The 57,671-nt window shown below is 28.9% G+C and carries 53 protein-coding genes and 1 other annotated feature (2 of these 54 running past the window's edge); of the genes, 49 read left to right on the top strand and 4 right to left on the bottom strand.

From position 1 onward, the window contains the following. The 8 genes from tkt to hisIE form a co-directional block, all read left to right on the top strand. Positions 1–1,684: the 3' portion of a transketolase gene (tkt, locus tag WAO56_RS12435; RefSeq protein WP_422144377.1), read on the top strand. It extends 287 nt beyond the left edge of the window; only the last 1,684 of its 1,971 coding nucleotides appear in the window; its start codon lies off the left edge, out of view; the stop codon is at positions 1,682–1,684. Positions 1,685–2,057: 373 nt separating this feature from the next. Beyond that, positions 2,058–3,668 carry an ATP phosphoribosyltransferase gene (gene hisG, locus WAO56_RS12430; RefSeq protein WP_422144376.1) on the top strand — a complete coding sequence of 537 codons (1,611 nt, stop codon included), beginning with the start codon at positions 2,058–2,060 and terminating at the stop codon, positions 3,666–3,668. Positions 3,669–3,678: 10 nt separating this feature from the next. After that, positions 3,679–4,971, top strand: a complete 1,293-nt coding sequence (hisD, locus tag WAO56_RS12425; RefSeq protein WP_422144375.1) for a histidinol dehydrogenase — start codon at positions 3,679–3,681, stop codon at positions 4,969–4,971. Position 4,972: 1 nt separating this feature from the next. Beyond that, positions 4,973–6,046, top strand: a complete 1,074-nt coding sequence (gene hisC, locus WAO56_RS12420) for a histidinol-phosphate transaminase (protein ID WP_422144374.1) — start codon at positions 4,973–4,975, stop codon at positions 6,044–6,046. Then, positions 6,039–6,626 carry an imidazoleglycerol-phosphate dehydratase HisB gene (hisB, locus tag WAO56_RS12415; protein ID WP_422144373.1) on the top strand — a complete coding sequence of 196 codons (588 nt, stop codon included), beginning with the start codon at positions 6,039–6,041 and terminating at the stop codon, positions 6,624–6,626. The genes hisC and hisB overlap by 8 nt, the downstream gene beginning before the upstream one ends. Further along, positions 6,626–7,336, top strand: a complete 711-nt coding sequence (gene hisA, locus WAO56_RS12410) for a 1-(5-phosphoribosyl)-5-[(5-phosphoribosylamino)methylideneamino]imidazole-4-carboxamide isomerase (RefSeq protein ID WP_422144372.1) — start codon at positions 6,626–6,628, stop codon at positions 7,334–7,336. The genes hisB and hisA overlap by 1 nt, the downstream gene beginning before the upstream one ends. A gap of 13 nt (positions 7,337–7,349) precedes the next feature. Then, a complete protein-coding gene (gene hisF, locus WAO56_RS12405; protein ID WP_422144371.1) occupies positions 7,350–8,123 on the top strand; it encodes an imidazole glycerol phosphate synthase subunit HisF in 774 nt (257 codons plus the stop codon). Further along, positions 8,120–8,734 carry a bifunctional phosphoribosyl-AMP cyclohydrolase/phosphoribosyl-ATP diphosphatase HisIE gene (hisIE, locus tag WAO56_RS12400; protein ID WP_422144370.1) on the top strand — a complete coding sequence of 205 codons (615 nt, stop codon included), beginning with the start codon at positions 8,120–8,122 and terminating at the stop codon, positions 8,732–8,734. Before hisF ends, hisIE begins: the two co-directional genes overlap by 4 nt. A 25-nt stretch (positions 8,735–8,759) precedes the next feature. Here hisIE and WAO56_RS12395 read toward each other — a convergent pair whose 3' ends face one another. Next, positions 8,760–9,185: a flavodoxin gene (locus WAO56_RS12395; protein WP_422144369.1), complete on the bottom strand. Its 426-nt coding sequence runs from the start codon at positions 9,183–9,185 to the stop codon at positions 8,760–8,762. Continuing rightward, positions 9,145–9,741 (bottom strand): DUF3793 family protein, encoded by a 597-nt coding sequence (locus WAO56_RS12390; RefSeq protein WP_422144368.1) that lies wholly within the window; start codon positions 9,739–9,741, stop codon positions 9,145–9,147. The genes WAO56_RS12395 and WAO56_RS12390 overlap by 41 nt, the downstream gene beginning before the upstream one ends. 226 nt (positions 9,742–9,967) lie before the next feature. On the opposite strand from WAO56_RS12390, the gene secG reads away from it, so the two are divergent. From secG to map, 6 genes are all read left to right on the top strand, one after another. Next, positions 9,968–10,192 (top strand): preprotein translocase subunit SecG, encoded by a 225-nt coding sequence (secG, locus tag WAO56_RS12385; RefSeq protein ID WP_422144367.1) that lies wholly within the window; start codon positions 9,968–9,970, stop codon positions 10,190–10,192. 90 nt (positions 10,193–10,282) lie between these two features. Further along, positions 10,283–12,292: a sodium-translocating pyrophosphatase gene (locus tag WAO56_RS12380; protein WP_422144366.1), complete on the top strand. Its 2,010-nt coding sequence runs from the start codon at positions 10,283–10,285 to the stop codon at positions 12,290–12,292. 100 nt (positions 12,293–12,392) lie between these two features. Then, positions 12,393–13,067, top strand: a complete 675-nt coding sequence (locus WAO56_RS12375; RefSeq protein ID WP_422144365.1) for a response regulator transcription factor — start codon at positions 12,393–12,395, stop codon at positions 13,065–13,067. Beyond that, positions 13,057–14,265 (top strand): sensor histidine kinase, encoded by a 1,209-nt coding sequence (locus tag WAO56_RS12370; protein ID WP_422146377.1) that lies wholly within the window; start codon positions 13,057–13,059, stop codon positions 14,263–14,265. The genes WAO56_RS12375 and WAO56_RS12370 overlap by 11 nt, the downstream gene beginning before the upstream one ends. Positions 14,266–14,342: 77 nt before the next feature. Beyond that, positions 14,343–15,707 carry a hemolysin family protein gene (locus WAO56_RS12365; protein ID WP_422144363.1) on the top strand — a complete coding sequence of 455 codons (1,365 nt, stop codon included), beginning with the start codon at positions 14,343–14,345 and terminating at the stop codon, positions 15,705–15,707. Positions 15,708–15,749: 42 nt separating this feature from the next. After that, entirely contained in the window at positions 15,750–16,517 is a 768-nt protein-coding gene (map, locus tag WAO56_RS12360; protein WP_422144362.1) for a type I methionyl aminopeptidase, read from the top strand. On the opposite strand, the gene WAO56_RS12355 is transcribed toward map, so the two are convergent. Together WAO56_RS12355 and sfsA are read right to left on the bottom strand one after the other, a co-directional pair. Further along, positions 16,508–17,716, bottom strand: a complete 1,209-nt coding sequence (locus tag WAO56_RS12355; protein WP_422144361.1) for a nucleotidyltransferase — start codon at positions 17,714–17,716, stop codon at positions 16,508–16,510. The genes map and WAO56_RS12355 overlap by 10 nt on opposite strands. Continuing rightward, complete coding sequence (gene sfsA / locus WAO56_RS12350; protein ID WP_422144360.1) at positions 17,716–18,405, bottom strand: DNA/RNA nuclease SfsA; 690 nt, start codon at positions 18,403–18,405, stop codon at positions 17,716–17,718. Before sfsA ends, WAO56_RS12355 begins: the two co-directional genes overlap by 1 nt. A 68-nt stretch (positions 18,406–18,473) precedes the next feature. Here sfsA and WAO56_RS12345 point away from each other — a divergent pair, with 68 nt between their 5' ends. The 35 genes from WAO56_RS12345 to uxaC all read left to right on the top strand — a co-directional run. After that, on the top strand, positions 18,474–18,923 hold the full coding sequence (locus tag WAO56_RS12345; RefSeq protein ID WP_422144359.1) for a macro domain-containing protein: 450 nt from the start codon (positions 18,474–18,476) through the stop codon (positions 18,921–18,923). A gap of 55 nt (positions 18,924–18,978) precedes the next feature. Continuing rightward, positions 18,979–19,635 carry a zinc dependent phospholipase C family protein gene (locus tag WAO56_RS12340; RefSeq protein ID WP_422144458.1) on the top strand — a complete coding sequence of 219 codons (657 nt, stop codon included), beginning with the start codon at positions 18,979–18,981 and terminating at the stop codon, positions 19,633–19,635. A gap of 20 nt (positions 19,636–19,655) precedes the next feature. Next, positions 19,656–20,384 (top strand): hypothetical protein, encoded by a 729-nt coding sequence (locus tag WAO56_RS12335; protein WP_422144358.1) that lies wholly within the window; start codon positions 19,656–19,658, stop codon positions 20,382–20,384. A gap of 191 nt (positions 20,385–20,575) precedes the next feature. Continuing rightward, positions 20,576–21,256: an ABC transporter ATP-binding protein gene (locus WAO56_RS12330; RefSeq protein WP_422144357.1), complete on the top strand. Its 681-nt coding sequence runs from the start codon at positions 20,576–20,578 to the stop codon at positions 21,254–21,256. 14 nt (positions 21,257–21,270) lie between these two features. Next, the gene (locus WAO56_RS12325) at positions 21,271–22,902 is read left to right on the top strand and encodes a COG1361 S-layer family protein (protein ID WP_422144356.1); all 1,632 of its coding nucleotides are present in this window, start codon (positions 21,271–21,273) and stop codon (positions 22,900–22,902) included. Then, the gene (locus WAO56_RS12320) at positions 22,889–24,205 is read left to right on the top strand and encodes an ABC transporter permease (RefSeq protein ID WP_422144355.1); all 1,317 of its coding nucleotides are present in this window, start codon (positions 22,889–22,891) and stop codon (positions 24,203–24,205) included. Before WAO56_RS12325 ends, WAO56_RS12320 begins: the two co-directional genes overlap by 14 nt. 125 nt (positions 24,206–24,330) lie before the next feature. After that, on the top strand, positions 24,331–25,599 hold the full coding sequence (locus WAO56_RS12315) for an amidohydrolase family protein (RefSeq protein WP_422144354.1): 1,269 nt from the start codon (positions 24,331–24,333) through the stop codon (positions 25,597–25,599). 59 nt (positions 25,600–25,658) lie between these two features. Then, a complete protein-coding gene (gene ruvC / locus WAO56_RS12310) occupies positions 25,659–26,153 on the top strand; it encodes a crossover junction endodeoxyribonuclease RuvC (protein WP_422144353.1) in 495 nt (164 codons plus the stop codon). A 5-nt stretch (positions 26,154–26,158) separates the two neighbouring features. Then, positions 26,159–26,749 carry a Holliday junction branch migration protein RuvA gene (ruvA, locus tag WAO56_RS12305; RefSeq protein WP_422144352.1) on the top strand — a complete coding sequence of 197 codons (591 nt, stop codon included), beginning with the start codon at positions 26,159–26,161 and terminating at the stop codon, positions 26,747–26,749. A 4-nt stretch (positions 26,750–26,753) separates the two neighbouring features. Continuing rightward, positions 26,754–27,755, top strand: a complete 1,002-nt coding sequence (gene ruvB / locus WAO56_RS12300; RefSeq protein ID WP_422144351.1) for a Holliday junction branch migration DNA helicase RuvB — start codon at positions 26,754–26,756, stop codon at positions 27,753–27,755. Between the two features lie 15 nt (positions 27,756–27,770). Then, on the top strand, positions 27,771–28,811 hold the full coding sequence (gene queA / locus WAO56_RS12295) for a tRNA preQ1(34) S-adenosylmethionine ribosyltransferase-isomerase QueA (RefSeq protein ID WP_422144350.1): 1,041 nt from the start codon (positions 27,771–27,773) through the stop codon (positions 28,809–28,811). Then, entirely contained in the window at positions 28,808–29,932 is a 1,125-nt protein-coding gene (tgt, locus tag WAO56_RS12290) for a tRNA guanosine(34) transglycosylase Tgt (RefSeq protein WP_422144349.1), read from the top strand. Before queA ends, tgt begins: the two co-directional genes overlap by 4 nt. A gap of 11 nt (positions 29,933–29,943) precedes the next feature. After that, the gene (gene yajC / locus WAO56_RS12285) at positions 29,944–30,276 is read left to right on the top strand and encodes a preprotein translocase subunit YajC (RefSeq protein ID WP_422144348.1); all 333 of its coding nucleotides are present in this window, start codon (positions 29,944–29,946) and stop codon (positions 30,274–30,276) included. Positions 30,277–30,431: 155 nt separating this feature from the next. After that, on the top strand, positions 30,432–32,174 hold the full coding sequence (gene recJ, locus WAO56_RS12280; protein ID WP_422144347.1) for a single-stranded-DNA-specific exonuclease RecJ: 1,743 nt from the start codon (positions 30,432–30,434) through the stop codon (positions 32,172–32,174). Between the two features lie 74 nt (positions 32,175–32,248). After that, a complete protein-coding gene (locus WAO56_RS12275) occupies positions 32,249–34,408 on the top strand; it encodes a RelA/SpoT family protein (RefSeq protein ID WP_422144346.1) in 2,160 nt (719 codons plus the stop codon). A 17-nt stretch (positions 34,409–34,425) separates the two neighbouring features. Beyond that, positions 34,426–34,878 (top strand): D-aminoacyl-tRNA deacylase, encoded by a 453-nt coding sequence (gene dtd, locus WAO56_RS12270; RefSeq protein ID WP_422144345.1) that lies wholly within the window; start codon positions 34,426–34,428, stop codon positions 34,876–34,878. Between the two features lie 8 nt (positions 34,879–34,886). Continuing rightward, on the top strand, positions 34,887–35,495 hold the full coding sequence (locus WAO56_RS12265; protein ID WP_422144344.1) for an MBL fold metallo-hydrolase: 609 nt from the start codon (positions 34,887–34,889) through the stop codon (positions 35,493–35,495). Between the two features lie 42 nt (positions 35,496–35,537). After that, positions 35,538–35,720: a binding site (T-box leader), on the top strand. Between the two features lie 102 nt (positions 35,721–35,822). Further along, entirely contained in the window at positions 35,823–38,465 is a 2,643-nt protein-coding gene (locus WAO56_RS12260) for a valine--tRNA ligase (protein ID WP_422144343.1), read from the top strand. Further along, complete coding sequence (locus tag WAO56_RS12255; RefSeq protein ID WP_422144342.1) at positions 38,465–39,709, top strand: bifunctional folylpolyglutamate synthase/dihydrofolate synthase; 1,245 nt, start codon at positions 38,465–38,467, stop codon at positions 39,707–39,709. The genes WAO56_RS12260 and WAO56_RS12255 overlap by 1 nt, the downstream gene beginning before the upstream one ends. A 27-nt stretch (positions 39,710–39,736) precedes the next feature. After that, complete coding sequence (locus tag WAO56_RS12250; RefSeq protein WP_422144341.1) at positions 39,737–40,468, top strand: class I SAM-dependent DNA methyltransferase; 732 nt, start codon at positions 39,737–39,739, stop codon at positions 40,466–40,468. Positions 40,469–40,609: 141 nt separating this feature from the next. Then, entirely contained in the window at positions 40,610–40,813 is a 204-nt protein-coding gene (locus tag WAO56_RS12245) for a cold-shock protein (protein WP_422144340.1), read from the top strand. 70 nt (positions 40,814–40,883) lie between these two features. Further along, positions 40,884–41,768 carry an Hsp33 family molecular chaperone HslO gene (hslO, locus tag WAO56_RS12240; RefSeq protein WP_422144339.1) on the top strand — a complete coding sequence of 295 codons (885 nt, stop codon included), beginning with the start codon at positions 40,884–40,886 and terminating at the stop codon, positions 41,766–41,768. Between the two features lie 90 nt (positions 41,769–41,858). Further along, on the top strand, positions 41,859–42,899 hold the full coding sequence (gene argC / locus WAO56_RS12235; protein ID WP_422144338.1) for an N-acetyl-gamma-glutamyl-phosphate reductase: 1,041 nt from the start codon (positions 41,859–41,861) through the stop codon (positions 42,897–42,899). Between the two features lie 16 nt (positions 42,900–42,915). Beyond that, entirely contained in the window at positions 42,916–44,136 is a 1,221-nt protein-coding gene (argJ, locus tag WAO56_RS12230; protein WP_422144337.1) for a bifunctional glutamate N-acetyltransferase/amino-acid acetyltransferase ArgJ, read from the top strand. Then, entirely contained in the window at positions 44,133–45,008 is an 876-nt protein-coding gene (argB, locus tag WAO56_RS12225) for an acetylglutamate kinase (RefSeq protein ID WP_422144336.1), read from the top strand. Before argJ ends, argB begins: the two co-directional genes overlap by 4 nt. 10 nt (positions 45,009–45,018) lie before the next feature. Next, positions 45,019–46,203, top strand: a complete 1,185-nt coding sequence (locus tag WAO56_RS12220) for an aspartate aminotransferase family protein (RefSeq protein WP_422144335.1) — start codon at positions 45,019–45,021, stop codon at positions 46,201–46,203. A 158-nt stretch (positions 46,204–46,361) separates the two neighbouring features. Next, positions 46,362–48,101, top strand: a complete 1,740-nt coding sequence (locus WAO56_RS12215) for a glycoside hydrolase family 2 protein (RefSeq protein WP_422144334.1) — start codon at positions 46,362–46,364, stop codon at positions 48,099–48,101. Positions 48,102–48,248: 147 nt separating this feature from the next. Next, complete coding sequence (locus WAO56_RS12210) at positions 48,249–49,961, top strand: histidine kinase (protein ID WP_422144333.1); 1,713 nt, start codon at positions 48,249–48,251, stop codon at positions 49,959–49,961. Then, positions 49,955–51,547, top strand: a complete 1,593-nt coding sequence (locus tag WAO56_RS12205) for a response regulator (protein WP_422144332.1) — start codon at positions 49,955–49,957, stop codon at positions 51,545–51,547. The genes WAO56_RS12210 and WAO56_RS12205 overlap by 7 nt, the downstream gene beginning before the upstream one ends. A gap of 139 nt (positions 51,548–51,686) precedes the next feature. Then, a complete protein-coding gene (locus WAO56_RS12200; protein WP_422146376.1) occupies positions 51,687–52,709 on the top strand; it encodes an ABC transporter substrate-binding protein in 1,023 nt (340 codons plus the stop codon). Positions 52,710–52,764: 55 nt separating this feature from the next. Then, positions 52,765–54,294, top strand: coding sequence for a sugar ABC transporter ATP-binding protein (locus tag WAO56_RS12195; protein ID WP_422144330.1), 1,530 nt, complete (start codon positions 52,765–52,767; stop codon positions 54,292–54,294). 1 nt (position 54,295) lies between these two features. Beyond that, positions 54,296–55,273, top strand: coding sequence for an ABC transporter permease (locus WAO56_RS12190; RefSeq protein WP_422144329.1), 978 nt, complete (start codon positions 54,296–54,298; stop codon positions 55,271–55,273). A 13-nt stretch (positions 55,274–55,286) separates the two neighbouring features. After that, positions 55,287–56,291 carry an ABC transporter permease gene (locus tag WAO56_RS12185; RefSeq protein ID WP_422144328.1) on the top strand — a complete coding sequence of 335 codons (1,005 nt, stop codon included), beginning with the start codon at positions 55,287–55,289 and terminating at the stop codon, positions 56,289–56,291. Positions 56,292–56,477: 186 nt separating this feature from the next. Further along, positions 56,478–57,473, top strand: a complete 996-nt coding sequence (locus WAO56_RS12180) for a LacI family DNA-binding transcriptional regulator (protein ID WP_422144327.1) — start codon at positions 56,478–56,480, stop codon at positions 57,471–57,473. A gap of 51 nt (positions 57,474–57,524) precedes the next feature. Further along, on the top strand, positions 57,525–57,671 hold the 5' end (the start) of the coding sequence (uxaC, locus tag WAO56_RS12175) for a glucuronate isomerase (RefSeq protein WP_422144326.1). It continues 1,257 nt past the right edge of the window; only the first 147 of its 1,404 coding nucleotides appear in the window; its start codon is at positions 57,525–57,527; its stop codon lies beyond the right edge, outside the window.

The raw sequence follows: 57,671 nt of genomic DNA, 5'->3' as shown, positions 1-57,671 counted from the left end.
GACTCCTGGTCATCCAGAGTTTGGACATACAATTGGAGTAGAGGCTACAACAGGACCTTTAGGTCAGGGATTGGCTATGGGAGTAGGTATGGCTTTAGCAGAATCTCATTTAGCTGCAAAATATAATAAGCCTGGTTTAAATATAGTTGACCATTATACATATGTTATTGCTGGAGATGGATGTATGATGGAGGGAATTACAAATGAAGCTTCATCTTTTGCAGGAGCAAATAAATTATCTAAATTAATAGTACTTTATGATTCTAATAATATTTCTATTGAAGGTAGTACGGATATTTCCTTTACAGAAAATGTTAGAGACAGATATGAAGCACTAGGATGGGATACTTTTTATGTAGAAGATGGTAAATCTTTAGATGATATTTTAGCTACTATAAATGAAGCTAAGAAAACAGACAAACCATCTCTAATAGAAATTAAAACCCAAATAGGTTGGGACAGTGTTAAAGAAGGATTAGCTTCAGCTCATGGAGAACCTTTAGGTGATGAAAATATTGTTGACTTTAAAAAGAACATAGGTTGGGAATATGAAGAAGAGTTTTATGTTCCAAGAGAAGTTAGAGAATATATTTCTGAAAGTAATAAAAAAGGCGAATTAAAAGAAGAAGAATGGAATAAATTATTTGAGGAATATAAAAACAACTATCCAGAGGAATCAAAAGAATTTTTAATGTCCCTAAATAAAGAGTTAACAGAAGATGTTTTTAATGAGGACTTTTATAAATTTGATAAGGACGATGCATCAAGAGGATATTCAGGTACTATATTAAATAGATTGGCAGAAAAAGTTCCTTATTTAATTGGTGGTTCAGCAGATTTAGCTCCATCAAATAAAACTGAAATGAAAAATAGTAGTTATTATAGTCCAACAAATAGAGAAGGAAAAAATATTCATTTTGGTGTTAGGGAATTAGCTATGAGTGCTATTTCAAATGGAATAAGTTTACATGGAGGTTTATTACCATATTGTGCTACCTTCTTAGTATTTAGTGATTATGTTAAACCTACAATAAGATTGTCAGCCTTAATGAATCAACAAGTATTATATGTATTAACTCATGATAGTATAGGTGTTGGGGAAGACGGTCCGACACATCAGCCAATTGAACAAATGGTTATGTTAAGATCAACTCCAAATATTTCTACTTTCAGACCAGCTGATGGTAAAGAAACAGCTGCAGCCTATGAGTATGCCTTAAATAAAAAAGATGGACCAACAGTTTTTGCCTTAACTAGACAAAAATTAGAAAATCTTGAGGAAACTGGAAAAGATGCTCTTAATGGTGGCTATGTCTTAAAGGACTTAGGTGATAGAATAGACATTATTTTAATGGCTTCCGGTTCAGAAGTAAAGCTTATTTGTGATGCTGCTGAAAGAATTAATAAATTAGGTTATGGAGTTAGAGTAGTTTCAATGCCTAGTCCAGACGTTTTTGATAAACAATCAGAAGGATATAAAAACTCAGTTTTACCTAAGGAGGTAAGAAAAAGAGTTTCTGTAGAAGCACTATCTACTTATGGATGGGATAAATATGTAGGACTAGACGGAATAAAAATAGGAATGGAAGGTTTTGGAGCTTCTGCACCAGCAAACCTATTATTTGATAAATTTGGATTTACAGTAGAAAATATTGTTGAAAAAGCTTTAAGCATATTAGATTAAATTTAAGTACACCTTGAAGTTAGTAAAAATTACTAATTTTAAGGTGTTTTTTTCTAGGATTAATTGTTATTTTATAACATATGTAATTTACTTAGGTATCACAAATGTAAATATTGAAATTAATTTGACAATTAGAAGTAAATAGTATATTCTATTTTAAAGGAGAAATCATTATGAAAACTTTATTATTTAAAATGGAATTAAATAATTTAATGCATCACAGCCATCTATAATTGTATATGGCTATATTTTAGTGTTGAATTTTTATTGTTATAGCCACTATTGTAGTGGCTTTTTTTATTTTTAAATCCTAATTTAATGTTATAGTAATAATAATGAATTAATTAATGAGTAAGTAAATATGAGGTGAAATATGGATAAATATTTTATTAAAGGTTCCGAATATATTTTTGGTGAAAAAATTAATGAAATAAATAATATTGGTAATATAATTTTAGATAAGGCAAAAAATGCAGGTTATAAACAAGTAAGTACACCTTATTTTGAGGATTATGAAGTATATAGGAATTATGATAAATTAGATAAATTAAATATGACTAAAATAATAGATAAAGATGGAAAAATTTTAGTTTTAAGACCAGATGCTACTATACCTATTGCTAAAATAGTATCTTCTAAATTTGAAGATGAAAAAGAAATAGTGAAACTCTGTTATTTAACAACGATTTTTAGAGAATATAAAAGTCCTAAAAGCTATGGACGAGATTTTTTACAAGGAGGAGTTGAACTCTTTGGTAAAGATTCTTCTGAAATTGATTACGAAGTAATAAATTTATCAATAGATATGTTAAGGGAAATAGGATTTAACAATATTCAATTGGATATTGGAAATATTGCCTTTCAAGAAGGTTTTTTCCAGTCTTTAAATATAGAAAACAATATTAAGGAAAATATAAAAAACTTAATTGAAACTAAAAACATAAATGATATTAGGGAATATGTTGAACCTTTGAACATTAATAGGGAAGATAAGGATTTTATATATGCCTTGCCAAAATTATTTGGTGAATATAATGAAATTATTTCTAAGGCTAAAAAATATTGTAAAAATAGTAATATGACAAAAGCTTTAGAAAGAATAGAGAATATATATGAAATTATTAAGAATGAAAAATTAAAGATAAAAGTTAAATTGGACTTGTCCTTTACTAATAATTTAAATTACTATACAGATTTAATTTTCAAGGTATATGCCGGCTCTTTACATGTACCAGTTGTAAGTGGAGGTAGATGTAATAATTTAGCAGAGGATTTTGGAAAATATAGACCATGTTGTGGCTTTGGTATTAATGTTAACTTAGTTGATGAGTATTTAGATGACGATAAGTACGATGATGTTATTCATATTGCACTTGCAAAGGGAAGAGTTCATAAACAAGCAATGAAAAGGTTTGAAGAATGTGGATTGGTTTTTCCAGAATACAGTGAAAAAAGTAGAAAATTATTATTTTTAGATAAAAGTAAAAAAATTGAAGTTATACTTGTAAAATCTCAAGATGTACCTATTTATGTGGAAAATGGAGCAGCAGATATAGGCATAGTTGGAAATGATATTTTGTTAGAAGAACAATACAAGGTATATGAATTAATGAATTTAAATATTGGCCTTTGTCGAATGGCAACAGCTAAAATTAAAAATACCAAGATTGATTATAATAAAAAGGTTCTAGTTGCAACTAAATATCCTACAATAACTAAGAACTTTTTCTCTAAAAAAGGTGTTTCCATTAATTTAATAAAATTAAATGGTTCAGTAGAATTAGGTCCTATTGTAAAACTATCTGATGTAATTGTAGATATTGTTGAAACAGGTGGAACACTTAAAGAAAATAATTTAGTTGAAGATGAAAAGATTTTAGATATTTCTTCAAGATTAATATGTAATAAGGTTGCTTTAAAAACTAAGAACAAACAAGTAACTAATATTATGGAAATTTTAGAAGAATTAGAATTAAAAAATTAGGAGAGTTAATATGAGAATAATTGAAATTAAAGATGGCATGAATAAAAGAAAAACTTTAAATGAATTATTAAAAAGAGAAGATGAAGATAATTTAGAAATAGAAAATACCGTTCGTAATATTATCAATGGTATAAAGTTAAATGGAGATAAGGCCTTAAAGGAATATACCTATAAATTTGATAAGGTCGAACTTGAAAATATTAAAGTTTCTAAGGAAGAAATAGAGGAAGCTATTGATATAGTAGGAGAAGAATTTTTAAGTATTTTAAAAGAAGCAGCTGAAAATATAAGAATATACCATGAAGAAGAATTAGAAACTACATGGTTTAAAGATTTTGGACCAGGAGTAAAACTAGGTCAAAAAATAACCCCTATTGAACGTGTTGGTCTATATGTTCCTGGAGGTACAGCCGGTTATCCTTCAACGGTTTTAATGACAGCAATACCAGCAAAAGTTGCCGGAGTAAAATCTTTAGCTATGGTTACACCACCAGACAGTAGTGGGAAGGTAGACCCATATATTTTAGCTGCGGCTTATATTGCTGAAATAGATGAGATTTATAAGGTAGGTGGGGCTCAAGCAATTGCTGCCTTAGCCTATGGTACTGAAACAATAGAACCTGTATATAAAATAGTGGGACCTGGAAATATTTTTGTTGCTACTGCAAAAAAACAAGTTTTTGGTAAAGTAGATATAGATATGATTGCCGGGCCAAGTGAAATTGGCATATTAGCAGATGAAAAATCCAATCCTAAAATTATTGCAGCTGATTTATTATCACAAGCAGAGCATGACGAAATGGCAGCACCAATTTTCATTACTACATCTAAAGAACAAGCTGAAAAAGTTGAAAAAGAAGTCTATAATCAAATAGAAAAGTTACCTAGAAAGGATATTAATTTAAAGTCCATAGAAAATTATTCCCTAGGTATAGTAGCTAGAAACAAGGATGAAGCTATTGAATGGATGAATGAATTTGCACCAGAACATTTAGAAATACTATATGACAACCCTGAAACATATTTAGATAAAATAACTAATGCAGGAGCAATTTTCCTAGGAGAATATTCTCCGGAACCTGTTGGTGACTATTTTGCCGGTCCAAACCACACATTACCTACAAGTGGAACTGCTAAATTTTCATCACCTTTAGGTGTTTATGATTATTTTAAAAGAAGTAGTATTATACAATATAATAAGGAAGCATTAGAAAAAGTAGGGGATAAGGTACAAAAATTCGCTAAAAAAGAAGGTTTATTTGCCCATGCTAATGCTGTAGCTATAAGATTTCAAGAGGATTAATATGACTGAGAAATATTTGAAGAAATGCTTAAGGGATTTTAGTAATTACGAAACTAAACCAATTAAAGAAAAACATGTTGTAAATGCAAATGAAAGTCCCTTTAATATAATAGAAGAAGATAGTATTAAAAATACAATTTTAAATATAGTAAAGGACTATGATTTTAACCGTTATCCAGATCCAATGGCAAATGAATTACGGGAAGAATTAGCTAAATTTTTAGGTATAAAAAAATCTAATATTATTTGTGGAAATGGTGGAGATGAAATAATTAATTTAATTATTATGACCTTTATTGAACCGGAAGATTACGTTGTAGTCCATAGTCCAAGTTTTGAAATGTATAATATTAGTACAACTATTAATAATGGTAAAATAATTAAGGTACAGGATAAAGAAAATTATGTTATTAATACAGATAAAATCATTGAAGAAGCCAATAAAAATAAGGCTAAAATAATATTTTTATGTGTTCCAAATAACCCAACAGGTTATTTAATGCCAAAGGAAGAAATAGAGAGAATTATTAATAATACAAATTCCATTATTGTACTTGATGAAGCATATATTGAATTTTCTTCATTAGGGCAGTTAAACTATCTAGATAATAGTAGAATTATAGTTATTAGAACATTATCAAAACTATTTGGTTTAGCAGGACTTAGAATTGGTTACGGAGTAGGTAATGAAGATATAATAGATTGTTTAAATAAAGTTAAACCACCTTATAATGTAAATGGATTAACACAAAAAATTGCTACAGAAGTATTAAAAAACAGAGAGTTTATTTTAGATAGAATTAATTTCTTTAAAGGTGAAAGAGATAGAATAATTAAGGAATTGAAAAATCATGAATATTTAACGGTTTATAATAGTAATACGAACTTTGTTTTAGTAAAGGTCAGTCCTAAAAAAATCAATAATATTTTACAGAATTTGGAAAATAATAGTATTTTAGCCAAGGTTTACAAAGGAAGACCGGAGCTGGATAATTGTATTAGAATTTCAATTTCTAATACTGATGTAAATAATTTAATTATAAAATCTTTTAATTGTAGGAGTGAAAATGAATAGAATTGCCAGTGTTGAAAGAAACACTTTAGAGACTAATATAAAAATAGAACTGGACATAGATGGTAATGGCTTATTAAAAGGCAAAACCGGTATAGGCTTTTTTGACCATATGTTAAATCTGTTAGCTAAACACGGAAACTTTAACTTACAAATCTATACAAAGGGAGATACCTATATAGACAATCACCATTTAATTGAAGACATAGGAATAGTCCTAGGGGAATGTTTGTTAAAAGCCCTAGGTAATAAAGCGGGTATTAATCGCTATGGCTCCTTTACATGTCCAATGGACGAAACTTTAACTACAGTTGATTTGGATTTAAGCGGTAGAGGATATTTAGTTTATAATGTTAAGTTAAGTAGAGATAAGGTAGGGGAGTTTGAGACGGAAATGTTAAAGGAATTTCTTTACGCTTTAGCTATTAATGGTAAGTTTAACTTACATATTAATACCCACTATGGAGAAAATGACCACCATATAATAGAATCAATATTTAAAGCAATGGGAAGAGCTTTAAGAATTGCTTGTAAAATAGAAGAAGGTAATACAGATATACCTTCAACAAAAGGAGTAATATAATGTTAATTTTGCCGGCAATAGATTTAAAAAATAGAAAATGTGTAAGACTTCATCAAGGAAAAGAAGAAGAAGTAACCTATTATTTTGACAACCCTGTAGAGGTTGCTAAGGATTTAGAAAAAAAAGGGGCTAAATATTTGCACATTATAGATTTAGATGGGGCCTTTAGTAATGAAAAAAGAAATTATGATATTATTGAGGAAATTGTAAGGGAAATTTCTATTCCAATACAAGTTGGTGGCGGAATTAGAAATGAAGAAATTGTAGATAATTTAATAAAACTAGGCGTTAGTAGAGTAATACTTGGTACAGTAGCAGTTGAAAATCCTAAACTAGTTAAATCACTTATAGAAAAATATGGGGATAAAATAGCTGTTTCAGTCGATTGCTATGGTGAAAAAGTCGCTATAAAAGGTTGGGTTGAAAAAACCGATATAAATATTTTTGATTTTTGTCAAGATTTAAAAGATATAGGCTTAAAGACTATTATTTATACGGATATAAAAAGAGATGGTACCTTAGAAGGACCCAATATTGAAATTTTAGATAAACTACAAAAACAATTTGGTGATAATATAATAGCTGCTGGTGGCTTAAGTAATATTGAAGATTTTTATAAATTAAAGGAAATTAATCTATATGGTGGAGTTACAGGAAAAGCCTTATATGAGGGAAAAATCACCATGGATGAAATTTCAAAATTTTCTTAGTAGGAGTAAAGTTGTGAAAAAAATAGTAGCATGTTTAGATTGTAAAGATGGTAAGCTAGTAAAAGGAGTTCAATTTACAGACATAAAGGAAATTGCTGATCCAGTTGATAGAGCAGCTTATTATATTGAAGAAGGAATAGATGAAATAATTTATTACGATATATCAGCTTCTAATGAAGGTAGAAAAAATCAAATAGAAATTGCTAGAAGAATTGCCGAAATTTGTAAAAGTAAAAATATACCCTTTACTGTTGGTGGAGGAATTAGTACTTTAGAAGATATTCAAGAAGCCCTGGATGCAGGTGCAACAAAAGTATCTATTAATACTGCAGCTGTTAAAAACCCTCAATTTATTAAAGAGGCATCGGAGAAGTTTGGAAAGGACAAAATAGTAGTTGCTATAGACGGCAAAAAAAATGAAAATAACTCTTGGGATGTATATATAAAAGGCGGCAAAGAAAATACAGGAATTGATGTAATTGAATTTGCAAAAAAACTTGAAGAATTAGGTGCTGGAGAATTGTGTATGAATTCAATAGATGGAGATGGCGCTAAAAAGGGTTATGACTTAGAGCTTACAAAACAGTTAAGGAATAATTTAACTATTCCAATTATTGCTTCTGGTGGCGCAGGTAAACTTGAGCATTTTAAAGAAGCTTTTGAAGCAGGTGCAAATTCGGCTTTAGGAGCATCGGTATTTCATTTTGATGAAATAGATATACATGATTTAAAAAGATATTTATTGTTTAAAAATATTGAAATAGATTGGAGTAGTTATGAATTATGATAATAGAAAATATTAAATGGAATGATAGTGGTTTAATTCCTGCAATAGTACAGGATGCAAAAACTAAGCAGGTATTAATGTTAGCCTATATGAATAAAGAAGCTTTAGAGAAAACCCTAGAAACAAAATCCTCTTGGTTTTATAGTAGATCAAGAAAAGAATTATGGAATAAAGGGGAGACTTCAGGTAATACACAGAAAGTTGTAGAAATTGCATTAGACTGTGATAAAGATACAATTCTATTAAAAGTAATACCTAATGGACCGGCTTGTCATACAGGAGAGGTTTCTTGCTTTTTTAATGAAAAGGAAATATTTGAAGAAATTGTTGACAGGGAAATTTTGTTTAAAGAATATGAAATGATAAAAGATAGGGCCGAAAATCCAATTGAAGGCTCCTATACAAATTATCTATTAAAAGAAGGTGTGGATAAAATTTGTAAAAAAATTGGAGAAGAATCTGCAGAAACAATAATAGGAGCGAAAAATAATTCAAAAGAAGAATTAATTTATGAAGCATCAGACCTACTCTACCACTTAAATGTTTTACTTTATAATCAGGGAGTAACCCTTGATGAGATAATGACAGAAATAACTAATAGATATAAATAAGAAAAGAGCTTCTTAAGAAGCTCTTTTATGCATTTGCACAAGCAATTCCAAAATCTTTACATTTTTCTAAATCTTCATCTGAGGGATCATCATAAACTGCTAATGAATCTGTAACTAGGATAGCACCTAAGGCCTTAGTTCTTTCAGTCCATTCTTCCATCCACTCTCCATTGTTCCATTCGTAAGAACCGAATAAAGCTACTTTTTTATTAGGTAATTTATCTTCACATGATTCAAACAGTTCTTCAAAACTATCTTCTAATTCTTCATCTCCCATTGCAGGGCAACCAAAAGCTATTACTTCATAGTCGTCAATCATATCTGGATTAAAATCATCACTAAAATATAGATCATTTTCTGTACCAAGAGAGTTAGCTCCTTCTATAATAGCATTAGCCATATTTTCTGTGTTACCTGTTCCAGTCCAATATACAACTGCTAATTTTTTCATTATTTACTCCTTTATATTTATTTAAAATAAATTCTAAATTAAATCCTATATTGTAATGATATTTACAGAAATTAGTACATTCTTGAAAGGAAAGAAATTTTTTCTTAGCATATTCTAAATTACTATAAACTTTCCAAGTTCCAGTTAAAAGTGAATTTTTTCCCTTATTAATAATGTATTCTTCAACATCACTAAGAGGATAGTCTAAAAATATACCTATTTCATGAGGAAATTCACTATTATTTAAAATTCTATACTGTAAATGTTTCAAGGTTTCAAAAGTATCATTTAAAGGATAGGAATATTTTGATAGAAACTTTCTTGTACTGGTTAAGTTTAATCTTTTTGTTAATTTAACAATATTAAATAAATATAGTAATGTAGATAATTTATTATTTTTTAATAAATAAATATGCATATCATATTTATTAAGCATAATATTTAACTTATTAATTTCTTTAATTGAAAGAAAAGAGGAATTAACATTAATTAAATTGGCAATTTTTTCACCACATAAGGTTGGGGAACCATGGTTAATAATATATTTTTCTAGCAACTTTATCTCCTTTTAGACAATGATAATAAATATCAATTACAAGGAAAGTATAGCATCGTATTTTTGAGTAGTCAATAACTGTTATCAATTAGCTTATAAATTAATATTTAATATAAAAATAATCTAATTTATGAAATGAAAAAATTTAAAATTCAAATTGCTAAACTTGATAATAGGGCATAATTATGGTATTATCTTAAGGAATGATATGTAGTGGGAGGTGCTCATGAAACAATTTCTTGAAATACTATTAGGGATAGTTAGTATTGTAATTATAGTAAGTGTATTATTCCAAGATTCAAAGTCAGATGGTTTAGCTTCTTTAACTGAAAGTTCAAATACAGGAGGATATGGAAGAAAAACTTCAAAAAATTATCTTATTGATAGAATTGTAATAATTTGTTCAATCTTATTTTTTGTAATAGCATTAGCTTTAGCAATTTTATCTTAAATTTATTTGTAGACTTAAAAACTTTATGTAAATTTAGCGATTATTTATAATCGCTTTATTTTTATTAATTTATTATTTAAGGAGGATTTTATGGAACCAAGTATTTTTGGGTACATTGCAATAGGTTCAGGAGTTTTAGCATTAATTTTTGCTTTTGTAAAAATGAGCTCAATAAACAAAGAACCTGAAGGAAATGAAAGAATGAAAGAACTATCTTCATTTATTTCAGATGGTGCAATGGCCTATCTAGGAAGACAAAACAAAGCAATTATAATGTTTTTAGTAGTTGTTGCAATTATTTTAGGATTGGCTCTTTCATGGCAAACTGCAGTAGCTTTTATTTTTGGTGGTATTTTGTCAATGTTAGCAGGATTAGTAGGTATGAAGGCAGCTACTAAGGCAAATGTAAGAACAACAAATGCAGCAAAGGAAAGTGGTATGGGGAAAGCTTTAAATATAGCATTTTCCGGTGGAGCTGTAATGGGAATGTGTGTTGTTGGTTTAGGTATTGTAGGTATAACACTTACATATTTAATATTTGATGATGCAAACATAGTTACTGGATTTAGTTTTGGTGCTTCTGCTATAGCATTATTTGCCAGAGTTGGTGGAGGTATTTATACTAAAGCAGCTGACGTAGGTGCAGACTTAGTAGGTAAGGTAGAAGCAGGAATACCTGAAGATGACCCAAGAAACCCAGCAGTTATAGCTGATAACGTTGGAGATAATGTTGGGGACGTTGCAGGTATGGGTGCTGACTTATTTGAATCCTATGTAGGATCTATTTTGTCAGGTATAACTTTAGGATTAGCTGCCTTTCAAGACAAGGGTATTTATTATTCCCTAGGAGTTGCGGCAGTAGGGGTTTTAGCTTCAATAATAGGGGTAATCTCTGTTAGAGGGGATAAAGACCCACAAAAATCTTTAAATATGGGTACTTTTGTAAGTGCGATTTTAGCAATTGCAGGTTCAGCAGTACTATCATATTACATTTTAGATAGTTTTAGACCATTTACAGCAGTAGCAATAGGTATTGTAGTAGGACTTTTAATTTCACAATTTACTGAATATTATACTTCTGCTGATAAAAAACCTGTTCAAAAAATTGCTAAAGAATCTGAAACAGGAACTGCAACAAATATTATTTCAGGTTTAGCAGTTGGAATGATGTCAACAGCAGCACCTATAATTGTTATAGCAATTGGTATTATAGGAGCGTATCTTGGTGCAGGTGGCGCAACAAGCCCAACTGAAGGTTTATATGGTATTGCAATTGCAGCTATAGGAATGTTGTCAACTTGTGGTATGACAATAGCAGTAGATGCTTATGGTCCTATTTCAGATAATGCCGGTGGTATTGCAGAAATGGCAAACCTTCCAGAAGAAGTTAGGGACATTACTGATAAATTAGACTCTGTTGGAAATACAACAGCAGCTATAGGTAAGGGATTTGCTATAGGTTCAGCTGCATTAACAGCATTGGCTTTATTCGCTTCATATAACCAAGTTGTAAAATTAGACTCAATAGACGTTTCTGAACCAACAGTAGTTGCAGGTATGTTTATTGGAGGAATGTTACCTTTCCTATTCTCAGCTTTAACTATGGACGCTGTTGGTAAAGCAGCTAATGATATGATTATTGAAGTTAGAAGACAATTTAAAGAAATACCTGGAATAATGGAAGGAAAAGCTCAACCAGATTATAAAAAATGTGTTGATATATCTACTACAGCAGCATTAAAAGAAATGATAGTTCCTGGTTTATTAGCAGTAATAGTTCCAGTTTTAATTGGACTTTTATTAGGACCTGAATCCTTAGGTGGATTGTTAGCTGGTTCATTAGTAACAGGTGTTTTAATGGCAGTATTCATGTCAAATGCTGGTGGTGCATGGGATAATGCTAAAAAGTATATTGAAGAAGGACATCATGGTGGAAAGGGTTCAGAAGCTCATAAAGCAGCTGTAAATGGAGATACAGTAGGAGATCCATTTAAAGATACTTCAGGACCTTCATTAAATATATTAATAAAACTTATGACAGTTGTTTCATTGGTATTTGCACCATTAATTTATCAATATGGTGGATTTCTATTTAAATAATATTTAAATATATTAAGATTTTAAGATGCTAAGTAATTAGCATCTTTTTTTAGGGTAAATTTAAGTATAATCTGATAGTATAATATGTGAGGTGGGGCTTATGAGAATACTAATTGTAGAGGATGAAGTAAGATTATCTGAAGCTATTTCAGAAATTTTAAAATCCGAAAAATATGATGTAGATGTTGTCCATAATGGAGAAGAAGGATTAGATTATGGTTTATCAGATATATATGACTGTATTATATTGGATGTGATGCTACCAGGAATTGATGGTTTTACAATTCTTAAAGAACTAAGAAAGGAAAAGATTTCAACTCCAATTTTAATGCTAACTGCCAAAGATGAAATTTCTAATAAGGTAGAGGGCTTGGACTTTGGAGCAGATGACTATATGACAAAACCCTTTGATATAGAAGAACTCTTAGCTAGAATTAGATCTATAACTAGACGACAAGGTCAGGTTTATATAAATAATATTGAGTTTGAAGATCTAAAATTGGATTTATCCAATTATAATATATCAACAGCAGAAAAATCTATTAATTTAACGGCAAAGGAATTTGAAATTATGAAATTATTAATGAGTAATGTTAATATTGTTGTTACTAAAGATGAGTTAATATCAAAAATTTGGGGATATGATTCCGATGCCGAGGATAATAATGTAGAAGTATATATTTCTTTTTTAAGAAAAAAATTAAAGTTTATAAAAAGCAAGGTAAGTATTGTTACATTAAGAAAGTTGGGCTATAAACTTGAATATGCTGGTTAAGTTAAAAAGGAAGTTCATAATTATAACCATGTCACTTGTTTCTTTTGTCTTATTAGCTATATTAGTAGGTTTTTATGTTTTTATTTATAGATTTTTAAATCAAGATATTGATAATAGGCTAAAAAGTACTACTTTAGATAGTGCCATGGGAGTAGATTATTCCTTTGAAGAGAGAATAGAAAGAAACAATTTTGTTTTTGTATATTTAAAGGAAGGAAACTATTATAAACCTATAAATACAGATGCTAACTTACTGCCAGATGAAAAAGTTACTATTTCTATTTTGGAAAAAATAGAGAAACAAAATTCGGAAACTGGCTCAATAAAAATGGGAATTAATCAAATTAGGTTTTTTAAAATAGATAACTATGTTTCCTATACTGTTGTAAATGAGGACCTTAACACCTTGGCCTTAATAGCTAAAATGCTAGTAACAGCATTTATTACAGCCTTTGTTTTTATATTCTTTATAGCAAAATATTTAGCTTCTTGGGCCTTAGAGCCTGTTGAAAAAGCTTGGTATATGCAAAAACAATTTATTGCAGATGCTTCTCATGAATTAAAAACCCCTTTAACTGTTATACTTGCTAATTTGAAAATCCTAAAAAGGTATAATAATTTAACGGAAGAGCAAAACAAATGGGTTAATAATACAAATGACGAAGCAATAAGAATGAAGGATTTAGTAGAAGAAATGTTGTATTTAGCAAAAGGTGATGTTGAGCAAAACAATTTGCATTATTCAGATGTAAATTTTTCTGAACTTGTAGAGGAGGTTATATTAACCTTTGAATCTATTGCCTTCGAAAAAGGTCTTACAATTGAATATGATAACTTTCAAGAAGATATTATATATTGTGGAGATAGACAACAGTTAAAAAGACTTTTAATCATTTTAGTAGACAATGCTTGTAAATATTCTGATACGGGAAATGAAATAGAAATTGAGCTAAGTAAAAGTGAAAAGAAAATAATTTTTAAAATTACTTCAATTGGCAATATAATTGATAAGAAAAATGCAGATAAAATTTTTGAACGTTTCATTAGAGAATCAGAATCAAGAATGAGAAATTCAGAAGGTGGATATGGTTTAGGACTAGCTATAGCTAAAAATATAGTAGATAACCATAAAGGGAAAATAAGATGGGAGCCTTACAAGGATATAGGAAATACTTTTATTGTGGAATTAAATGTCTAAACTCTTTTTTTTCCTTATAATTTGTGTTATATTTAAGTATATACAATTTATTAGAATTATTAGGAGGAAAATTATATATGGAAGATACTGGACCCGAGGTCTCGATACAATTACTAATTTTAGTTTTATTAACTACACTTAATGCATTTTTTGCAGCGTCAGAAATGGCAATGGTGTCAGTGGATAGAAAGAAAATATCAAATTTAGCAGAAGATGGAAATAAAAAAGCAAGAATTTTATTGAATCTTTTAAAAGAACCTTCTAGATTTTTATCTACTATACAGGTAGGAATAACTTTAGCGGGATTCTTTTCAGCAGGATTTGGAGCTACGGGATTATCAGGAGATTTGGGAAGATTTTTAACGAATATTGGTGTGCCTTATGGTGAAAATATTTCATTTGCCTTAGTAACTATAATATTAGCTTTCTTTAACTTGGTTTTTGGGGAATTAGTACCAAAAAGAGTAGCTTTACAAAACTCGTTAAAATTTTCGTTATTTGCAATACCTGTAGTTAATTTAGTAGCTAAGTTTATGAAACCTTTTGTTTGGTTATTATCACTAACAACAAATGGAGTTTTAAGATTATTAGGACAAAAAGCTGAAGGGGTTGAAGAAAAAGTAACCCTTGAAGAAATTAAATCTTTAGTCGAAGTAGGTCAGGAACAAGGAGTTATTAATCCTGTAGAACGTGAAATGATTGATAGTGTCATAGGTTTTGACGATAAGCTAGCAGAAGATATTATGACAGCTCGTACTGAAGTATTTATGATAAATGTTGATAGTGAAATAGATGATTATGCTAGTAAGATGATGGAATTAAAATATAGTAGAATTCCAATTTATGAAGATGATATCGATAATATAATTGGTATCTTATATATTAAAGACTTTTTAAAAGAAGCTTTTGAACACGGCTTTGAAAATATAGATATTAGGAAAATAATTAGACCACCTTATTTTGTTCCTGAAAGAAAAAACATTAACGATTTGTTTTTAGAATTACAGGAAGGCAAAATGCATATGGCTATTTTAATAGATGAATATGGTGGATTTTCTGGTATAGTAACTATGGAAGACCTTATTGAGGAAATAGTAGGGGATATTGATGATGAGTATGATCATGATGAACCTGATTTTAAGGTTATTAATCCACTTACCTTCCATGCTAAAGGCTCTATATCCATTAAGGAATTAAATTCAAAAATAGGCTCTAAATTTGATGAAGATACTGAAGATTATGACACTTTAGGTGGACTGTTAATATTTAATATGGGCTTTATTCCAAATGATGGAGAAACTTACAATCTAACAATTGATGAAGTTAACTTTAAAATTGAAGAAGTTAAAGATAAGAGAATTCAATATGTAGGTATTGTTATTCCAGAAGATTATGGTGAAGATAAAACAGAAGATGAGGAAGAAGACAAAAAGAGCTCTTAGTTTTACTAGGAGCTTTTTTACAGGAATTTATTAGGAGAAGTAATGATATATATAAAGAGTAAAAATGATATTGAAAAAATGAAAAAAGCTGGTAATATTGTAGCTACTATGCATGAAGCTTTAAGGGATTATATTAGACCAGGAATTTCTACACTTGATGTAAATGATTTTTGTGAAAAACATATAAGAAAATTAGGTGGAAAGCCTGTTCAAATAGGTTACCATGGTTTTCCATATGCTACTTGTACTTCGGTAAATGATGAAATTTGCCATGGTTTTCCAACAGAGTATATACTAAAATCAGGAGATTTAATTACTGTTGATACTGTTGTAGAGTTTGATGGATTTATGGGAGATTCAGCTTGGAGCTACTATGTTGGTGAAGCAAGTGATAAAGTAATTGACTTAATGAAAACAACAAAAGAATGCCTTTATATTGGCATAGAGAAAGCTATTATAGGTAATAGACTAGGGGATATAGGTCATGCAATACAAGAGCATGCTGAAAGTAAAGGATATTCTGTAGTAAGAGAGTTTACAGGTCATGGAATAGGAAAAGAAATGCATGAAGATCCAATGGTACCACATTATGGTAAACCAGGTAGAGGTATAAGACTGGAAGAGGGAATGGTTATTACTATTGAACCAATGATAAATACGGGAAAATGGAAAAGTGTAATAGATAACAACAATTGGACTGCTAGAACTATTGATGGGGGATTATCCTGTCAATATGAGCACACATTAGCAATTACTACAGATGGTCCAATTATACTTACAAAACAAAAAGATGAAGAGGATTATTTATAATCCTCTTTTATATATAGTTTATTTTTTAATTCTCTTGTGTAAAATTCTTTATTTATATTATATAAATCCGTTGCGGTTTCTTCTAGATTAAATAGAGACCTATTTAATTTATCCTCTAGTTTAAAGTCTTTGTTTTTTGTGACTATATTTAAAGTCGATGATTCTTTAATCTCTTTTAGAATTAATTTTCCTTTGTTGTTTAATCCAAGTACTTTTATATATTTTACTGGTTCATTAATACTATTGTCTATAAGATTTTTATCTATACTTAAAAGGTAGTTTAAAATAAATCTTTGAATTCTACCTTTTTTATATCTTTTACTTATAGATAGCTCTATAAACTCTTGAATATTTTTAGCCTTTAAAATATTTTTAAAAAATAATTTGTCTAAACCTTCTTCATAACCGCTAATATTAGAAAAGTCTTTTTTCAAAATCAATATACAATATTTTAATAATAAATAATAATCTTCTAAGTTTGCTAAGTTAGAAAATTTATCTAGCTCATTACTAGATAAATAGGGTACATAGTCTAAAATAGAATCAATATTACCACTTAAGATATTTTTTCTAATAGATGTAGCAGAATTAAATTGTAAGTCTAGTAAATTTTCTTCTAAGTAGTTACTACCCTGTCTACGAACTGGAATAATTCCAATATTTAAGTCTAATTTAATAATGGACTTTATATATTCTAAAGCTAATATATTATTAGACAGAAAAGTATCATCCTTCGGAATATAACCGAGTAAGGATATAGTTGCTTCCTTATAGGCAGCAGCATAGCTTTTTCCCGTAGTCATTATTTCCTTTATTAATTGAGATAATTTTGTTGTATTATCTAGTTGACATTTTGCAATTTCATATAAATCCTTTAAATTTTCGTTTTCTATACCAAAGGAAATATAGTCAATACAATTCATTGCTTCTATAATCTTCATGCCTCCAAAGGCGAAATTTTCAGCAGATTGAAGGGAATAGATAGTTGGTAGTTGTATTATAAGATCAATGCCATTTTCAATAGCGTATTTTGCCCTTAAGAATTTATCGAAAATAGCTGGTTCACCTCTTTGTACAAAATTGCCAGACATTATAGCTACTATTTTTGACTGGGGGAATTTTTCCTTAATTTTTTTTATTTGATATAGGTGTCCAGTATGAAGAGGATTATATTCAGAAATAATTGCTATTGTTTTCATTATATTTCTACCTTTACACTCTTATCTATTTTTATACTATTTTTTGTTATTATTGAATCATAGGATAAAATTTCAACACTACTATTAGAAGCTAATTCTAAATTATTACTAAAGTTAGGATCTGTTATAGTATTTGGTGTGAAAAGTTTTGCATTACTAAATTGGATTAAAAAAACAATAATTGCTCCATATCCATTTTTACTTGCATCTATTAATTCTAAAATATGCTTACTACCCCTTTCAGTAGGTGCATCAGGAAACATTGCAATGCCATTTTCTTCTAAAGTTACACCTTTTACTTCTAAAAAAAAGTCTTTTTCTAGTTTTTCACTATAGAATTTAATATCGAATCTGCTGTTTTTATATTGTTTTTCCCTAGTCACATTTATAGGATTTAATTCAGATAGGATTTTTCTACTAACTATACTGTCATAAATAACCCTATTAGGGATTTGGGAATCTATATTTATAAGCAAGTCGTCTTTATATATGGATATTAAAGAATATTTTGTCTTTCTATTTAAGTTATTTGATTTTTCCAAGTAGCATTTTCTACCTTCAATAAATAATTCTTTACATCTTCCGGTATTTTTCACATGTACTTCTTCTATTTTATTATTAATTAATACTTCTGCAATAAATCTATTAATTCTTTTTATGAATATTCCTTCTATAATTTCGTTATACATTATTACTCCTTATTGATTTTATTCAAATTATATTATATACTAAAACACTCATAAGGAAGGTATTTATTATGGATATTAGATTTACAAATGAAAACATTTTTGACGTTAATGCAGAAAGTATAGTGTATTTTACAGACAATACTCTAATTGGTGAAAAGAGTAATGAATTAATTGAAAATGCTGGTGAAAGAGTTTTGGAAACCATTCAAAAGTTAAATGGATGTCCAACAGGTGAGGTAAAAATTATACCAGGATATAATTTAAAACAGAATTATGTTTTCCTATCGGTTTTACCAGAAAAAATTGAAAATGAAATAGAAATAGAATTGTTTAAAAGAATTTTTAATAAATTATTTAAATTAGCTGAAGAATATAAAATATCATCTTTTGCTATTGATGTATTGTATATGCAGACCATGTACGGAGACGATTATTTAAAGCTTTTGAATAATGTAGTTCGTTCTGCCGATTTAAAATATGATGATTATACCATATATATGAGTAAGGAATTAAATTGACTTTTGCATGCTATTTTGATAAGATTTTAATAGTGGTTTGAGGAAATTTTGCTAAATCAATAAGAGAGGGTGTTCTATAATTTTTCCAGAAGCACACGCGATAATTGCAAAAAATCTTTGTAAGGACATAAATGAAAATTATAATATTAACTTAAATGAGAAAAAGATGATTTGGGGAGCAATATCACCAGATATATTACCTAAATATAAGATTTATCGTCATTACAAAGAGGACAGTGAAGAGTTTTTAGTTAACGAAATAGTTAATTTAATATATATATGTAGATTTTTTAATTTAAAGAGTTTGGATAATTTTAAAAAGAAAATCATAAGTATAAAAATTGGAGTTATAAGCCACTTTTTGTCAGATTATGTTTGTTTACCACATAAGGAAAACTGGACATTTAATGAGGCTTTTAAAAAGCATGTAAATTATGAAAAAGAGTTAAATGAAGTTGTTAAAGATCACATATTTGAAAAGGATATTATCTCTACTGAAAAAATATCTTTATATGAGTGCGAAACAATTCATTTGAAAAAGTTAGTAAAAGAATACATTAATAAGGTAATAGATGAATATTCTTTAGAACAATCATATGAAAGGGATTTAAATTTTGCTTTAAACTTAAGCACTAATATTTCTTATTTTATATTTGATGTTGTAAATGAATTGAATCACGAAATTTCGATGGACTATTCTTTTGTATTTTAAATAAATTTTAGGGAGGAAGTATGCATCTTGAAAAAAAAAGAGATAATTTTTTGAAACAAGAACTTAGAGCTAATTTCTTATATCAAGATGATATAGACTCTCTGTATTTATTACTAGCTATTATTGAAAAGGACTATAAATGTAACACTTTAAAACCTAAATATAGCTGTACAAAAAAAATATTAAGAACTATTAGTAACTTTTTTAAGGATAGAGAAGATGTTGAAGAGATAACAGCTGCCTCTATGAAAATATTAAACGAAGATCTTTCAAGATTGGAGTTTGCAGTATATTTAGAAGCATATAGAATAGGTTACGATGATTTAAATGCAGTAAATACTTTTGAGAATTTTGTATTATCTAAAATACCAGCTGAAAGTTTAAAAAATAGAAGAAGATTATTTCATAATTACAAGAATAAAGAAATAAAGGATATAAAAAAACACTTAGCTTATAACATAAAGGATTTTGTTACATTTGAAAAAAATTTAAAAGGACTTATTACTAAATATTGTGATAGTGTTATAAAAGATAATGTTTATTCTTTAAATAAATATTTAGACAAACAACTTTTATTTAAATTTGACGGTATTAACACCTACATAGTTGAAGAAAGATTTTTAACTAAAAAAGAATTAGAGTTACTATATGAAAAAATAGTAAGGTCTTACTTACGTTCAATTAAATATTTGTGCAAAGAAGCTTTATGGTATGGAATTAATGATAAAGTTTTAAGTAGATATAATTAGACATTATTAGAGTTGTTAAACAACTCTTTTTTTTTACCTAAAATACAAGTAAGATGATTTTTAATACATTTATGATAATTTTTAAAAACTAAAATATTCTACTATATTCTATATTGTAAGATTGTAAGTATTTTGTAAGAAATAGAATTTCTAGATAGATTATAATTAATTATATGGGTTAGGAGGTTGTTGTGGATAAGATTATTAAGGTTAGAAATCTCTATAAAGTATATAAAATGGGAGAGGAACTAATATATGCTTTAAGGAATGTTAATTTAGATATTTATAAAAACGAAACAATTTCTCTTTTAGGTACTTCAGGTTCTGGAAAATCGACTTTATTAAATTTATTGGCAGGATTGGAAAAACCTACTAAAGGAAAAGTTGAAATTGGAGGTATAGAAGTTTCTAGTTTAAATGAAAAACAAATTACAAAGTTTCGGCAAAAAAATATTGGATTTATTTTTCAGTCCTATAATTTAATTTCTTCCATGACTGCTTTAGAAAATGTAGAATTTAGCTTAATGCTTAAAGGAGTCGATAAAGAAACTAGAATAAAAAGGTCTATAAAAATTTTAAATGATGTAGGTCTAGGGAAAAGGTTAAACCATAAACCAAATGAAATGAGTGGGGGTCAACAACAAAGGGTGTCTATAGCAAGAGCCTTAATAGACAATCCTAAAATAGTATTTGCTGATGAGCCTACTGGAAACCTTGATAGTAAAACTTCTAGGGAGATATTAAATTTAATAATGAATTTAACAAAAGAACATAATCAAACTATGATTTTAGTTACTCATGATGATGAAATAGCTAAATATGGCCATCGAACTATTTACTTAAAAGATGGGTCAATAGAAAATATAGAGTAGGAAAGGAAGTATATATGAAAAAAATAGTTGGTGTTTTATTAACATTAATTCTTATGATTAATATGGTTTTTTCTCCTTCAATTGTAAGGGCAGAGGAAAATTTAACTAGTTCTATAAAATTAGGAGTAGAAGAAGTATCTCTTTCGAAACAGTCAGCTGTTAAACCGGGAGATATAGTTAATGTTAAAATTAGTTTTCTAAATGAATCTGAAAATAATGGAGAAAATATTAGATTTGATTTAGATGCAGAAAGTAAGAAATCCTTTAAATTAGTAAGTGATAGTACTGCTAATAGAATTAAAAACATTAAGGCAAAGGAAAGCCAAGATTTAAACATTAGTATAGAAGTTTTAGAAGAAGTAGAAGAAGGTAGTCATAAAGTAGGCTTAATTGCCTTTTTAAATGAAAAAGATGAAAGCATAACTCAATCTTATTTTTTTAATATAAAAGTTGAAAAAGCTACTGTTGAAGAAGTTAATAACAATACTCCTAGTGAGCCGGTTGTAAATGATGCAGAAGTTTTTAATAGTGGTGGAGGGGGTGATTTTATTCCTGAATCCTCTAATTTGTCATCATCAGGTGGAGATTTTAATGGTAATGGACAAGATACAACTACTACGGTAATAAAGGGCGGTAAGCCAAAATTAATAGTGGATAATTATACTGTTTCTCCTAATCCTGTAAAAGCTGGTGAAGATTTTGATTTAACTCTATCCTTCTATAATACCAATAAAAAGAAGGCTGTGAAGAATATAAAAATAGTTATAAATTCTTCCGGAGGAACATCTATGGGAACTGGAGATGATTCTGGAGATAATCCTAATACTGCTAGTCCAAGTTTAACAGGTTCTGTTTTTATGCCGGTTAATAGTTCCAATACTTTTTATATAGAATCAATAGGAGCAGGAAAAAGGGTAAGTAAAAATCTGAAATTAACAACTCCATATAATGTTAATCCAAATACATATGAATTAAATGTTCATTTAGAATACGATGATTCTGAAAGCAATGAGTTTATATCGGAAGAAGCTTTAGGAATTAATGTTTATCAAGAAGCAAAAATTCAATTGGGAACTATTAATTTTATGGACCCTGAAGTTGGAATGCCATCAGATTTTTCTGTGGAATTCTACAATACGGGAAGATCTCCTATTCATAATTTAATGATTAAGGTTTCTGGTAATTTTGATGTTGAAGGAGATACTTACTATGTTGGTGATTTTCATCCAGGTAGTACTGAAAGTTTTTCAGCACCGCTAACTGCTATGGAAGCAGGTGAAGTTAAGGGGAAGTTGTTAATTACCTATGAAGATTCTACTGGTAAACCTCACGAGCTTGAACAAGAATTTTCAGCTACTGCTATTGAGATAAATATGGAAGAAGATCCTGATTTTATGGTACAAGAAGAAAAAACATCTATTTTTAAAAATCCTGTTTTTTGGATTATTATAGCTTTAATTGTAGTAGTAATTATAGTAATTGTTGTAAGGCTTAACAAAAAGAACAAGGAATTAGATGATGAACTTATAATTAATGATGACGAGCTGGAAAACCTAGATATTGAAGAAAAAAAGGAAGATGAAAAAGATAATATTGAAAATACACAATTAATAGATAAAGGAAATAAGGAAAATGAAGATAAGTGATCTTTTTTTAACTTCCTTAAAAAACCTGTGGAGAAGAAAAGTTAGGACTATTCTTACAATAATAGGTGTTTTAATTGGTTCCACTTCAATTATAATAATGCTTAGCATGGGCTTTGCTTTAACGAAAAATAATGAGGCTATGTTTGAAGAAATTGGAGGACTTTCTGCAATAACAGTTCACCCATCTGATAGCATGTATGCTCAATTCCAAGAAGAACAAACAACGAAATCTAAAAATGTAAAATTAAATAATTTAACTATTAATAAACTTCAGGCAATTGAAGGAGTAAAACTAGTTGTACCCTTTATGGAATTTAAAGGAGAAAGCCCTCAAATATTAAAGGGTAAATTGCTAGGTTGGGGTCAGGTGTATGGAGTGGACTTTAATCATATAGAAGAAATAGGTTATAAAATTACTTCAGGACATATGCCAACTGGTAAATACGATGCCTTAGCTGGTGTTGAAGTTGGGAATGGTTTTTATAATCCAAATGGTACCGACTTTGAACAAGTTCAAGTTGATTTATTAAATGATAAGGTTGATTTTGGATTAGTAGAGTATGATGAAAAGGGAAATTTTAAAATTAAATCAAAAAGCAAAATCAATTTTACTGGCTTAACAGGAACAGAAGGAAGTATGTATAGCTACCAGATACTAATAGGAATGGACTATTTTAAGGAATTAGCTACTGAAGCTAATAAAAAAGCCATAGAAAAAGAAATGAAAACAGATTTAAATAATTATTCTTTGGCTATGGTTCAAATAGAAGATGGGGCAGATTTACTAGAGGTACAAAATGCAATTAAAGCTGAAGGCTTTATAACTGAATCCAATGCGGATTTTTATAATGAAATCAAAGAAGGTACAGACAGTACTAGAATGATGTTTTTAATTGTAGGTGCAGTTGCCTTTATAGTAGCTGCCATAGGAATTGCCAATACTATGATTATGTCTGTCTATGAAAGAACTAAAGAAATAGGGGTAATGAAGGTAATTGGTGCATCTATAAAGGACATTAGAAATATGTTTTTAATGGAAGCTACTTTTATTGGACTTATTGGTGGTATAATTTCTATATTTTTTAGCTATTTAGTTTCATTTTTATTAAATTCCTTTGGAACAGTTCAAAGTGCAGATTTGTTTTATATGGAGGAAACTTCAAAATTATTGGTTTCCTATATTCCTTTTTGGTTACCATTTATAGGAGTTATATTTTCTACATTGGTAGGATTATTTTCAGGCTATATTCCGGCGAGAAGAGCAACTAAAATTTCGGCAATAGAAGCAATAAGAAATCAATAAGTATAAAAAAGAAGGTGTTAGCCTTCTTTTTTTGTTAAGATATTAGAAAAACTTGATTTATTAATATATTACATATATATTTTTTATAGGAAGTATTGTTTTTAATAAATATTATGGAGGGAAAGATGAAAAAAATATATAAGGGAAATGTGGTTTTTACTAAGAATATTGGTGAATTAACAAGTTTTGAAAATGGTTATCTAGTAGTAGAAAATGGAAAAATAAATTCTGTTTATAAAATACTTCCTAAAGAATATGAAGAATATGAAATAATAGATTTTAAAGATAAATTACTAGTACCAGGATTTGTCGATATACATTTACATGCTCCTCAAATTAATAATTTAGGATTGGGAGCAGATTTAGAATTACTTAATTGGTTAGAAAAATACACCTTTCCAGAAGAAGCAAAATATAAGGATTTAGATTATACTGAAAAATCCTACAAAGCTTTAGTAAATAAATTATGGGAAAATGGCACAACTAGTTCTGTAATTTTTGGAAGTATATTCAAAAAATCAAATATTTTACTATCAAAAATGATTAGTCAATCCGGTTTAAAAGCCTATGTCGGTAAGGTTAATATGGATAGAAATTCTCCTGACTATTATATAGAAGATACAGAACAAAGTTTAATAGATACAGAGGATTTTATTGGTGAAGTATCCAAGATTAAAAATATAAAACCTATTATAACTCCTCGTTTTGTTCCAAGTTGCTCAAAAGAATTAATGTATGGTTTAGGCGAGCTTGCAGAGAAATATGACTTAAAAATTCAATCTCATTTGTCAGAAAATATAGATGAAGTAAAGTGGGTAAGAGAATTACATCCAGATTGTAAAAACTATATTGATGTTTATGAAAAATATAATCTTTTAAGAAAAAACAAGGTAGTAATGGCTCACTGTGTTTGGTCAAATAAGGAAGAAACGAAAAAAATTAAGGACTATAATATTACAGTTGCCCATGCACCAGTATCCAATGGAAATCTAGCCAGTGGAATAGCACCTATTCCTTCTTATAGAGAAAATAAAATAAACGTAGGATTATGTTCCGACTTAAGTGGTGGTCATGAAATTTTCCTAGGGAAAGTCATAAAGGAAGCAGAGACCTTTGGTAAATTAAGAAGAATAGAGGATAATAAGAAATATAATTATATGACAACATTAGATTATTTTTATATGGCAACAAAGGGAAGTGGAAAATTTTTTGGTAATGTTGGTAGTTTTGAAAAAGGTTATGATGCAGATTTTTTAGTAATAGATGATAGTAATATACAAGATGTAAATGAAAGAAATCTTGAAGAAAGATTAAAGAGATTTATTTACTTAGGAAATAGTGGAAATATTTCTGAAAGATATATAAATGGAGAAAAAATCGAAAAACCTTTTTAATATAATGAAAATTTACTTATAAATTAATATATGATAAAATTATCAGATGAGGTGTTAGTTTGATAATTTTAGGTATAGACCCAGGGATAGCTATAGTAGGTTATGGAATAATAGAAGTTGTTGGAAATTCGATTAAATTGTTGGAATATGGATGTATTACTACTTCTTCGAAAAGTCCTGTACCAAAGAGGCTATCTTTTATTATGAAAGAAATGCGGTCAATTATAGACGAGTTTAAGCCAGATGAAATGGCTATAGAAGAATTGTTTTTTAATAAAAATGCCAAGACGGTTATTAATGTTGCACAGGCAAGAGGAGTAGAAATTCTAGCAGGTATTGAAGCTGGTTTAAAAATATATGAATATACTCCTTTACAGATAAAACAAGCCATTGTTGGTTATGGAAGAGCTGAAAAAATACAAGTTCAGGAAACTATTAAAACCATTTTAAGACTTAGTGAAATACCAAAACCCGATGATGCTGCTGATGCAATAGCAGTAGCGGTTTGTCATTCCTTTAGTCGTAAATTTAAAGAATTATATGAAATGAGGTAATTTTATTGTATGCATATATTATAGGTGATGTAAAAGCAATTTATGATGGAGAAATAATTTTAGAAAATAACGGAATTGGTTATAGAATCTTTTCTTCATTAAGTACAATTAGTGAAATAAACACCTATGAAACCTATAAAATTTATACTGAATATATTCAAAGAGAAGATGGAGTTTATCTATATGGTTTTAGTAGCGAAGACGAGTTGGAGTTTTTTAAAAAACTAACAAAAGTTTCATCAATAGGACCAAAAGCTGCAATTAGTTTGTTGTCTACTCTATCTGTAAATGATTTAAAATATTCTATTTATAATAATGATATAGACAATCTTACTAAAGCCCCAGGTATTGGCAAAAAATCTGCTGGTAGAATAATTTTAGAGTTAAAGGACAAAATTGATTTAGACTTTACAATACCAGTTGAACAACCAATGGAAAATGATTCTTTGGATAGGGATTTTGCAATAGAGGCCTTAGTTAATTTAGGCTATGTTAAAAATGAAGTTGAAAAAGTAATAAATAAAATGGATTACAAAAACTTACAGTTGGAAGAAATAATAAAATTAGCTATGAAAACCTTAGAAAATAAGAGGTGATTAAATGAATGATGCTAATGAAAGAATTGTTGGTGGAAGTTACACTAAATTAGATGAGGGTATTGAGTTTACCTTAAGACCTAAATGGATGAATGAGTACATAGGTCAAAACAAGGTTAAAAATAAATTAGATATTTTTATAAAGGCTGCTAAAGAACGTGAAGAAGCACTTGACCATGTTCTTCTTTATGGACCTCCAGGATTGGGAAAAACAACTTTAGCAAATATAATAGCCAATGAAATGGGAGTTAATTTAAGAATAACCAGTGGTCCGGCAATAGAAAAACCTAGTGACCTAGCAAGTATATTGACTAACCTAGGAAGAGATGACGTTCTTTTTATTGACGAAATACACAGAATTAATAGAACTGTTGAAGAAATATTATATCCGGCTATGGAAGATTATGCATTGGATATTATAGTGGGAAAAGGACCATCAGCAAGATCTTTAAGAATTGACCTGGAGAAATTTACCTTAATTGGGGCAACAACAAGATCTGGACAGTTAACCTCACCATTAAGGGATAGGTTTGGTGTAATGCTAAATTTAGAACTATACAAGGTGGAAGATTTAGCCAATATTGTAAAAAGATCAGCTACTTTTTTAAATGTTGAAATAGATGATGAAGGGGCCTTGGAAATTGCAAGAAGAAGCCGAGGGACTCCAAGAATTGCCAATAGACTTTTAAAAAGAGTAAGGGATTATGCTCAAGTAAAGGCTGATGGAAAAATTATTAGAAATACAGCTAAAGATGGTTTGGACTTATTGGAAATAGATCCACTGGGTTTAGACAGTGTAGATAGAAAAATAATAAAAACACTTATATATAATTTTAATGGTGGCCCTGTTGGCGTTGATACAATTGCTGCATCAACAGGAGAAGAAAGAATTACAATAGAAGACGTTTATGAACCTTATTTATTACAATTAGGGTTTTTAAATAGAACTTCAAGAGGAAGAATTGTAACATCAAAAGCATATGAACATTTTGGTGTAAAAAAATAATTTAAAGGTGTTATTTTGAGAACAGATGATTTTAATTTCGATTTAGATGAAGAATTAATTGCTCAATTTCCTATAAAAGATAGGGACCAATCTAAATTGTTGGTTATGAATAAAGAAAGTGGGAAAATTGAGCATAAATACTTTTATAATATAATAGATTATCTTAATAAGGGAGATGTACTTGTCTTAAATGATACAAGGGTTCTTCCAGCAAGATTATTTGGAAATAGACCAGGTAGGGATGAAAAAATAGAAGTACTATTATTAAAGAAAACTTTAGACAGTTCATGGGAGTGTCTAGTAAAACCTGGTAAAAAAATGAAAATAGGTACAGTAGTGGAATTTGGAAATGGTCTTCTTAAGGGTGAAGTTAAGGAAATCAAAGAAGATGGTTCAAGAATTGTAAAATTTATATATGATGGAATTTTTGAAGAAGTTTTAGAAGAACTAGGCACAATGCCACTTCCACCTTATATAAAGGAAAAATTAAAGGACCAAGAAAGGTACCAAACTGTATATTCAAAACATAATGGGTCTGCAGCAGCCCCAACAGCAGGCTTACATTTTACTAAAGATTTGTTATTAAAAATTAAAAACAAGGGTGTTAAAATAGCCTATGTTACATTACATGTTGGCCTAGGTACATTTAGACCTGTAAAAGTAGATAATATTAAAGAACATATTATGCATTCTGAATATTACAATATTCCAGAAGAAAGTTCGAAAATAATAAATGAAGCTATAGAGGAAAATTCTAAAATTATTGCTGTAGGTACTACATCTATAAGAACTTTAGAAACAGTAGCAAGGGATTATGGTAAAATTATACCAACAAGTGGCTGGACTGATATTTTCATTTATCCAGGTTTTGAATTTAAAGTAGTAGATAGTTTAATAACTAATTTTCATCTACCAAAATCTACTTTAATGATGTTGGTGTCTGCTTTTTCAACAAAAGAAAATATAATGAATGCTTATAAAATTGCTATTAAAGAAAAATATAGATTTTTTAGTTTTGGTGATGCAATGTTAATTAATAAAGAGGAAAATAGATGATAAATTATACATTAGTAAAAGAATCTAGTAATTCAAATGCAAGATTAGGTTATATAGATACTCCCCATGGTAGAATTGAAACTCCAATATTTATGCCAGTTGGAACAAGGGGAACTGTAAAAACCATGACTTCTCATGAATTATATGATATTAATGCTCAAATTATACTAGGTAATACCTACCATTTGTATTTAAAACCTGGTCAAGAGGTTTTAAGAGAGGCCGGTGGACTGCATAAATTTATGAATTGGAACCGTCCAATTCTTACGGATAGTGGTGGATTTCAAGTATTTAGTTTAAATACAATTAGAAAAATTACAGAAGAAGGCGTTGAATTTCGTTCACATATCGATGGTTCGAAACATTTTATTTCCCCTGAAAAATCCATGGAAATACAAAATGATATAGGGTCCGATATTATGATGGCCTTTGATGAGTGTGCACCATATCCTGCTAGTAAAGAATATATTGAAAATTCTATGCATAGGACCTTAAGATGGTTGCAAAGATGTAAGGACTACCATAAAAATACCGACAAACAATCTTTATTTGGAATTGTTCAAGGTGGAATGTTTAAGGATTTAAGAGAATATAGTGCAAAAGCCACAGTGGAAATAGATTTACCAGGCTATGCAATTGGAGGACTGTCTGTAGGAGAGCCAAGGGACTTGATGATTGAATATTTAAACCATACTATTCAATTTCTTCCAAAGGACAAGCCAAGGTACTTAATGGGGGTAGGAACACCGGATTATTTATTTGAAGCAGTAGAAGCCGGAATTGATATGGCAGACTGTGTTCTTCCTACAAGAATTGCAAGAAAAGGAACTGCTTTAACAAGTCATGGGAAGTTAGTAGTTAGAAATGCAAAATATTCAAAGGATTTTAGACCTTTAGATGAAGAATGTAATTGTTATACCTGTCAAAATTATAGTAGGGCCTATATTAGGCATTTAGTAAATGTTAATGAAATTTTAGGGGCAAGACTATTGACAATTCATAATTTATCATTTTTAATTAATATGATGGATAAAATTCGTCAGTCTATAAAAGAAGATAGATTTTTAGAATATAAACACGAATTTTACGATAAATATGGTTATAATTACCATAAAATTTAATGGAGGTAGAAATGCAAGGAACGGGTTCAATTCTCTTTTTAGTCGTTATGATAGGGGCTATGTACTTTTTAATGATTAGACCACAACAAAAAAGAGATAAAGAAGTTAGAGAAATGAGAAGCAATTTAAAAGTTGGAGACAATATTATTACTATTGGTGGAATCAAGGGAAAGGTTCTAAAAATAGGTGATGATTATGTTATAATAGAAACCTCTAACGCAAAAACAAGAATGGAGTTTGTTAAATCTGCAATTGGAACAGTAATTAAAGATGAGCCAGTTTCAGAACCAGATGAAGACGACATTGATGAAGATGAAGACGATGAAGAGGAAGACGACGAATAAAATTCAAAACTAAAAATGAATTTTAGTAGTCTTTTTAAAATTATATATTATTTGGATATATAAATTAGTAAAATATTTGATTTTATCAAATATTTTATTTTTTTATAGACAAATATTTGAATAATAAATTTATTTAAGTATTTTAAAGGTGAAAAATGAGTAAATGGTTTATTAAGGGAAATAAGGTTGATTATAGATTAATTAGTAAAAAATATGATATTAATCCAATAATTGCAAAACTACTTGTAAATAGACATATAGATGAAAAAGATATGTATAAATTTTTACATCCAAGCTATGAAAATTCAGTTCACAATCCCTTCTTAATGAAAGACATGGAAAAAGCAGTAAATATTTTAATTGACTCCATTAATAATTACGAACATATTAGAATAGTTGGAGATTATGACCAAGATGGAAATTCAGCTACTATGACTTTAATTGATGGAATTATGATTTATAATGAAAATATATCCTATGCTATTCCCCACAGAGTAGAAGATGGCTATGGAATATCTAAAAGAATAGTAGACGATGCTGTAGATGATAATGTAGATTTAATAATAACCTGTGATAATGGTATAACATCATTTGAAGTTGTTGAATATGCAAAATCAAAAGGTTTAAAAGTAATAGTAACAGACCATCATCAGGTGAAAAACGAAAATGGAGTAGATATTTTGCCTATGGCAGATGCTGTTTTAAATCCTAATAGACAGGACTGTTCCTATCCGTTTAAAAAACTATGTGGAGCTGGTGTTGCCTTTAAGCTTATTCAAGCTCTTTATGATAAATTAGACGGTGATAGGGAATACACGCTTGATTTACTAGAATATGTAGCGATGGGAACAGTCTGTGATGTAGTTGATTTAGTCGATGAAAATAGATATTTTGTAATTGAAGGATTAAAAAGAATTAACAATACAGAAAATTATGGTTTGAAGTGTTTAATAGAAGAAACAGGTTTAAAAACTGAAGTTAACACCTATGCTTTAGGATTTATTATTGGTCCTTGTATTAATGCAGCAGGAAGACTTGACAGTGCAACACTGGGAATAGAATTATTCTTAGAAGAGAATATGCTTAAAATTGAAGAAATTGCCAAAAAACTTGTAAGCTTAAATAACGAAAGAAAAAAACTTACAGAAGAAGGCCTTGAAAAAGTTGAAAATATTATAATTGAAGAAAATCTAAATAAAAATAATATTTTAATAGTTAAGGAAACAAGTATCCATGAAAGTATAGCAGGAATTATTGCAGGTAGAATTAAAGAGAAATATTATAAGCCTACAATTGTATTTACTTCTTCAAATGAAGAGGGAATTTTAAAAGGCTCAGGAAGAAGTATAGATGAATATAATATGTTTGAAGAAATTAACAAATACAATAATATGTTAAATTCTTTTGGTGGACATCCTATGGCAGCAGGCTTATCTATTAAAGAAGAACTTTTTAATGAATTTTCAAAACTATTAAATGAAAATAATTCTTTGGAAGAAGATGATTTAACTCCAAAGATTTACTTAGATTCACAATTATATGCAAATGAATTAACCTTTGATATTATAGATGAAATTAACACCTTGGAGCCTTTTGGCAAGGGCAATAGCAAGCCTATTTTTGGCGATAAAAATGTTAAAATAAATAAGTTGGATATTATTGGTAAAAATAAAAATGTAATTAAATTTCAATTTGATATTAGAAATAGATTAATGGAAGGTATTTATTTTGGGGATGTTGAAGATTTATTAACTTATCTTGAAAATAAATTTAAGAATAATAATAAGGCAAATACTAATAATTATACAAATGAATTTGTTGATATTGTATATTATCCCAATATTAATGAATTTAATGGAAAGAAGAATATACAGCTGGTAATAAAGGAAGTAAGATAGTATAAAATTGAGAATATAGAAAATATATGTTAATATTATACTATTATTTATACTTTAAAAGGAGGTGTATAAATATGCTTGAAGAATTATTAGCTAAAATAGAATTATATAATCCAGGAACAAATAAAGAATTAATTACTAAAGCATATAATTTAGCTGAAGAAAAACATGAGGGACAATTTAGAAGTTCTGGCGAACCATATTTTATTCATCCAGTAGCTGTAGCAAACATACTAGCCGATTTAAATATGGATGATGAAACAATTATGGCAGGCTTACTTCATGATATATTGGAGGATACCGATCTTTCATATGATTCTATGAAGGAAATGTTTGGAGAAGAAATAACTAAACTTGTAGATGGAGTTACAAAGTTAAAAAAATTAAGCTATAAATCCAAACAGGAAAATCAAGCAGAGAATTTAAGAAAAATGGTTCTCGCTATGTCAAAGGACATAAGAGTAGTTATTGTTAAATTAGCTGATAGACTTCATAATATGAGAACTTTAGAATATATGAATAGAAATAAGCAAATTGAAAAAGCAACAGAAACTTTGCAAATTTATGCACCCTTAGCTCATAGATTAGGAATTAATACAATAAAGTGGGAATTAGAGGATTTAAGTTTAAGATATTTAGAACCGGAAATTTATTATGAACTAGTGGAAAAAGTAAAATTAAAAAGAAAAGAAAGAGAATCCTTTATTCAAGATATAATAATGGTTTTAAACTTAGCCTTAGATGAATTAAATATTACTGGAGAAATAAGTGGTAGACCAAAAAGTATCTATAGTATTTATAAAAAGATGTATAAACAAGGCAAGGCTTTTGAAGAACTTTTTGACTTGTCGGCAGTTCGTGTAATTACAGATAGCATTAAGAATTGTTACGGTGTATTAGGGGCAGTTCATACTTTATGGAAGCCAATACCTGGAAGATTTAAAGATTATATTGCTATGCCTAAACCTAATTTATATCAATCTTTACACACAACTGTAATAGGACCTAGAGGAGAAATTTTCGAAGTCCAAATAAGAACTTGGGAAATGCATAGAACAGCTGAATATGGTATTGCTGCCCACTGGAAATACAAGGAAGGAACGACTGGTAAACAATCATCCCTTGACCAAAAGCTTAGTTGGATTAGAGAATTAATGGAATGGCAAAAGGACCTATCCGATTCTAGGGAATTTATTAATACTATAAAAGATGATTTTTCCATGGATGAAGTTTTTGTTTTTTCTCCAAAAGGTGATGTAATAGACCTACCGGAAGGTTCAACTCCAATTGATTTTGCCTATAGAGTCCATTCTGCAGTAGGTAATAAATGTGTAGGTGCAAAAGTTGATGGAAGAATAGTTCCTTTAACCTATAAGTTAAAAACAGGTAATATTGTGGAAATTTTAACATCTTCAAATTCCACAGGTCCAAGTATGGACTGGCTAAAAATTGTAAAGTCATCACAGGCAAAAACTAAAATTAAGCAGTATTTTAAGAAGAAGGAAAGAGACAACAATATTATTAAAGGTAGGGATATGCTTGAAAAAGAAGTGAGAAAACAAGGATATACCTTTAATGAAATATTGAAGGATCATTGGTTAGAATCTGTTAGAGAGAGAATGAGCTTTAAAAATATGGATGATATGTATGCATCTATAGGTTTTGGTACAACTCCTTTAACACAGGTTATGCCAAAATTAAAAGAACTTCATAAGGAATATTATCACACAGAAGATTCTGTTGAAGAATTACAAGAAAACTACTATAAAAATAAGATGCCAGTTAGTTCTGAACATGGAATTATTTTAAAAGGTGTAGACAATATACAACTTAAAATTGCAAAATGTTGTAATCCTGTTCCAGGTGATGAAATTGTTGGCTATATAACTAGAGGACGAGGAGTTTCTGTCCATAGAAAAGACTGTTCAAACATTTTAAATGTTGATGATGATAATCGACTAATTGAAGTTTCTTGGGATAATACTGAAGAATCCAACTATAATGTGGAAATAAAAGTTATAGCTTTTGATAGATTTGGTTATTTAGCAAGTTTAACACAGAAAATTTCTGAACTAGGAATAGACACTAGGGGAATGAATGTTGTTAAAAACAAGGACAAAACTTTTGATATTAATTTAATAGTAGAAGTTAAACATGCAAAACAAATAGAGGATGTTTTATCTACAGTTAGATCTGTAAAGGGAACATTAGATGTTTATAGAGTAAAAATGTAGTTAATTAAAGGAGCAATATGAGAGCAATAGTTCAAAGGGTAAAGGAAGCATCTGTAGAAGTTAATAATGAAATAATAGGAAAAATAAATCAAGGTTTTTTAGTATTTGTTGCAGTAAATGTTGATGATGAATTAAAGGATATAGATTATATTAAAAATAAAGTTATGAATTTAAGAATATTCGAGGACGAAGAAGGTAAAATGAATAAATCTATTATGGATATTCAAGGGGAATTTCTCGTTGTTTCACAATTTACCCTATATGGCGATGCAAGGAAGGGAAATAGACCTAGTTTTATTAATTCAGCAAAACATGAAAAAGCAAATGAATATTATGAGTTATTTATAGAAAAACTAAGAAATGATTCAGGATTAAAAGTTGAAACTGGAAAATTTGCAGCAGATATGCAGATTTCTTTAATTAATGATGGCCCTGTAACTATTCAGTTAGATAGTAGTAAGTTGTATTAGGAGTCTATATGGAAATAATAAAATATGTAACTAGATCTTTAGTTGAAAATGTATATATTGTTATTGAAAATGAAAAGTGCTTTATTGTTGACCCAGGATATGATTTCAAAGGAATACAAGGTATTTTAAAAGAAAGAAAATTAAAACCTGAATTTATTATATTGACCCATGGACATGGAGACCATATTGGTTCGGTAAAGGAACTAAAGGAATATTATAATATACCGGTATATGCACATATAGAGGAAAAAGAGTTATTAAATTCGCCACAATTAAATTTATCCAATCAAATGTATGGCGACATATCCTTAGAAGCTGACTATTATGTTAAAGATGGGGATATTATAAATTTTGAAAATAATGAATTAAAAATTATCCATACTCCAGGACATACACAAGGTGGAATGTGTATTTTAATGGGTCAGCATATTTTTACAGGAGATACGATATTTGCTGGTTCAGTTGGTAGAACGGATTTACCAACTAGTAATTTTGAAAAGTTAAACGAATCTCTTAATAAATTAATGCTGTTAGACGATGATTTAATAATTCATCCTGGACATAATTCAGATAGTACAATTGGTAGAGAAAGGATAAGCAATCCTTTCATATCTTGATTTTATAATTTATTTATTGTAAAATCTTTTATAGTTGAATATAAATACACTGTGAAAAAGAGGAGTAATTTAAAAATCTTTACAGAGAGGGAAATGTTGGTGAAAATTTCCTAAGTAATTTTTAAATGAAGGTTGCTTTGGAGTGTTAAAGTTAATTACTTTATAATTAAGAGAGTCATATTTATTATGAAAATTAGGTGGTACCGCGAACCCTTCGTCCTAAGGATGGAGGGTTTTTTTATTATGATTTTACTTAATTATAAATTTATTACTAAAAGAAATAGTATAGTTAAATAGTATTTTTTAATATTAATAAGGAGAAGATAGTTGAAAAATTTAGATAAGAATTATAATCCTAAGAGTTTTGAAGATAGAATTTATAAAACTTGGAAAGATGGACAATATTTTGTTGCTAAAATAGATGAAAACAAAAAACCATTTACAATTGTAATGCCACCTCCAAATGTAACAGGTAATTTACATTTAGGCCATGCATTAAATAACACCTTACAAGATATTCTTATTAGAAGAAAAAGAATGCAGGGATATTCTGCCTTATGGGTTCCAGGTACAGACCATGCAAGTATTTCTACTGAAATGAAGGTAGTTCAAAAAATTGAAAGTGAAGGAAAAACAAAGGCTGAACTTGGAAGAGAAGAATTTCTTAAAGAAGCTTGGGAATGGACCTACGAGTATGGTGGAAATATTAAAAACCAATTAGAAAAATTAGGAGTTTCCTGTGACTGGTCTAGGGAAGCTTTTACCTTAGATGAAAATCTTTCTAATGCAGTTCAAGAAGTCTTTATAAAAATGTATAAGGACGGCTTAATTTATAGAGGAGATAGAATTGTAAATTGGTGCGTAAGTTGTGGTACGGCAGTTTCAGATGCAGAAGTTGTTCATAAAGATGAAAGTGGGCAATTATGGCATATAAGATATCCCTTTAAAAACAAAGAAGGATATATAGTAATTGCTACAACAAGACCTGAAACAATGTTAGGAGATTTAGCTGTTGCAGTTAACCCTAATGATGAACGCTACGAGGACATTGTAGGAGAGACTTTGGTTTTACCTTTAGTAAATAGGGAAATCCCAATTATTTCCGATGAATATGTTGAAATGGAATTTGGAACAGGAATGGTTAAAATTACTCCTTCCCATGACCCTAATGACTTTGAAGTTGGAGCTAGACATAATTTAGGTCAATGTGTAGTTATTGATGAAAAGGGTTATATTCCAGAAGGTTATGGAAAATATTCCGGAAAGGAAAGACTTGAAGCAAGAAAAGCTATTGTAGCGGACTTAGAAAAATTAGGACTTTTAGATAAAATTGAAGATCATGAACATTCTGTAGGACATTGTGAAAGATGTGGAGCTGTAATTGAGCCGGTTATTTCTAAACAATGGTTTGTGAAAATGGAGAACTTCGCTAAAGAAGCCCTTGAAGTATATAAAAACGGTGAAGTTAATTTAATACCTTCCAGACTTGGCAAGGTTTATGAAAATTGGCTTACAGGAACTAGGGATTGGACTATTTCACGTCAACTTTGGTGGGGACATAGAATTCCAATATACTATTGTGATGATTGTGGAGAAATAATAGTTTCCAAGGAAAGACCTGAGAAATGTACTTGTGGAAGTACAAATCTAAGACAGGACCCTGATACTTTAGATACTTGGTTTTCATCTGCCCTTTGGCCATTTTCAACTTTAGGCTGGCCTGAAAAAACACCTGATTTAGAGTATTTCTTCCCAACGGATGTTTTAGTTACAGGATATGATATTATATTTTTCTGGGTAATTAGAATGGTGTTTTCATCATTATACAATATGGGAAAAGTACCTTTTAAGGATGTATATTTTACTGGGCTAATTAGGGATTCCCAGGGAAGAAAAATGAGTAAGTCCTTAAATAACGGTATTGACCCATTAGAAGTAATTGACCAATATGGTGCAGATGCTTTAAGATTTACATTAGTTACAGGTAACTCCCCAGGTAATGATATGAGATTTTATATGGAGAGGGTAGAAGCCAACAGAAACTTTGCTAATAAATTATGGAATGCTACTCGTTTTATTTTCATGAATTTAGATGAGGATAATATAAAAAATATTGATGACTTGGAACTTGAAAATGTAGATAAGTGGATAATTTCACGTGCTAATAATCTAATTAAAAATGTAGATGAAAATATAGATAAATATGAAATTGGACTGGCAGCAGATAAGATTTATGATTTTGTTTGGAACGAGTTTTGTGACTGGTATATTGAATTAGTAAAGACTAGACTTTATAATTCAGATTTAGAAAGAAGTATAAAGGCTCAAAGTACATTAATCCATGTATTAGATATAATTTTAAAGTTACTTCATCCTTTTATGCCTTATATAACTGAGGAAATCTATTCTATAATGCCTAATAAAAAGGACATGCTTATAAATGAAACTTGGCCAAAATACGAGTCAAGCTATGAATTTATAAATGAAGAAGAAAAAATAGATATAATGATAAATGCAATTAAATCCATTAGAAATGCAAGGGCTGAACTAAATATTGCCCCAAGTAAAAAAGCTGAATTAATATTTAGTAGTAAGGATAGGAATTCAATAGATACTTTAAAAGAGTTAACAGAACATTTTAAAACTTTAGGTGGAGCTTCAAGTGTTAAGTTTTTAGAAGAGGATTTAGACGAAAACATAGATGCAATTTCTATAGTTCAAAATAAATTTAAGATTTTTATACCTTTAGCTGATTTAGTTGACTATTCTAAAGAGTTAGAAAGATTAGAAAAGGAAGCTGAAAAACTTAAGTCAGAAATTAAAAGAGCTAGTGGAAAATTATCAAATGAAAAATTTACCTCTAAAGCACCTGAAAAAGTTGTACAGGAAGAAAGAGATAAATTGGTAAAATATGAAGGTATGCTTGAAGAGGTAAATAGTTCAATAGAAGGAATTAAGGCAAAATTATAATGGAATTTGATGAAGCTTTAGCATATTTGGAAGATGTAAAATATGGACATTGCAAGGACTTAAATAACTTTAAAGAGGTCCTTGCTCTTTTTAATATAGACGAATCGGATTTTAAAATTATTCAAATAGCAGGAACAAATGGAAAAGGGACAGTTGGAACTTTTTTAAGTAATTTTATTGCAAATTCCAGTAAAAAAGTTGGTCATTTTATTTCTCCCCATCTAATAGATTATAGAGAAAGATTTAAAGTTAATAATAATATTATTTCAAAGGAAAAATTTATAGAAATTACAGAAATAATAAAAGATAAGTTATCAGATAAGTTGAAAAATAGCTTAACCTATTTTGAATTGTCATTTCTAGTGGCTTTACTTGTCTTTAAGCATGAAAAAGTTGAATATTTAATATTGGAAACTGGAATAGGTGGAAGATTTGATATTACAAATATTTTTTCAAATAATATTCTATCTATTATAACTACTATTGCCTATGACCATACAAATATTTTAGGAAATTCTCTAGAGGAAATAGCCTACCATAAATCCGGTATAATAAAACCCTATTCAAAGGTTGTTTCCTATTGTCATACCAGAGAGGTTGATGAAATTATAGAAAAAGAGGCTTTTAATAAAAAGGCTGTCTTAGATTTTCTAAATAAAAAAGATATAAAATTTTTAAAGATGGACATTAATGGTTCAGATTTTATATTCTTGTCAGAAGAATTTCATACATCAATGATTGGAAAACATCAAATATATAATATTTGTTTAGCTTTAAAGGCTTTTTTATTATTAAATATTGCTTATAATAAAACTATTATAAAGTCAATAATAAATAAGCTTCAATTTGAAGGAAGAATGGAAAAAATAAATAGCAATCCAACTGTAATTGTAGATGGAGCTCACAATGATGAAGGTTTAGAAATTTTAAATAAAAATATTAAATATCTTAATCTTGAAGATTTTATTTTAATAGTAGGCTCAATGAACGATAAAAATATTTTTAATAAATTAGAGAAGATTATATTAAGGGCGAAAACTGTTATTTTTACAAAAATTGATTATGAAAGAGCTATAGAGCCGGAAAAGTTAATTAAATTACTTAATTTACAGAATAAAGAGTATCACATTTTAACCAATCTTAAAGAAATTAAGGAATTTATATTAAATAATGTTAAAAAGGAAGATTTAGTTTTAATAACAGGCTCCTTATATTTAGTTGGAGAATTTAAAAAGGTTTTTTAATGAAGAATAGTAATAGTGGAGAGAAATATGTATAGTGACTTTGCAGAAATTTACAATAAATTAGTTTTTGATATAGATTATGATTTCTATTACAATACTATAAAGATAGAATTAAACAAATATAATATTATTCCAAGAAATATACTGGAAATAGGAATAGGTACTGGGAATTTAACTAAAAGAATGAATTTTGAAACAGATTCCTATATTGGAATTGACTTAAGTCAAAAAATGCTGGAAATTGCCAGTAATAATCTTATAGGTAAAAAGGACATAAGCTTATTAAACGCAAATATTATAGATTTTACTTTAGAAAATTCCTTTGATTTAGCTATAAGTACACTAGATACAATAAATTATATATTAGATGAGAAAGAATTGTTACTAGCATTTGAAAATGTTTATAATAGTTTAAAAAAAGATTCTGCTTTTATTTTTGATATTAATTCTGAAAATAAATTAATGGAAGTTCTAGGAAATAATACCTTTGTATTTGAACATGAAAATATATTCTATACATGGCAAAATTTTTTAGATGAAGAAGAAAATATAGTTGATTTTGTTTTAGATTTTTTTATAGAGGAAAATGGATTATACAGAAGAATAAGAGAAGAGCAAAGTGAAAAAATTTATTCCCTAGACTTTATAATAGAATTATTAAAAAAAGTTGGTTTTAGAAATATTTCTTTTAAAGACTTCGATAGTGGAAATAAGGTTAATGAAAAAACCCAAAGAATTTTGTTTACAGCTATTAAATAATCTATAAAATATAATATGTACGTTTTAGTATTTCTTGCAATTTAGAATTAAATATGGTATAGTTGAATTGTAGCAAAGCTACGCGTATCAACGATGGACATTATCGTTGAGTTCGTTTATTTTTTTTGGAGGATTTTTTTAATGGCTAAAGGCAAAGTAAAATGGTTTAATGCAACTAAAGGATTTGGATTTATATCTACAGAAGAAGGAGAAGACGTTTTCGTTCATTATTCAGCTTTAGAAGATAATGGAGAGTTCAGAACTTTAGATGAAGGACAAGATGTTGAATTCGAAGTAGTTGAAGGAACAAAAGGTCCACAAGCTTCTAATGTAGTTAAGTTATAAATTACAGAAATATTTTTAGAAGTAAACCAAAGCCCCTAATTATTTAGGGGCTTTTGTAATTGGAGGATATATGAGTAAATTATATAGGGCAATTAATAAAAAGGAAACAATAAGATTTTTTATTATAAATTCTACTGAGATAATAGAAGAAATGAGAAAAACTCATAATACTTCTACAACTGCCACAGCTGCATTAGGTCGATTAACTACTATGGCAGCAATAATGGGCTCGGATATAAAAAATGAAAAAGAAAAAATTATTTTAAAAATTAAGGGTGATGGTCCTTCTGGAATGCTTATTTCGGAAATAAATTCTAAAGGAAACATAAAATCATATATTCAAAATCCTCAAATAGATATTCCAAGTATTGCTGAAAATAGCAAATTGGATGTAGGCTCTTTTGTAGGGAAAAATGGAGCATTGGCAGTAATACATGATTTTGGCTTTGGCGAACCTTATACAGGTCAAACAAGCTTAATTTCAGGAGAAATAGCAGAGGACTTTGCAAATTATTTCTATCAATCAGATCAGCTACCTACAGTAGTTACTCTAGGTGTTTTAGTTGATACTGACTATTCAGTAAAATCAGCAGGTGGTATTTTCATTCAAGCCTTACCTGGTTATACAGATGAAGATATAGATATGTTGGAAAAATGTATAAATAATCTTCCATCAGTAAGTTCATTATTTAACCAATATAAATCTCCTGAGGAAATTTTAAATATATTTTTCAAGGAAATGGAAGTTGAAGTTTTAGAAATAGAAGATAGAAACTATAAATGTGACTGTAATAGAGATAGAATAGAAAATGCATTATTATCTATTGGAGAAGGGGAACTTAATAAAATAATAGAAGAAGATCATCATATTGAATTAACCTGTAGTTATTGTAATAAAAAATATAATTTTTCTGAAGAAGAAATTAAAGATTTACTAGAGAAAGCAAGGATTTAGTCCTTGCTTTTTTTGCCGTTAATGAATTATAGAAGATTGTTATTATTTATGATATAATATATTAAATATTTTATATAAGGGATGAATTAAATGATAAAAGTTGGAATTGTTGGGTCAACCGGTTATGCTGGTGGAGAATTAGTAAGGTTGTTATTACAGCATAAAGAAGTTGAAATTAAATGGTTATATTCACAAAGTTATCTTGGAGAGGATTACCATAAAATCTATGGTAATTTTTTTAAACTATTAGATAAGAAATGTGTTGGAGGAGATATTAATAAATTAGCTGATGAAGTAGATTTAATATTTACTGCTACTCCACAAGGGTATTGTTCGGGAATAATAAATGAAGAACTCTTAAGTAAGGTAAAAGTAATTGATTTAAGTGCTGATTTTAGAATTAAAGATCTAGAAATATATAAGGCATGGTATAATTTAGACCACAAATCTCCAGACTATATTGGTGAAGCAGTATATGGTCTGTGTGAAATTAATAGAGAAGAAATTAGAGAAACTAGAATTTTAGCTAATCCAGGCTGTTATACTACAGCATCTATTCTTTCCCTATACCCACTAGTTAAAGAAAAAGTAGTGGATTTAAATAGTATTGTAATTGATGCAAAATCAGGTACATCAGGAGCTGGAAGAAGCAGTTCGGTTTCGACCTTATTCTGTGAAGTAAATGAAAGTATTAAGGCCTATGGAATTACAAATCATAGACATACACCAGAAATTGAGGAACAACTTAGCTATGGAGCCGGGGAAGATGTTTTAGTGAATTTTACTCCCCATTTAGTTCCTATGAACAGGGGTATTTTAACTACTTCCTATTTAAATTTATTAGATAATTTAAATTATTCTGACATAAAGGGAATTTATAATAAATATTATGGTAATGAGTTTTTTATTAGACTTTTAGATGAAAATGTATTTCCAGAAACTAGGTGGGTTTCAAGTAGTAACTTTGTAGATATTAATTTTAAAATTGATAGTAGAACAAACAGAGTAATTGTTGTTTCTGCAATAGATAATTTAATAAAAGGTGCAGCAGGGCAGGCTGTACAAAATATGAATATAATGTATGGTTTAAAAGAGAATGAGGGATTGGAACAAATTCCTTTGTTCCCATAATAGATAAGGAGTGTATATGAGAGAAATTAAGGGAGGTATTGTTTCTCCAAAGGGTTTTTATTCTGCAGGAGTTAAGGCGGGAATAAAAGTCGATAGTTTGGATATGGCTGCAATATACAGTGAAGTACCAGCAAGTATAGCTGGTACTTTTACACAAAATATAGTAAAAGCAGCACCGGTAGTTTGGGATAGAAAAATAGTTGAAGATAATTTAAAATCTCAGCTGGTAATTATTAACAGTGGTATTGCTAATGCAGCAGTAGGTAAAGAAGGACTAATGGATTGTGAAGAAACTGCAATTGAAGCTGAGAAAATTTTTGCTTTAGATAAGAATTCTATTTTACTGGCATCAACAGGACTAATAGGTTCTAAATTACCAATGGATAAAATAAAGAAAGGCGTTAAATTATTAAAAGATAATTTAAATAATTCAGAGGAAAGTGCTAATTTAACAGCAAATGCTATTTTAACTACAGATACTAAAAAGAAAGAAATAGCAGTTGAACTAGAGTTAGATAATAAAATAGTAAAAATAGCTGGTATATGTAAGGGTTCAGGAATGATTCACCCAAATATGTGCACTATGTTGGCTTTTATTACTTCAGATGTTAATATTGATGATTCACTTTTAAAAGAATGTACAAAAGAAATAGTAGAAGATACTTTTAATATGATTTCAGTTGATGGAGATACGTCTACAAATGATACAGTTTTAGTTATGGCTAATGGACTAGCAGAAAATAAAAAAATTATTAAGGAAGATAAAGAATTTTTAAAATTTAAAGATGCCTTAAAATATGTTCTAACTTATTTGGCGAAAAAAATCGCTGAAGATGGGGAAGGTGCAACAAAATTATTTGAAGTTAAGATTAAAGGAGCCTCTTCTACAAATCAAGCTAAAAAACTTGCTAAATCAGTTGTAACTTCTAATTTAACTAAGGCAGCATTATTTGGAAATGATGCTAATTGGGGAAGAATTTTCTGTGCAATGGGTTATGCAGGAGAAAACTTTGATCCTTTTAAGGTAGATTTAAATTTCATAAGTAAGGCTGGAAATATAGAAATTGTTAAAAATGGAGTAGCTGAAAATTTTAATGAAGAAAAGGCTGTAGAAATATTATCCCAAAAGGAAGTTTTAGCATTAATTAATCTAAAAGAAGGAAGTTACGAAGCAACGGCTTGGGGTTGTGACTTAACCTATGAATATGTAAAAATAAACGGAGAGTATAGATCATGATAGATACTTTAAATTCAAATTTAGTGGAGGATAAGGCCAATATTTTAATTGAAGCTTTACCCTATATACAAAAATTTCATAACAAGGTAATTGTAATTAAATATGGTGGTTCAGCTATGTTAGATGAAACTCTGAAGGAAAGTGTAATGAGAGATGTTGCCTTGTTAAAATCCGTTGGAATTCATCCTGTAATTGTCCATGGTGGAGGAAAAGAAATAACTAAATGGGTTGAATTAAATGGAATGAAATCTGAATTTTATAATGGATTTAGAATAACCGATTCAGACACAATGAAAATAGTAGAAATGGTTCTTGGAGGAGTTAATAAAGGCCTAGTCTCCCATATGGAAAGCTTAGGAGTAAAGGCAGTAGGATTAAGTGGAAAAGACGGCTCTATGTTACGTGTTAAAAAGAAGGAAATAGATAATGTAGATATAGGATTTGTCGGAGATATTACAAAGGTGAACACACAATTAATTAATACTTTACTAAAAGATGATTATGTACCGGTTATTTGTCCTATAGGATTAGATAAAAATTATAAGATGTACAATATAAATGCCGATGAGGCTGCTAGTGAAATAGCAATATCTTTAGAAGCTGAAAAACTTGCTTTTTTAACGGATACAGAAGGTTTTTATTTGAATTTTAATGATGAGAGTTCCTTAATTTCCAGAATATCGGTAAGTGATTCACAAAAATTAATTAGGGAAGGAAAAATTAATGGTGGAATGTTACCTAAAATGGAAAATTGTATTAGGGCGGCTAAAAATGGTGTAAAAAGAGTCCATATTTTAGATGGTAGAAAAATGCATAGTCTTTTATTGGAAATATTTACTAAAAAGGGTATAGGAACATTAATTTATAGATAAAGGAGTAGTAATGGATAAATATATAGATTTAGCAGAAGAAAATATTTTAAAAACCTATAATCGCTTCCCAGTAGTTTTTAAAAAGGGAGAAGATGTATATCTTTATGATAATGAAAATAAAAAATACTTAGATTTTTTAAGTGGTATAGGAGTAATTGGTTTAGGATATAGTAATAAAAAATTCATAGATAGTATTAAGGAGCAGGTAGAAAATTTACTACATACTTCTAACTTATTTTATACAGAAGAAATTGCAATTGCTGCAGAAAAAATAATAGAAGTTAGTAAAATGTCTAAGGTGTTTTTTACAAATAGTGGAGCTGAAGCAATAGAAGGAGCCTTAAAAGTAGCAAAAAAATTTGCCTATGAAAAAAATGGAAAAGATGAATATGAAATTATAGCATTTAAGAACTCTTTTCATGGAAGAACAATAGGTGCACTGTCTGTAACAGGTAATGAATCTTACAGGGAGCCTTTTTATCCTTTACTACCAGGAGTTAAGTTTACAGAAATAAATAATATAGATAGTGTTAAAAAACTAATTAATTCAAAAACTGCTGCAATAATTGTAGAACCTATTCAAGGAGAAGGTGGATTAACTGTAGCAGATAGTAAATTTTTAAAGGAATTAGAATCTATTTGCAATGAAAAGAATATTTTATTAATTCTAGATGAAATACAATGTGGAGTAGGAAGAACAGGTAGTTTTTATAGGTATTTAGAATTAGGTATAAAACCAGATATTGTAACTACTGCAAAGGCTATAGGTAATGGAATTCCGGTAGGAGCGTTTCTTTTAAATGAGAAAGCTGCTAAAGCTTCATTAAAGCCAGGTGACCATGGTACAACTTATGGTGGTAATCCTTTAGCTGGAAAAGCTATTTCTACAGTAATAGATATTTTTAAAGAAGATAAAATTATAGACAAGGTTAATCTAACATCAGAGTACTTTGAAAAGAAATTAGATGAATTAGTTAACAAGTATGATTTTATTTTAGAGAAAAAAGGTATTGGATTAATGAGAGGACTAAAACTATCTTCCGATAAAAAAGCTGGAGATATAGTAAAAAATTCTTTAGATAATGGATTAGTTATAGGAACAGCAGAAGGAAATGTTTTAAGATTTTTACCACCATTAATAATAGACAACAACAATATAGATGAAATGATAGAAAAATTAGAAAAATCCTTTTAATTTCATATTGTAACAAAAACAAGAGTAAAGGCTCTTGTTTTTTAATTTATTTAAAAGATTATAGTTTATCAATATAAGTATAGATATTATTAAAATGTTTTATTTTTAGATTTAGATATAATAAAATTATCAATATTAATATCTATAGGAGGTATATTATGAGAAAAGAATATCCACGTCCAAATTTTGTAAGAAAAGACTGGCTTAATTTAAATGGAGAATGGGACTTTAAGTATGATGATAAAAATACAAAAATAAATGTTCCCTTTGTTCCTCAATGTAAATTAAGTGGAATTAATGAAAGAATAAGAACGGATTTTGTAGTCTATGAAAGAAAATTCAATATTCCTAGTGAATGGAATGGAAAAAATATAATATTACACTTTGGTGCAGTAGACTATAGTTGTGAGGTTTTTCTTAACAATAGTAAAGTAGGTTCACATAAAGGTGGAAATACCTCCTTTAGTTTCGATATAACACGTTTTTTAAAAGATGGTGAACAAGTATTAACAGTAGAGGTTTACGATCCATTAAAGGACGATACAATTGCAAGAGGAAAACAATTTTGGAAAGAGGAAAGTGAATTTATTTGGTATACTCCAAGTACAGGCATATGGCAAACCGTTTGGTTAGAACCTGTTGATGATTCACATATTTCATATGTTCATATGACTCCTAATATAGATAGGGGAGAAGTTGAAATAAGGTTTGACTTAGATAAAAAATGTAAATTACCCTGTGAAGTTAATTTTCAAATAAAATTTAAAGATGAAATAGTTAATGATACCTTAATTAAATGTAATCAATTACAAAATAAAATTGTAATAGACGTTTTTGGAAATAGGGCAATGGAAGGTAGTTTTCATTTTACTGGTAGATATTGGACTCCAGAAAATCCTGTTTTATATGATGTTGAAATAAAATTATTAAATAATAATATCATTAAAGACCAAGTTAAAAGCTATTTTGGTATGAGAAAAGTCCACATTGAAAATGGAAAATTTTATTTAAATAATCTTCCTTATTATAATAAATTAATTTTAGACCAGGGTTATTGGAAGGATGGATTAATTACTGCTCCTAAAGATGAAGATTATAAAACCGATATTATTAAATTTAAAGAAATGGGCTTTAATGGATGTAGAAAGCATGAAAAAGTAGAAGATCCAAGATTTTTATATTGGGCAGATAAATTGGGATTTTTAGTTTGGATTGGAATGGCAAGTTTTTGGAGTTACACTCCAGAAGCAGCAAGTAATTTTACTAAGGAATGGTGTGATGTAATAAAAAGGGATTACAATAGCCCAAGTATAGTAGTTTGGGGAATGTTAAATGAAAGCTGGGGAGTACCTAAAATTTATGATAATTTATTTCAACAAGCTTTTTCCCAATCCTTATATTATTTAGCTAAAAGTTTAGACCAAAGTAGACTTGCAATAGGTAACGATGGTTGGGAGCAAACCGTAACAGATATTGCTGCCCTACATACCTATAAACATGGTGTAGACAAAGACTATAAGCAACATGAACTTTTCTCTAGAAGTTTAAAAAACATTGATGAAATGCATAATATTGTAGAAAAACTACCTTATGCTAAGGGTTTTAAATATAATGGAGAACCTTTTATGATTACTGAGTTTGGTGGAATTTCAATGGCAAATGATAATTCAGATGACTGGGGTTATACCTTTGCAAGAAGTGAAGAGGAGTTTATTTCCACCTATGAGAGAATTATGGATTCTATTTATGAATCAGATATAATTTGTGGTTATTGCTATACTCAAGCTACAGATATTGAACAAGAAACCAACGGATTATTGGATATAGACCATGAATTTAAATTTAATCCAGCTAGGATAAAAGAAATAAATGATAAAAAGAAAGTTAATAATCTTTAAAGTAAGTCTCACCTCAGGTGGGACTTTTTATTTTATGGATAGTGATATTAATCTTAAAATATGATAATCTAGTTTTAAGTGTTGTTAAAAATAAGTAAAATATATTTATAGAGATTTTTTATATTAAATTATAACAGGGAGAAAAATATGAAATTTAAGTCCGTTAGAACTAAAATATTACTAAGTAGTTTAGTTTTGTTTGCAATACTCTTATTTTCGTTTTTTATTATATACAATATTTCATTATCCCATATTAAATCTATGACAATTGCATCAACAGAATCAGCTGTTGATAAAAGTGCAAACGATTTGAGTAATCTATTAATGAATATGGAAAATGTTGCTGAAATGGTAGCCATGGATAGTGAAATTCAAAAAGCATTGAGATTACCTCTACCAGAAACTAAACAGGATATGTTTAAGCAGCGATTAGAATATAATCAGAAAATCCTGTATATGAAACAATTCTCCAATCAAATAGATGGTATATTTGTTCTTGGTGAAAACGGTTCTATTTTCCGTGGTAGTAATAAATCCTTAAGGGAAGAGGAATATAGGAATTTTGATTGGTACAAAAAAGTTGTTAATGAGAATAAAAGTTTATGGATTGAACCGAATAATCCTTCCCTATTAGTCAAGAACTTAAATAAGCCAACATTGAGTTTAGTATTTCCTATTCAAGATAGGATTTCTCCAGAAGTTATAGGAGCTGTTGTTGTTGAGGTATTAACCTCAACCTTAAACGATATTTTCATAGAAAGCACCATCTATAAGGGAAGTATTTATATTGCCAATGCAGATGATAATATTTGTTATTCAAATCAGGAAAATACAGAAGAAAGTATATCCTTAGAAAAAATAAAATATGAAAAAGAGGATTTTATTTCAAAAAAACAAATAGATGTTAATAATTGGGAATTAATTGGTTTTATTAAAAGTAATATAGTTTTCTCTGAATTATATAATATTAGAAATAATATATTAATTATTTTTGTAATTGTTGCAATTATTAGCTGCTTTTATATTTGGTTTTCAGCTAATAAAATAACAAAACCTATTAAAAAAATTATTAAAAATATGAAAATAGTTGAAAAGGGAAATTTCAATATTTCTCTAGAAGTAGAAACTGAAGATGAAATAGGAGTACTGACTAATACCTTTAATCATATGGTTTTTACGATAAAGGAATTAATAGAAAAGGAGAAGAAACAACAAATACTTTTAGAAACAGCGGAATTAAATGCTTTACAAAGTCAAATTAATCCACATTTTTTATATAATACTTTAGATTCAATTAATTGGATGGCTAGACTAAATAGGTTGGACATTGTTTCTGACATGATAGAAGCATTAACAACTGTTTTTAGAGTGAGTTTAAGTAAGGGGAAGGTAATTATACCAGTTAGTGATGAACTGAGTCATGTAGTGGAGTATATGAAAATTCAAAAGTATAGATATGGTGACAAAATTAACTTTGAAATAGATGTAGCAGATGATTTACTAGATTACTCCATTGTTAAAATAATCTTCCAACCTTTAGTTGAAAACTCATTATACCATGGTTTAATCAATATTAATAAAAAAGGAAGCATAAGACTAGCAGGTAAAGAATATAGTGAAAAATTGGTTTTTATAGTAGAAGATAATGGAGTAGGAATGACAAAAGAAAGGCTTGATAATATTAATAAGTTCTTAAAAGATGGAATCGATACTACATCTTCCTCCTACGGAATAATAAATGTTCAAAGAAGATTACAAATGACCTTTGGGGAACAATATGGATTAAAATATGAAAGTGAAATAGATAAAGGGACTCGAGTATATATAGAAATACCTAAAATAAAGGAGAAAAAATGTTAAATTTACTTATAGTAGAAGATGAAGAATTATTACGCATAGGTTTAACAACGTATATGAATTGGGAAAAGTTAGGTTATATAGTTAAAGGACAGGCTAGTAATGGAAAGGAAGCTTTGGAAATATTAGAAAGAGAAAATATTGATGTTGTTATAACTGATATTAGAATGCCCCTTATGACAGGAATAGAATTATCGGAAATTATATATGAAAAATATCCTTTAATAAAAGTGGTAATTGTTAGTGGATATGATGATTTTGAATATGCAAGAAGTGCTTTAAGATTTGGAGTAGTTGATTATTTATTAAAACCTATTAATTTAAAAAAACTAGATGCAACAATGATAAAAATCGCAGAACAATTTACTGAAGAAAGAAAACATGCAGAAGAGTTAAATAGGTTACAAAATGTTGCTGAAACTTCTTTTAAGTCGGTAATTAATAAAATTATTAACGATATTTTTGTTTTAGATTTATCATATGAGGAATTAAGAAAGAAACAAATCCCTTTAGAATTAGAGGAAAAATATTTTTCAATAATAATTGTTGGAATAGAAAACTTTGCTTCCTATATTAATGAATATACAAATTTAGAATTATTGGAATTAGATAAAAATTTTGGTTCTATAATAAAGAGCTTACAAAGAGAAGTTGAGCAGATATATGTGCTTCAAGAACAATTATGTGAGCGGATAATATGTGTATATGGGGATTCTGAAGAAGAGATACTTAATATAATAAAAAATTTAGAAACTGAAATAACAAATAAACAAATAGAAAATATGAAAGGAACAGTATTTAAGGGAAGTATTGGAAAAGGTATTTTTAAGATTAAACAATCTTACTCCATAGCTAGAAATAATTGGAAGGTTATACAGGAAAACTATTGGGATATTTCACCAATTTTAAGTAAGGATGGGAATAATGAACACTTTACTTTTTTTAGTTACGATAGTTCCAGAATTAAATCTGCAATAAGATCTGGAGAAGAGGAGGAAATTCTATCTGAGTTAGAAGAGTTTTATAAAAAATTAAGAAAGGGAAATATAAATTTGTATTTACAATGGGTTATGATTTTTAATAATTTATATAGGGAAATTATTAAACTACCAGATGAAATAGGAGTTAAAGTTGACGATATTATAGGAAATCCAGATATTTTATTAAAGAAAATGATTTCTGAACGGAAAAGGGATACTATGATGGACAACCTTAGAAATATAAGTATTAAAATAGGTAATGAGTTTAAAAAAACAGGTCAAGGGAGAAAAAAAGATATATTGAACAAAGCTTTAGAGTATATTGATGATAATTACTATAAGGAGGATTTTACAATAGGGGATGTTTCAAAAAACATCTATGTTAGTAGTTCATATTTAAGTTTATTATTTAGAGAAGAACTAGGAAAAACATTTATAGAAATACTATCTGATATTAGAATGGAACATGCTAAAAATCTTTTGTTGAATACAAATTTAAAATCCTATGAAGTAGGAGAAAAATGTGGATACTCTAATCCTTCGTATTTTAGCACAGTTTTTAAAGGATATTATGGGTGTTCTCCTTCAAAATTCAAAAAGAAAAATTAATTTCTTTTTGAATTTTTTATTTTAAGTTTATGGATGATAGAAAAGTGAAAGATATTTATAGTTTTTTTAATGGTCTATAAGATTGATAATTTATATAATATAGGTGAAAAGCAAATAAAAATTTTAAGGGGGAAAACGTATGAGTAAAAAATTTAGAAAAGTATTAGCTTTAATGTTATCAGCAATTTTGGTTTTTTCTTTAGCAGCATGTAGTAGTAAGGAAGAAAAGAAAACAGAGGGAACAGATGCTGGAACACCAGTAAAGCAAGCTGAAAATGGAGAACTAGATATGTCTGCTTTAGCAGGTTTAACTGTAGGATTTTCACAATGTGATAATGCTAGTGCATGGAGAATAGCTGAGACAGAAAGTATTCAAGAAACTGCTAAGGAAAACGATGTAACATTAGTTTATGCTGATGCAGGTGGAGATATAGCTAAACAGGCTTCAGATATTGGTGACATGATTGCACAAGGAGTTGACTACATAATTGCTGCTCCTCAGGAAGAAGATGGTTTACAAAGTGTTTTACAAGAGGCAATGGATGAGGGAATCGGCGTTATATTAGTAGACCGTGGAGTAAATGGTGAAGCTGGAACTGATTATACAACAGCTATAATGTCTGACTTTATTTGGGAAGCAGAACAAGTTGCTAAAAAAGTTATAGAATCTACAGAAGGTAAAGGAAATGTAGTTATTTTACAAGGAACTCCCGGAGCTACTTCTGCAACAGAAAGAAATGAAGGGTTTTTAAATACAATTAAAGATACTGAATTAAAAGTAATAGTAGAACAACCTGCAGGTTTCTTAATGGCTGAAGCACAATCTGTAATGGAAAATATTCTTCAAGCTCAAGGTGATGAAGTTGATGTAGTATTCTGTCATAATGACGATATGGCTCTAGGTGCATTAACTGCAATAAAAGCTGCTGGTTATAAACCAGGAGAAGATATTTTAGTATGTGGAATTGATGGTGCAGCAGCTGCATTAGAAGCTGTTAAATCAGGAGAGATGTTATGTACTGCTTCTTGTTCACCTTATTTTGGACCAATAACTTTTGAAACTATTGCCAAATTAAAAAATAATGTAGAAGTAGATGAAAAACTAATAATTGAAGATACTTTATTTGATATAAACAATGCAGATCCAGCATTGGGATACTAAAAATATATAAAACGGCCTGCATAAGCAGGTCGTTTCTTCCAACTGGAGGTTTAATATGGAAAGAAAAATAATATTAGAAATGAAAAATATTGAAAAATCTTTTCCTGGTGTAAAAGCGTTAAAAAAAGTTGATTTTTCTGTAGCTGAAGGTGAAGTTCATGCTTTAATGGGAGAAAATGGAGCTGGAAAATCAACATTAATAAAGGTGTTAACTGGCGTATATGGAAAAGATAGTGGAGATATAATATTTCAGGGGAAATCGATTAATCCAAAGTCAACTTTAGAGGCCCAAGAAGAAGGAATAAGTACAATTTACCAAGAATTAAACCTTAGTCCTTTCCAAACTGTTTATGAAAACATTTATTTAGGAAGGGAAATTAAGAATAAATATGGTTCTTTAGATAGAAAAAAAATGAAAGCCGGTGCTGAGGAACTTTTATCTGATATGGGTTTACATATTGACGTAGATGTTCCATTAAGAAAATATAGCACTGCTATTCAACAAATGGTGGCAATTGCTAGGGCTGTTTCTACAAATGCGAAACTGGTTATTATGGACGAACCTACTTCTTCTTTAGATACTAAAGAGGTTAGAGTTCTCTTTGATGTTATAAAACGTTTAAAATCTCAAGGGATAGCTATTATATTTATAAGTCATAGACTAGATGAAGTATTTGAAATTTGTGGTCATGTAACAATTTTAAAGGATGGAGAGCTTGTTGGTGATTACAAAATAAGTGATTTAGATCAAATGAAACTAGTTTCCCTAATGATTGGTAGAGAAGCAGTAACTTTAGAAAGAAAGAAAGGAAAATATTCCTTTGAAAATGCTGACCAGTTAGTGAAAATGGAAGATATTCACTATGAAACTAAATTAAATGGTATAGGGATAACTATTAAAAAAGGTGAAGTTCTAGGATTAGCAGGATTATTAGGATCAGGAAGAACGGAACTAGCAAATGTACTATTTGGTGAAGCAAGACCGGATAAAGGTAATATTTACTGGTTAGATAAAGAAGTTTCATTAAGAAATCCACAAATGGCTATAAAACTAGGTATGGGTTTTTGTACAGAAGATAGAAAAGTAGAAGGTATTTTCCCAGAAATGACTGTTAAAGAAAATATGACAGTGGCTTTACTTCCACAAATTAGTAAACATGGAATTATTTCCAATAAAAAAGAAGAGGAGCTAACTCAATACTATATTGACAAACTCCGAATTAAAACACCTACAATGAACCAATTAATTGGTAATTTATCAGGTGGAAATCAACAGAAAGTACTACTAGCCAGATGGATGTGTATGAATCCTGATTTGATTATAATGGATGAACCAACAAGGGGAATTGATGTAGGTGCAAAATCAGAAATTGAAGACCTAATTCAAGAACTCTCTTCTAATGGAATTAGTATATTGATGATTTCATCAGAAGTTGAAGAATTAGAACGTAATTGCGATAGGGTTTATGTTATGAGAGAAGGAAAAGAATTAGCAGATTTAATAGAGGATGATATAAATTCAGATTTAATTATGAGTACTATTGCTTCTGCAGGAAAAGTAAGTAGTAAAGAAGGGGGACAATAAATTGATTAACAATAAAAGTCAAATGAATTCAAAGGAATTCCTAAAAAAATATAGTGCTTTTATATTATTGGTTATTATGCTAATTGTTAATGCAATAATCACACCTAACTTCTTTGCATTAAATACATTTAGCCTAATGCTTACACAAATTTGTCCTGTTATTTTAACGGCAATGGGTATGACCATGGTAATTTCAACAGGTGGAATTGATATATCTGTAGGTGCGGTAATGGCATTAGCAGCTGCTTTATCAACTAGATTTGTAAATTTTGAAGGTAAGGCTTCAATTATTATGTTGGCTGTAGGATTATTAGCGGCAATAATCCTATCTTCCGCTAGTGGACTTGTTTCAGGATTTATGGTTGGAAAATTAAAAGTACAACCGATGGTTGTAACATTAGGTTTAATGATAGGTGTAAGAGGCCTTGCACTAGTTGCAACTAGTTCAAAAACTGTATATATTTCTCAAGCACAGGGTGAACTATACAAACTGTTAGGAAATTATAAAATTGCTGGTTTATTACCAATACAAATAATTCCAATTATTTTAAGTATTGCCTTAGTATATTTTATTTTAAACAAAACAGTTCTTGGTAGAAGAATACAGGCAGTAGGGGACAATGTTAACTCAGCTAGGTTAGCAGGAATAAATGTAACGGCTGTAATTATATTTGTATATATGGCAAGTGCATTTCTTGCTTCAGCAGCAGGAATTTTTTCAGTAGCTAAAATTGGAAACATCAATCCTAACGATGTAGGATTATTGGCTGAACTAGATGCTATAGCTGCCGTAGTTATTGGTGGAACTAAAATGTCTGGAGGTCGAGGTCGTGTATTTGGTACTGTCATAGGTGCTTTTATTATGTCTATAATATCAATGGCAGTAAATACGAATAATATTCCATATGAATATGCACAAATAGTTAAGGCGATTATTATTGTTGTAGCTGTTTATATTCAATCAGATAGAAAGAAATAAGAAGGTGAAATAAATGAAAACTTTAAAGAAAACATGGAATTGGTTTGGTTCTAAAAGTTCTATAATTGCATTTTTGATTTTGTTCATATTTGCTAGCATTGCTTTTTCTGAAAAGAATTTAATGTCATTTCCTTCAATTATGAGATTATTTAACAAAGCTGCCAGTGATACAGGTATTGCAGCATTAGGTATGGCTTTTGTTATAATGATAGGTCAGATAGATTTATCAGTTGGAGCAGTTTTGGCATTATCTGGAGTTATAATGGGGATTTTTGGACAGACTAATCCAATACTAGGAATAGTATTAGGTTTAATGTGTGGAGCTATTACAGGATTATTAAATGGTTTAATGGTTACTAAATTGCGTATTTCTTCTTGGATTGCTACATTAGCAATGTTAATGGGAGTTAGAGGATTGGTTTTACTAATAACAAATAAAAGTCCTGTTTCTATAAAAGATCCTATATTAAGAGCAATAGGAGGATATAGAATTCCTTTTTTAAATAATACAAATATACCAATTTTAGTAGTAATATTTGTAGTACTTACTTTAATTTGTATGCATATATCACATAATACAAAATTTGGAACATCTCTGTATGCTGTTGGAGGAAATGAAGAAGCAGCTAGAATGATGGGATTACCAGTAGATAGAACCAAAATATTAGCATTTGTTGCATGTGGTGTAATTGCAGCCCTTTCAGGTATATTATCAGCTTCTAAATTAGGTACTGCTCAACCAAATGCTGGTGATGCTTGGGAAACAACTGCAATAGCGATGTGTGCTCTTGGGGGAATTAAACTTTCAGGAGGAGAAGGAAAATTTAGTGGAGCATTTTTCGGAGCAATGATTATTACAATAATAAATACAATATTTAATTACTCTGGAAAATTGGATTCTGCTTGGCAAAGAGTAGCAATGGGAGGGGTAATTCTATTATCAATAGCGTTGCAATCAGAAGTATTTTCCTTTAAGAAAAAAAACAAAGAAGAGGTTAAAGAAGAATTTAATACTTAAAGATAGAAAGCTTTCCTTTAAAACAAAAATTTGGATTTTAAAGGAAAGTTTTTCTTTGTAATTATTTAATATAAATATGATCAAAAGTCTAAGTACTATATTTAATTCTAGTATAATAATTGACTTTATTGGTGAAATTTGTTATTCTTAAATCAAATAGATGGAAGCGCTATCATTGAGGGTGTTATGAATATATACGATATAGCTAAAAAAGCAAATGTTTCAACAGCTACAGTTTCAAGGGTATTAAATAATCCAGAGGCTGTAAAAGAAGAAACGAGAATAAAAGTACAAAAAATAATTAATAAATATGGTTATAGACCAAGTCATATTGCAAGGGGTCTTGCAACAAATAAGACAAATACCATAGGAATTATGGTTCCCGATATAAGGAATCCCTTCCATGCTAATTCTGCATTTTTATTGGAACAGAATTTAGTATCAAAGGGATATAATTCAATTTTATGTAATACATCAGAAGAGCCTGAACAAAAGCTTAAATATTTTGAGTTACTTAATCAAAAAGGTGTAGATGGAATAATATTGCTTGGGGCTTCTTATGGTGACAAAGTTTTAGAGGAAAGATTTGAAGAATTAAATAAAAATATATCTATTGTGCTAATAAATAATATTATAGGAAAGAATTCTACCTTTGTTATTTGTGATGAAAAGAATGGATTGAATCAATCAATAGAGTACCTGAAAAATAAGGGTTATAAAAATCCTATATATATACAGGATAAACAAAAATATATTACAAGGGCTAGTATTTCTAAAAAAGAAGGATTTATAGAAGCAATTGAAAAATATTATCCAAATTTAGATAGTGAACATTTACTTTTAGAAATTAAAGAGGATTTGAAAGAATATGAGAAAATAATAGATTTTCTTAAAAATAATCCTGAAGTTGATAGTATTCAATTTGAAAAAGATACTTCAGCAATAAAATTTTTAAAAGTGGCCCAAAAGTATAGTATTGAAATTCCTAATAAATTAGCAGTTATAGGCTTTGATAATATTGATTTAACAAATTATACCTATAAAGCTTTATCAACTATTGATCATAAAATAGAAGAACATTGCAATATTGCAATAGATTTATTAGTAAAAAAAATGGAAGGAGAGATAGTAAAAAACAACAACTATGTAATTCCAGAATTTATAGAAAAAGAAACATCTTAATGTTTTTTTTTAACAAATAATGTAATCGCTTACAAATTGAAAGGAGTTAAAATGAAAGTAATTAATAATGACTTTATGTTACATAACAAGTATGGTAAATATTTATATGAAGAATTTGCAAAGGACATGCCAATATTTGATTTTCATTGTCATCTAGAAGCTAAGGAAATATGGGAGAATAAACAATTTCGAAATATT

The organism is Miniphocaeibacter sp. (genome assembly GCF_049276255.1).
Classification (GTDB): Bacteria; Bacillota; Clostridia; order Tissierellales; family Peptoniphilaceae; genus Miniphocaeibacter.
The sequence above is the reverse complement of the archived record's forward strand: the minus strand, read 5'-3'. Positions and strand labels throughout refer to the sequence as shown.

Coding starts and splice junctions, on each gene's coding strand:
- WAO56_RS12195 (WP_422144330.1), top strand. CDS start 52,765: ATGGAAAGAAAAATAATATTAGAAATGAAAAATATTGAAAAATCTTTT.
- hisA (WP_422144372.1), top strand. CDS start 6,626: ATGTTAATTTTGCCGGCAATAGATTTAAAAAATAGAAAATGTGTAAGA.
- WAO56_RS12180 (WP_422144327.1), top strand. CDS start 56,478: ATGAATATATACGATATAGCTAAAAAAGCAAATGTTTCAACAGCTACA.
- hisG (WP_422144376.1), top strand. CDS start 2,058: ATGGATAAATATTTTATTAAAGGTTCCGAATATATTTTTGGTGAAAAA.
- WAO56_RS12380 (WP_422144366.1), top strand. CDS start 10,283: ATGGAACCAAGTATTTTTGGGTACATTGCAATAGGTTCAGGAGTTTTA.
- hisB (WP_422144373.1), top strand. CDS start 6,039: ATGAATAGAATTGCCAGTGTTGAAAGAAACACTTTAGAGACTAATATA.
- hslO (WP_422144339.1), top strand. CDS start 40,884: ATGAGTAAATTATATAGGGCAATTAATAAAAAGGAAACAATAAGATTT.
- WAO56_RS12375 (WP_422144365.1), top strand. CDS start 12,393: ATGAGAATACTAATTGTAGAGGATGAAGTAAGATTATCTGAAGCTATT.
- WAO56_RS12250 (WP_422144341.1), top strand. CDS start 39,737: ATGTATAGTGACTTTGCAGAAATTTACAATAAATTAGTTTTTGATATA.
- WAO56_RS12275 (WP_422144346.1), top strand. CDS start 32,249: ATGCTTGAAGAATTATTAGCTAAAATAGAATTATATAATCCAGGAACA.
- argC (WP_422144338.1), top strand. CDS start 41,859: ATGATAAAAGTTGGAATTGTTGGGTCAACCGGTTATGCTGGTGGAGAA.
- WAO56_RS12325 (WP_422144356.1), top strand. CDS start 21,271: ATGAAAAAAATAGTTGGTGTTTTATTAACATTAATTCTTATGATTAAT.
- secG (WP_422144367.1), top strand. CDS start 9,968: ATGAAACAATTTCTTGAAATACTATTAGGGATAGTTAGTATTGTAATT.
- hisIE (WP_422144370.1), top strand. CDS start 8,120: ATGATAATAGAAAATATTAAATGGAATGATAGTGGTTTAATTCCTGCA.
- yajC (WP_422144348.1), top strand. CDS start 29,944: ATGCAAGGAACGGGTTCAATTCTCTTTTTAGTCGTTATGATAGGGGCT.
- WAO56_RS12245 (WP_422144340.1), top strand. CDS start 40,610: ATGGCTAAAGGCAAAGTAAAATGGTTTAATGCAACTAAAGGATTTGGA.
- WAO56_RS12215 (WP_422144334.1), top strand. CDS start 46,362: ATGAGAAAAGAATATCCACGTCCAAATTTTGTAAGAAAAGACTGGCTT.
- WAO56_RS12220 (WP_422144335.1), top strand. CDS start 45,019: ATGGATAAATATATAGATTTAGCAGAAGAAAATATTTTAAAAACCTAT.
- WAO56_RS12185 (WP_422144328.1), top strand. CDS start 55,287: ATGAAAACTTTAAAGAAAACATGGAATTGGTTTGGTTCTAAAAGTTCT.
- WAO56_RS12205 (WP_422144332.1), top strand. CDS start 49,955: ATGTTAAATTTACTTATAGTAGAAGATGAAGAATTATTACGCATAGGT.
- WAO56_RS12315 (WP_422144354.1), top strand. CDS start 24,331: ATGAAAAAAATATATAAGGGAAATGTGGTTTTTACTAAGAATATTGGT.
- argB (WP_422144336.1), top strand. CDS start 44,133: ATGATAGATACTTTAAATTCAAATTTAGTGGAGGATAAGGCCAATATT.
- hisD (WP_422144375.1), top strand. CDS start 3,679: ATGAGAATAATTGAAATTAAAGATGGCATGAATAAAAGAAAAACTTTA.
- tgt (WP_422144349.1), top strand. CDS start 28,808: ATGATAAATTATACATTAGTAAAAGAATCTAGTAATTCAAATGCAAGA.
- WAO56_RS12345 (WP_422144359.1), top strand. CDS start 18,474: ATGGATATTAGATTTACAAATGAAAACATTTTTGACGTTAATGCAGAA.
- WAO56_RS12210 (WP_422144333.1), top strand. CDS start 48,249: ATGAAATTTAAGTCCGTTAGAACTAAAATATTACTAAGTAGTTTAGTT.
- WAO56_RS12395 (WP_422144369.1), bottom strand. CDS start 9,185: ATGAAAAAATTAGCAGTTGTATATTGGACTGGAACAGGTAACACAGAA.
- WAO56_RS12255 (WP_422144342.1), top strand. CDS start 38,465: ATGGAATTTGATGAAGCTTTAGCATATTTGGAAGATGTAAAATATGGA.
- recJ (WP_422144347.1), top strand. CDS start 30,432: ATGAGTAAATGGTTTATTAAGGGAAATAAGGTTGATTATAGATTAATT.
- WAO56_RS12320 (WP_422144355.1), top strand. CDS start 22,889: ATGAAGATAAGTGATCTTTTTTTAACTTCCTTAAAAAACCTGTGGAGA.
- argJ (WP_422144337.1), top strand. CDS start 42,916: ATGAGAGAAATTAAGGGAGGTATTGTTTCTCCAAAGGGTTTTTATTCT.
- WAO56_RS12365 (WP_422144363.1), top strand. CDS start 14,343: ATGGAAGATACTGGACCCGAGGTCTCGATACAATTACTAATTTTAGTT.
- WAO56_RS12265 (WP_422144344.1), top strand. CDS start 34,887: ATGGAAATAATAAAATATGTAACTAGATCTTTAGTTGAAAATGTATAT.
- dtd (WP_422144345.1), top strand. CDS start 34,426: ATGAGAGCAATAGTTCAAAGGGTAAAGGAAGCATCTGTAGAAGTTAAT.
- WAO56_RS12370 (WP_422146377.1), top strand. CDS start 13,057: ATGCTGGTTAAGTTAAAAAGGAAGTTCATAATTATAACCATGTCACTT.
- hisC (WP_422144374.1), top strand. CDS start 4,973: ATGACTGAGAAATATTTGAAGAAATGCTTAAGGGATTTTAGTAATTAC.
- map (WP_422144362.1), top strand. CDS start 15,750: ATGATATATATAAAGAGTAAAAATGATATTGAAAAAATGAAAAAAGCT.
- WAO56_RS12335 (WP_422144358.1), top strand. CDS start 19,656: ATGCATCTTGAAAAAAAAAGAGATAATTTTTTGAAACAAGAACTTAGA.
- sfsA (WP_422144360.1), bottom strand. CDS start 18,405: ATGTATAACGAAATTATAGAAGGAATATTCATAAAAAGAATTAATAGA.
- WAO56_RS12200 (WP_422146376.1), top strand. CDS start 51,687: ATGAGTAAAAAATTTAGAAAAGTATTAGCTTTAATGTTATCAGCAATT.
- WAO56_RS12355 (WP_422144361.1), bottom strand. CDS start 17,716: ATGAAAACAATAGCAATTATTTCTGAATATAATCCTCTTCATACTGGA.
- ruvB (WP_422144351.1), top strand. CDS start 26,754: ATGAATGATGCTAATGAAAGAATTGTTGGTGGAAGTTACACTAAATTA.